The following is a 56108-nucleotide window of genomic DNA, read 5'->3' as shown; positions in this document are numbered from 1 at the left end:
GGCCGCGAGGTCGGGCCGGCCGATGCAGGCCATGAGCCGCTTGAAGATGCTGTCGCCGTTGCCCGCGACGATGGCGTAGCCGCCGTCGGCGCAGCGGTACGCGTTGGTGGGTGCAATGCCCGGCAGCGCGCTGCCGGCCGCCTCGCGCACCGCGCCGAAGGCGCCGTACTCGGGCAGCAGGCTTTCCATGCAGTTGAAGACCGCCTCGTAGAGCGCGACATCGACCACCTGGCCGCGGCCTTTCGGGAATTCGGCGCCCACCGTGGCGTGGCGGTGCTGCATCGCCATCAGCACACCGATCACGCCATGCAACGAGGCCAGCGTGTCGCCGATCGACACGCCCACGCGCACCGGCACGCGGCCCGGCTCGCCCGTGAGGTGGCGCAGCCCGCCCATGGCCTCGGCCACCACGCCGAAGCCGGGCCGGTCGCGGTAGGGACCGGTCTGACCGTAGCCGCTGATGCGCAGCATCACGAGCGCGGGGTTGGCGGCCAGCAGGTCGTCGGGCCCCAGGCCCCAGCCTTCCATCGCGCCGGGGCGGAAGTTCTCGACCAGCACATCGGCCTCGGCCGCGAGCTGGCGCACGATGGCCTGCGCCTCGGGCTCGCGCAGATCGAGCGCCAGCGAGCGCTTGTTGCGCGACTGCACCTGCCACCACACGGAAGTGCCGTCCTTCAGCAGCCGCCAGGTGCGCAGCGGGTCGCCCGCGCCGGGCGGCTCGATCTTGACCACGTCGGCGCCGAAGTCGGCCAGCGTGCGCGCCGCGAACGGGCCGGCGATCAGTTGCCCGAGTTCGACGACCTTGAGGCCGGCCAGCGGGCCCGCGGCCGGAGGGGAAAGAGAGCTGTGCGTCATGGCTTCCGAGTGTGCCGTGCCGCCCGGAAGAAGCGCCGCGCCTCAGGCGAAGCGGCTACCGCCCTGCGGCGCTTCGAGCAGCGCGTCGAGGTTGCGCGCGATCTTCTGCTCGATCTGGTCGCTGAAGCTGCTGAACAGGAAACCCAGCGTCGCTTCGAGCCGGAAGGTGTCGGCCGTGACCTCCACCGTGCCGTCGATGCCCGCGCGGCTGAACTCGGCGACATCGCAGTCGGTGCCCTCGGTGTAGGTGCATTCGAGACCGTAGTCCTGCTCGACCTGATGCACCCATTGGCGCGCGACTTCGCGGGCGCCGGCAATGCCCAGCGTGTGGTTGCGTTCGATTTGGATGTCAGGCACCGTGGTCTCCGTTGTCGTCGTGTGTGCGGCCTTGGCGCGCGTGGGTGTGCAGGATACCCGTGGCGGCCTGCAGGGCGCTGCGGCGCTCTTCCGTCGTGGGCAGCGCGGCAATGCGCCGCACCGCAGTGTAAAAGCGCGGCCAGTCGCGGCCCTCGCGTTCGAACAGCGCCTCGAAGCTGGGCACCAGGTCGTCGTACGCGCCCTGCGCACCGAAGGCCGCGTTGTTGGCGCGCGCCACCCAACCGTCGTAAGCGTTCTGGCGCGGACCGGTCCAGCCCGTCTTCAGCGCGGCATAGCGCTCGCGGAAGTCGGCCATGGCGGCCTGCTTCTGCGCCTCGACCTTCGTCCAGTCCTTGGCCTTGGCTTCGGGCGATTCGTACACCTGCGTGAGCGCGCGGCGCGTGTTGAGCGCGAGCGCGCGAAAGTCCTGCCGCTGCGCATTGAACTGCGCGTATTCGGCGCGCGCCGCCTCGCCGGCTTCGCGCTGCAGCCACATCGCGCCGCCGATGCGCTCGACGGCCGTGGCGTACGACTCGTTGAACACCGTGTCGCCCGACACATAGAGCACCTGATGCGCCAGCTCGTGGAACACAAGGCGCGCCAGTTCGCCTTCGGGGTAGCCGATGAAGGTGGACAGCAGCGGATCGCCGCCGGCCCAGTTCATCCAGCCCAACGTGGAGTAGGCGGGCACGGGGTACACGGCCACTTCGAGGCCGTTGGTCTTCTGCGCCTCGGCCTCGGTTTTCGCGGCGGCCTCGTCGTAGTAGCCGCGGTAGCCCACGCAACCCGCGACCGGGAAGCACCAGCTCTTCAGCGTGAGCGAGTACGGCGGTGCGGCGACCACGTTCCACACGGCGGCGGGGCGGTGCAGGTCGGCATACGAGGTGTAGCTGGCGTTGTCGGGCAGGCCGAGTTCGCTCGACGCGAAGCGGCGGATGCGCTGCGCGAGTTCGAGCTTGGCCTTGAGCGGCGCCCCCACGGCCGGATCGGCCAGCCATTCGGGCACGGGCTTGGCCGCGCGCAGGATGTCGAGGTGGCCATTGGCCGATTGCCAGTAGTAGCCGAGGTCGGCGCAGCCGGAGAGAAAGAACGCGCCGGCAAGTGCCAGTACCGCCAGCGCAGGCGCACGCAGCGGCCGCATCACGCCTTTTCGACCTGCACCAGGCAGTCGTAGAAGGTCGGGCCGCGGCCGATGTCGGTGAGGCGCTGGCTGGTCAGCTCGTTGACGTTGGTGCCATCCATGCCGAGCTTGCGCCACCAGATGCCCATGCCGTGCACCACGCCGCGGCGCGCGCGGCGCGACACCTCGGCGCGGCAGCGGTGCTCGCCGCGCTGGTTGAACACGCGCACCGTGGCGCCGTCCTCGATGCCGCGCGCGGCGGCATCGTCGGCGTGGATCTCGAGCAGCGGCTCGACCTCGATGGCGCGCAGGCTGATCACGTTGACGAAGGTCGAGTTGAGAAAATTGCGCGCCGGCGGCGAGATCATCGCCAGCGGGAATTCGGTCGAGCTGCCGGCCGGTTCCCAGTTGGGCACATGGTCGGGCAGGCCGTCGATGCCCATGGCCTGCAGGCGCTCGCTGAAGAACTCGCAGCGGCCCGAAGGCGTGGGAAATTTGCCTTCGGCGAACGGCGCCTCGGCCAGCTTCAGGCTGGTGAAGCCCTGCGCGCGCAGCTGGTCGAAGTCGATCGCATTCTCGGCAAAGGCGGTGCGGCACAGCGACTCGTCGCTTTCGGCAAAGCAGGGCTCGTCGAAGCCCATGCGGCGCGCGAGTTCGCGGAACACCCAGGCGTTGCTGCGGGCCTCGCCGCGCGGCGCAACGGCCGGCTGGTTCAGCAGCACGTCGGTGTGGCCGTAGCTGCAGTGGATGTCCCAGTGCTCGAGCTGCGTGGTGGCGGGCAGCAGGTAGTCGGCGTAGTCGGCGGTGTCGGTGCGGAACTGCTCAAGCACCACGGTGAACAGGTCTTCGCGCGCAAAGCCCGCCACCACCTTGGCCGACTCGGGCGCCACCGCCACGGGGTTGCTGTTGTAGACCACGACGGCCTTCACGGGCTTCGCGGTGTCGAGCAGCGCATCGCCGATGGTGCTCATGTTGATGGTGCGCGGCTTGCGCCCGGCCAGCAGATCGGGGCGCTGCAGCGCGGCGCGGTCGACCGGGTAGTGGCCCGAGCTGCTGAGCAGCAGGCCGCCCGCGCGGTCGCGCCAGGCGCCGACCAGCGACGGCAGGCAGGCGATGGCGCGTGCCGCGTTGCCGCCGCCGCGCACGCGCTGCATGCCGTAGTTCAGGCGGATCGCGGCCGGCTTGGTCGTGCCGTAGGCCTGGGCCAGCGCCACGATCTGTGCTTCGGGAATGCCGCAGACCTCGGCCGCGCGCGACGGTGGCCACTGCAGCGCGCGCTCGCGCAGCTGCTCCCAGCCCAGCGTGTGGTTCGCGATGTAGTCGTGGTCGAGCCAGTCGTGCACGATGAGTTCGTGCATGAGCGCCAGTGCCAGCGCGGCGTCGGTGCCGGGCAGCAGCGCGATGTGCTCGTCGCACTTGTCGGCGGTTTCGGTCTTGCGCGGGTCGATGCACACCAGCCGCGCGCCGGCGCGCTTGGCAGCCTGGGCGTGGCGCCAGAAGTGCAGGTTGCTGGCGATGGAGTTGCTGCCCCATATGAGGATGAGCTTGGCCTCGGCGAAGCACTCGATGCGCATGCCGACCTTGGCGCCCAGCGTGTAGACCATCGCTTCGCCGCCCGCCATCGAGCAGATGGTGCGGTCCAGCAGCGAGGCGCCGAGCTTGTGGAAGAAGCGCCGGTCCATCGATTCGCCCTGCACGAGGCCCATGGTGCCCGCATAGCTGTAGGGGAGAATTGCTTCCGGTTCGGCCTGCAAACCCTGAAGATGCGCGGCGATGTCGTCCAATGCTGCCCCCCACGAGACGGGCTCGAAATGGCCGCTGCCCTTGGGTCCCACGCGTTTCAGGGGCTGCACCAGCCGCTCGGCATGGTCATTGCGTTCGATGTAGCGGGACACCTTGGTGCACAGCACGCCGCCGGTGTGCGAGTGGGCGGGGTTGCCTTGCAGCTTCACCGCCACGCCGTCCTTGACGGTGGTGACGAGCGCGCAGGTGTCGGGGCAATCGTGGGGGCAGGCGCCGAGCACCGTGGAGGGTGCGGTGGCGTCGGGCGTGTCGAGGAGGGAATCCGTTGCGTGGGCCATCGAACAAGTCTAATTTGAGTATCAACACACTGGGCAGAGGGAAGATTTCACCATGACGATGCATCTGAATCGCAGGCATTTTTCGATCGCCACGGCGGCCGCCGCCACGCTGGGCGGCTTCGGCATCGCCCGGGCGCAGAGCGAAACGCCACTGGTGCTGGGCCAGTCGGCGCCGTTCACGGGGCCCGCTGCGCAGTTGGGCATCCAGTTCCACCAGGGCGCCAAGCTGTTCCTGGACCCATACAACGCCCAGCCGGGCCGCCGCAACGTGGTGATCAAGAACCTCGACGACGGCTATGAGCCCGATCGCTGCGCGGCCAACACACAGAAGCTGATCGAGGAAGACGTGTTCGCGCTGTTCGGCTACATCGGCACGCCGACCAGCCTGGCCGCGCTGCCGCTGGCGGTGAAGGACAAGGTGCCGTTCATCGCGCCGTTCACGGGCGCCATGTCGCTGCGCGAGCCGTTTCATCGCAACGTATTCCATCTGCGCGCTTCGTACAACGACGAGACGGCATTGATGGTGAAACAGCTCACCCACCTGGGCATGAAGAAGATCGCGGTCTTCTACCAGAACGACGCCTACGGCAAGGCCGGCCTTGACGGCGTGACGCTGGCACTGGCCCAGCAGGAACTCAAGCCCGTGGCGCTGGCCACGGTGGAGCGCAACTCGGCCGACGTGGCCGCCGCGGTGAAGACGATCGTGGCGAGCCAGCCGGCGGCGGTGGTCCAGGTCGGTGCCTACAAGGCCTGCGCGGCGTTCATCCGCGAGGCGCGCAAGGCAGGTTACGGTGGTGTGTTCTTCAACCTCTCGTTCGTGGGCACGCAGGCGCTGGCGGACGAGCTGGGCAAGGAGGCGGCGGGCGTGATGGTCACGCAGGTGGTGCCGTCGCCCTACAACCAGGCCAATGCGCTGGCCCGCGAGTTCACCGAGGCGGTGCGCAAGGCGGGCGGCGGTGCGAGTGCCAATTTCTCGAGCATGGAAGGCTACCTGGCCGCGAAGGTGCTGACCGAGGGCCTGCGCCGCGCACCGGGCGGCAAGGGCACGCGCGAAGGGCTGATCGCGGGGCTGGAAAGCATCGAGCGGCAGCAGTTCGGCGGCTTCGAGGTGTCGTTCTCGCCGAAGAGCCATGTGGCTTCGCGGTTTGTCGAGCTGTCGATGCTGACGGCGGATGGGCGGGTGCGGACTTAAGGTCTGGCTTGTTTCAGGGCGCGTGCACAGGCCACCGGGTACTTCCCTCCGCGAATGTCCCCCGGGCTTCGCCCTCCTTGATTTCGCTGCGGGAAGCACCCAGTGTCCTGCGCCCGCTGAGCGCTGTCGTTGTGCGGGCCGATCAACAGCCGCACTGCCCAACGCTCACGTCGATGGGGTGCCTTGCGCAGCGAAATCAAGGGGGAGCCCGAAGGGCGGAGGACATTCGCGGAACAAGGTACCCCGTCGGCGTGAGCACGCCAGAGCGCACGCCAAAACGGTTCAGGCGCTGAGCCCGTCCACCGCCTGGAACATCGCCTGCCGCGCCTGGCTCACGATCTGGCCGCGCCAGGCGTCGCTGTCTGTATAGAACGCCTCCACCATGCGTGCGCGGATGCCATCGGCCAGGTCGGCCGGTGCGTCGGGGTGCTTGTGCAGCCAGTGGTCGGCGCGCAGCGCGCCGGTCACTTCGAGGATTGGCAGCGTGCCGTATTCGAGCGCGATGCCGGTGTACTCGGCTTGCGGGCACTCTTCGTACACGACGTCCCACATCAGCCCGCGCAGCAGCGCCGAGGTCGAGGAACCGTCGTAGATCGAGGTGACGGGCGCGGCGGGCGTGCCCCACCATGCGTTGGCGCGGGCGTAGGCGACCTTGTCGTCGCGGCAGGCAAAGATGCGCTCGCCCAGGCCGTTGGGGCCGAGGCCTGTGTGCAGGTCGATCCAGGCGAGGCGCTTGGCGTTGCCTGCATGGCGACGGAGCACGCTGCGGATGGTCTTGTTGCTCCACGTGGGCGCCTTGCCGCCGAAGAACAAGCCATCGTCGAACTGGTACTGGCCGCTGGTCACCGCCGCCTGGTAGGCCGTGGCGCCGTGCTTCTCGATCCACTTGTCGATCGCGGCCTGGTTGTCCGGCGTCGGCGGCCAGGTGTCGGGCAGCAGCAGCGGATGCAGCTTGGCGTAGGGCTCGTTGACCGGCACGGGCTTCGAAAAGTCGAGGAAATTGCGGTTCAGGTCGACGTTCTCGTGCGTCACGCGGCGGCCGTACGAAAAGCCGTGCGGGTTCAGCGCATGCACGTACAGCACGGCCACGCCCTGCGCCTTGGCCTTCTCGCGCCACTCGGCATCGTGCAGCGCGAACACCTGCACGCCGCTGCCGCAGTGGCCTTCGACGCCATGGCAGGCGCTGGTGACGACGAGCAGCCGCTCGGCATTGGCGTCGCCATCGAGCGCCACGTCCATCGACAGCTCTTCGCCGTCGCGGCCCTTGAGCGGGTGCGCGTGCGGTTCGACCGTGAGGCCGGCGCTGACGCAGCCCTGCAGGAACTTCTGCCGCGCTTGGGCGTAGCGCGGCGAAAAGGCCTCGCCGATGCCGATCATGAAACGTTGCCGCCGCTGCTGCCGGGCTTGAGGAACTGCTCGGCGATCTGCACCCAGCAGGTGGCGCCCAGCGGAATGAGGTCGTCGTTGAAGTCGTAGCTCGCGTTGTGCAGCGTGCATGGGCCTTCGCCGTGGTGCACGTCGCGGTGCGCGCCGTCGCCGTTGCCGATGAAGGCGTAGGCGCCGGGCTTGGCCTGCAGCATGAAGGCGAAGTCTTCCGAGGTCATGGCGGCCTCCTGCTTGAGCACGTTCTCGGGGCCGACGATGTCGCCCATCACGCGGCGCGCAAAGTTGGCCTCAGCCTCGGTGTTGATGGTCGGCGGGTAGTAGCGCTCGAAGCGGAACTCGCAGGTGGCGTCGTGCGCGGCGCAGATGTGCTCGCTGATCTGCTGCATCTTGGCCTCGATCATGTCGAGCACTTCGAGGGAGAAGGTGCGCACGGTGCCCGACAGCTCGCAGTTGTCGGGGATCACGTTGTTGGTTTCACCGGCGTGGATGGTGGTGACCGAGATCACCGCCGAATCGGTCGGCTTCATCTTGCGCGTGAGGATGGTCTGGAAGGCCTGCACGATCTCGCAGGCGATCGGCACCGGGTCGATGCCGGTCTGCGGCAGCGCGGCATGGCCGCCCTTGCCGACCACGTTGACGTGGAACTTGTTGCCCGAGGCCATCACCGGGCCGGGGCTCACGGCGAACTGGCCGGCCTTCATGCCGGGCCAGTTGTGCATGCCGAACACGGCGTCCATGGGGAACTGCTCGAAGAGCCCTTCCTTGATCATCTCGCGCGCGCCGCCGCCGCCTTCTTCGGCCGGCTGGAAGATCAGGTAGACGGTGCCGTCGAAGTTGCGGTGCTTGGCCAGGTGCTGCGCTGCAGCGAGGAGCATCGCCGTGTGGCCGTCGTGGCCGCAGGCGTGCATCTTGCCGTGGTGCTGGCTGGCGTGGGCGAAGGTGTTGAGCTCGGTGACGGGCAGCGCGTCCATGTCGGCGCGCAGGCCGACGGCGCGGTTGCTGGTGCCGTTCTTGACGATGCCCACCACGCCCGTGGTGCCCAGGCCGCGGTGGATGGGGATGCCCCACTCGGTGAGCTTGCCTGCCACCACGTCGGCGGTGCGGACTTCTTCGAAACAGAGTTCAGGGTGGGCATGAAGGTCACGCCGGACGGCCGCGATGCCGGCCGCCTGCGTGACGAGCGAGTCGATGAGTTTCATAGGACACAGTCTAGGCTTTGCGGAATGCGCCGCAAAGACCGTGCCGGGCAAACCCTCAGCGGCCGATGCTCTTCAGGTAGTCGGTTCGCGCAGCCCGCGCGGTGTCGGTGAAGTCGGTGAAAACGCCATCGACGCCGAGCTTGTAATAGACCGCGTATTCGTTCTTGCCGTCCTTGTTGTAGTCGGACGCCAGCCGGCGCGACTCGTTACGGAACGTGAAAGGGTGAACGAACAGGCCCGCCTTGTGGGCGTCGGCGATCAGCGTGGTGGGGGCCGTCGAGGTGGCGTCGGTGTCGTTGATCTTGCCGTCCTTGTTGACGTCCACCACCTTGCCGTCGGCGCCGACCGTGCCCTTGACGCTCACGATGTAGCGCTTCCAGGGGCCGATGCCGTCGGCATAGGTCTTGATCTCGGCCAGCCCGGCGGGCGTGACCATGACGTCGAAGTTGCGCTTGTCGCCGGCCTTGGTCCACTCGTAGGGGCGGTCGACGGGCACGGCGTAGGTCATGGCGCCGGTCTTCATGTCGATGCCGTCGCCGTCGATCAACTGGATGAGCCGGGTGTTCAGGCCCTTGCTCTTCATGTACTTGAGGCTGCCGGGCTCGAACGACTGCACGTAGATGGGCGCGGTCTTGCTGTTCCAGCCGGCGGCGTTGATGGCGGCGATGACCTTGTCTTCCATGGGCATGCCCAGGTCGCGGAAGTAGGTCGGGTTCTTGGTTTCCGGGTAGATCGCGATGGTGCGGCCGGTTTCCTTCGACTTGGCCTTGGCGAAATCGATGATCTCCTGGAAGGTCGGGATCTTGAACTTGCCGTTGAATTCCTGCGGGCGCTCGGGGTCGGTCGAGATGCCGCCCAGGGTCTTGATCTCGGCCAGCGTGAAGTCGTTGCTGAACCAGCCGGTCTGGGTTTCGCCGTCGACCTGGATGGTCTTCTTGCGCGAGGCAAAGCGTGCGTGCTTGGCCACGTCGGTGCTGATCGCCAGGTTGGGGTCGTGGCGGGCGATGAGCACGCCGTCCTTGGTGGAGACCAGGTCCATCTCGATGACGTCGGCGCCCAGTTCGATGGCGCGCGCGTACGACTCCAGCGTCTGTTCCGGCAGGTAGCCCGAGGCGCCGCGGTGGGCAATGACCAGCGGCGGCTGGCCGTCCAGCGTGAGCAGCTGGTTCGCCGACGGGCCGGTGGTGCCGCAGGCGGCCAGGCTCAGGACGGCCGCGGCGGTCAGGGTGATCTGCAGGGACATGCGCATGTTGTCTTATATGGACGCCTCCCGTGTGGCAAGCGAGTTCTTGAAGTTCCGGCTGGCGGTAATGACTGCGGTCTTATATCCGGCCTGTTTGTGCAGATCGGACCGAAGTCCGCCCGCTGGCCTTGATGGTCATGCGCGGGGTCGGTGCTCATCTCCATCGCGGGCTTCGCGCGAGGGCTTGCCCGAGACAACATTCAGCTTTACCCGACCCGCGGTCCGACCGCTTCACCATCACTTCATCGACTCGACTCACGCACTCTTTGCGGCTTCCACTCCTGTGGTTGTTGTCTCAGGTTGTTGCTAAGCCGCCTGCGCTCGCGCGCCGCAGCCACTTGGTGGAGTGCTTTTCCACTCCGATTGGTACGCCCGCCCGTGCGCCACCAGCGCCCAGGCCGTGCGAGCCATCTTGTTGGCCAACGCCACCACCGCCACATTCAGCGGCCGGCGTCGCAGCAGTTCCTCCAGCCACGTGGGCATGTCCTTGGCGTGCGTGATCACCGCACGCGCACCGTGGATGAGCAATGTCCGCAGGTAGGGGTCGCCGCGCTTGCTCAGGTGCCCGATGCGGGTCTTGCCGCCCGTGCCGCTGTGCGCAGGCACCAGCCCCAGGCTGGCTGCGAACTCCGTCCCGAGCGCCAGCCGCTGGCGTCACCAGCGTTGCGGCCAGCGCCGTTGCACCGAGCACGCCGATGCCCGGCACCTCGCGCAGCGTGCGCGCCTTGTCCAACTGGCGCTGCTGCCCGGCGATCTCGGTTTCGAGCTGATCGATGCTGCGCTCGACTCCTTTGAGCGCTTCGAGCTGCAGGTCGACCAGCCCACGCATCAACGGCGGCAGCTTGTCGTCAATATCGGCGCGCTTGACTGCGATCGTCTTTAGTCCGGCCTTCTTGCCGCCTGGCAGCACCACGCCAAATTCGTACAGCAAGCCTCGCAGCATGTTGAGCGTGGCCGTGCGCACGCTCACCCAGTGCGAGCGCACTCGATGCAGCGACATCACCGCCTGCTGCTCCTTGCTCTTGACCGGTGCGCGGCGAATGTCCGAGTGCTGCGCGGCCAGCCAGATCGCTCGGGCATCGGCTGCGTCGTCTTTGTTGCCGCGCACAAATGCACGTACCTGGCGTGCCGGCAACAACTCCACCTGATGTCCCAGAGCACCCAACTCGCGCGCCCAGTGGTGCGCGCTGCCGCACGCCTCCATCGCCACGCGTGCCGGCTGCAACTGGGCGAAGAACTCGCTCAGCTTGGCCCGACCGAGCTTCCTGCGCCCGATCTCGCCCGTCTCGCTATTGACCCAATGAAGCTGCATCACGTTCTTTGCAATGTCCAAGCCATACGTCGTACGATCCATTTCGGGGCCTCCGTCTGTAAGTGGGTAGATCGAACTTCCACTTTGGCACTCGATGCCGTTGACTGCGAGGCCCCCCTTCCTTGCCCACATCCCCAGCGCTCGCAATCGCTCAGTTAGGGGGAGGCGTCCATACCATCTCCATCCAAACAAAGAAAAAAGAAGAAGCAGGCTACCCGCTGCGCGTGACAACACCGGTACCCATCTGCGCGCGCGTTCAACTTCCCGGACAATCTGTTGCATGCAGCACACGCTTTCTCCCCAGAGCCTCTTGATGGCGCAAACCTTGGTTCGAATGAACACGGTGAGCGCAAACAGCAACCTCGAGCTGATCGACTTCGCCCAGGCCCACCTCGCCGCCCTCGGCGTGAAGAGCCGCATCACCTACAACGCCGAGCGCACCAAGGCGAACCTGTTCGCCACGCTGGGCGAGGGCAAGCCGGCTGGCGTGATCCTCTCGGGCCACACCGACACGGTGCCCTGGGACGGCCAGGCCTGGAGCGTCGACCCGCTGTCGGCCGTGGTGCAGAACGAGCGCCTGTACGGCCGCGGCTCGGCCGACATGAAGAGCTACATCGCGATCGCGCTGGCCAATGCCCAGCGCTTCCTCGAGGGCGACGCGCCCTTCGCGGTGCACTTCGCCTTCACGTATGAAGAAGAGATCGGCTGCTTCGGCGTGCGCGAACTCATTGCCGACATGCGCGACGCCGGCATCAAGCCGCTGGCCTGCATCGTGGGCGAACCCACCAGCATGGTGCCGGCCATCGCGCACAAGGGCGTGTACCGCTACAAGTGCTGCGTGCGCGGCAAGGAGGCGCATTCGTCGCTCACGCCGAAATCGGTCAACGCCATCGAGATGGCCGCGCGCGTGATCGGCAAGGTGCGCGACATGGCCGAAGACTTCGAGCGCAGCGAGCCGCGCTACGACGGTTTCGACGTGCCCTTCAGCACCGCCAGCGTGGGCCAGTTCCACGGCGGCATTGCCGACAACGTGGTGCCGCGCGACGCCGAGTTCCGCTACGAATTCCGCGACCTGCCCACGGCCGACGCCAAGCGCATGCAGTCCGACGTGCTGGCCTACGCCGCGAGCATCGAGCCCGCCATGAAAAAAGTGGCGCCCGACGCGGGCTTCAAGTTCGAAACGATCTGCGAGATCCCGAGCTTCCTGGGCGCCGCCGGCGACCCGGTCACGCTGCTCGCGCAGCGCCTGGCCAGCGAAGACCGCACCACGCTGGTGGCCTTCGGCACCGAAGCGGGCCTGTTCAAGAACGCCGGGATCCCCACCGTGGTGTGCGGCCCCGGCAGCATCGAGCAGGCGCACCAGCCCGACGAGTTCGTGAGCCTGGAGCAGCTCGCGCGCTGCGAGCTGTTCATGGAGCGCCTCGCAACTTCGCACAGCATTGGCTGAAGACCCAAGCAGCGCCGCACTGCAGCGCATGAAGCGCATCGCGCTCGGCCTGCTGTGCGCGGCGGCGCTGCTCTATGCCGTGGCGAGCGCGCTGCATTCGCAGCATCCGGCCTGGGGTTACGTGGCCGCCTTTGCCGAGGCCGCGATGGTCGGCGCCATTGCCGACTGGTTCGCGGTGGTGGCGCTGTTTCGCCACCCGCTGGGCCTGCCGATCCCGCACACGGCGATCATCCCGAGCAACAAGGACCGCATCGGCGCCAAGCTCGCGGGCTTCATCTGCGACAACTTCCTGAGCACCGCGCAGGTGCTGGCCAAGCTGCGCCAGTTCGATGCGGCGGCCCGCATCGCCGAGTGGCTGGCCCGGCCCGCCAGCGGCGAGAGGCTTGGCGAATGGGGCGTGGCCGCCACGCGCTACGGCCTCACCGCCTTCGACGACGAGCGCGTGCGCGACTTCATGGGCCGCGCCGCCGCGGCCGGCCTGGCCAAGATCGACCTCTCGCGCCTCACCGGCCAGGCGCTGGACGCACTCACGGCCGGCGGGCGCCACCAGGCACTGCTCGACGACGTGCTGCAGCAGGTGGCCGAGCTGCTCGACGGCGAGGAGGTGCAGGCGCACATCACCGAAGGCATCGCGCGCGAGATCAAAACGCTGCGCTACGTCGGCCTGGACCAGGTGGCGGCCAAGCTCGCCACGCGCAAGATCGTGGCCGCCATCGCGCGCACGCTGGCCGAGCTGGCGGCCGAGCCCGACCACCCGATGCGCAAGCGCTTCGACCATTTCGTCGATGACTTCGTGGTGCGCCTGAAGCTCGACCCCGAGTTCCAGCAGCGCGGCGAGCAGATCCGCGCCGAGCTCATCGCGCACCCCGCGCTGGGCGACTACCTGCACGGCCTGTGGGGCGAGCTGCTGGGCTGGCTGCACGACGACCTCGGGCGCCCCGACTCGACCATCCGCCAGCGCATTGCCACCATGGCCGGTGCGTTGGGCCAGCGGCTGCAGAGCAACGCGGCGATCCGCGCCTGGATCAACGAGCAGCTCGAAGCGGCCGCGCCGGCGGCCATCGAACGCTACCGGGAAGACATCCGCCGCTACATCGAGGAGCGCGTGGGCGAGTGGAACGCGCACGAGATGACCGACGAACTCGAGCGCCACATCGGGCGCGACCTGCAGTTCATCCGCATCAACGGCACGTTGGTGGGCGGGCTCGTGGGGCTGCTGATCCACACGGCGACACAGTTGCTGCGAGGCTGAAGCTGCGGGTAATCCGCAGCGGACGAAAGTCCGCGTCTTGTCCCGCGAGCGACTGCGCGGCCTCCTCTGGCTCCTAGACTGCGGCCACAACGCAACCCAGAGGAGATCGCCATGCCCCGTCGTTCGATCCGCGCAGCCGCGCTGACCGCCGCCCTCGCCCTGCTCGCCGCCTGCAGCTCGCTGTCGCCACCGCCCAAGCGGCCGACCGCCTGGGCGGCGCCCGAAGTGCTCGTCGCGCCATCGTCCTTCGCGGGCGTGCACGGCCTGGCCATCGATGCCAAGGGCCGGCTGCTCGCGGGCTCCGTGCTTGGCAACACGCTGTGGGAGGTCGACCGCCAGACCGGCGCCGCCAAGGTGCTGATCGACGCACCCGAAGGCCAGGCCGACGACATCGCGGTCGGGCCGAAGGGCGAGCTGGCCTGGACCAACTACCTCATGGGCATGCTGCGCTACCGTGAGAACGACAGCGCACCGCTGCGCGTGCTCGCCAAGGACCTGCCCGGCCTGAACTCACTCGACTTCGATCGCAGGAACGGCAAGCTCTACGCCTCGCAGGTGTTCCTGGGCGATGCGCTGTGGGAGATCGACCGCGAAGGCAAACAGCCGCCCCGGCTCATCAAGAAGGACATGGGCGGCTTCAACGGCTTCGAGGTCGGGCCCGACGGCCTGCTCTACGGCCCGCTGTGGTTCAAGGGCCAGGTCGTGAAAATCAACCCCGCCGACGGCGCGATGACGGTGATTGCCGACGGCTTCAAGATCCCGGCCGCCGCCAACCTCGACGGCAAGGGCAACCTCTGGGTGGTCGATGCGCGCAGCGGCGAGTTGGTGAAGGTCGATCTTGCGAGCGGCAAGAAGACCGTGGCCAAGCAGCTGCGCCCGTCGCTCGACAACCTGGCCATCGCACCGGACGGGACGATCTACGTCTCGAACATGGCCAACAACGAGGTGCAGGCCTTCAACCCCGCCACCGGCGAGCTGCGCACGCTCACCAGCGGCAAGCTGGCGGTGCCCGCGGGCCTGAAGATCGACGGCAACGACCTCTGGGTGGCCGACGTCTTCGGCTTCCGGCAGGTCGACGTGCGCACCGGCGAGGTGCGCGACGTGTTCCGCATGCAGCGCGAGCCCGAGCTCGACTACCCGTTCGCGGTCGGGCTGTCGCCCAAGCTGTTCGCGTTGACCTCGTGGTTCACGGGTTCGGTGCAGCTGGTCGACCGACAGACCCTGAAGACCGTCGAAACGATCCACGGCCTGAAGGCCCCGTTCGACGCGTTGCCCATGCCCGACGGCAGCGTGATCTACGCCGAACTCGCCACGGGCAGCATCACGCGCGCCAGCGGGCCGAAGTTTGCAGAGAAGTCAGTGCTGGCTAGCGGCCTGAACGGCCCGGTGCAACTGGTGGTCGGTCAGGACGGCGCGCTCTACGTGACCGAGGCGGCCGGCAAGCTGCTGCGCATTCCGCTGGACGCCAGCGCGCCGCTGCGCACCGTGGCCGACGGGCTGGCGCTGCCCGAAGGCCTGGCCCAGACGCCGTGGGGCAGTTTCATCGTGGCCGAGAGCGCGGCGCGCCGGCTGGTCGAGATCGATCCGGCCACCGGCACCCGCCGCACCGTCGCCGAGAACCTGCCCATTGGCCTGGCCGCCGGGCCCGGCTTGCCGCCGCCTTACGTGGTGACCGGCGTGGCCGTGGGGCGCGACGGCACGGTCTACGTGTCGGCCGACAAGAACAATTCGATCTATCGAATTCGACCTGTTATGCAGGGTAACAATTAGTACAAATCTTTGTTTACTTTTATAAACATATATTACAAACTGGCCGGGACGCCTCGCAGCGTTCCGATCGCATAGGGCAGTCGGGGGTCTGCGAAGCGCTCTTTCCGAAGGGACATCGCATGACTCCGCTCGTCGTAGGCCAGGTGCTATCGCCCGAATACTCCCTGGGGCTGGTTGCACTTTCGTTTGTCATTTCCTTCTTCGGCTCGCTGGTGGCCCTGATCTGCGCCGGGCGCATGGTCGGTGCCGACGGCAAACCCAACCTGGCCATCGTGGCCTGCGCCGCGGTGGCGCTCGGCGGCATCGGCATCTGGTCGATGCACTTCATCGGCATGCTGGCCTACCGGCTGCCTTTCGGCATCTCGTACAACATGCCGATCACCATCGTCTCGCTGGTGGCGGCCATCCTGATCTCGGGCATTGCGCTGTACCTGGCGGGCGGGCGCGCCAAGTTCAGCCGCTCCGGCTGGCTGGCGGGCAGCCTGCTGGCCGGCCTGGGCGTGTGCGTGATGCACTACATGGGCATGTTCGCGATGAACATGCGGGCCACGATGAGCTTCGACCCCGGCATGGTCGCGCTGTCGGTGGTCATCGCCATCACGGCCGCCGCCGCGGCGCTGTGGCTGGCCTTCAACCTGCGCAAGCTGAGCCACCAGGTGGCCGCTGCTGCGGTGATGGGCGTGGCGGTCTGCACCATGCACTACGTGGGCATGAGCGCGGCCAGCATGATCTGCACGGCCGCAGCCCCGGTCGACGCGCTCACGCTCGGCGGCAGCTACATGGGCCTCACGGTGTTCGGCACGGCCGGCGCGGTGCTGATCTTCATCTACTGGGTGGTCACGGGCAGCAGCCTCGATGCCCCTGCCACCGCCGCGCGGCAGCGCGTGCGTCCCAGTTAAAAGCGGCGCGTACGCGCCCCAGCTAGTTGGCGCAAGCGGGCCGGGGGCCCGCCTCCTACAGTCTGTGCGAACGACACGTTGCGCTTCGCACAGACCCCCATGCCCTTTCTCGAATCCCGGCTGCAGACGGCCGCAGACACCTACCAGGCCAACCGCGCGAGCATGCTGTCGCTGCTGGACCAGGTCCGGTCGCACGAAGCCCGCGCCGTGGCCGCCTCCAGCGCCTCGGCCGAACGCTTCGCCAAACGCGGCCAGCTGCTGCCGCGCGAACGCCTCGCGCTGCTGCTCGACACCGGCGCGCCCTTCCTGCCGCTGGCCTCGCTCGCGGGCCTGGGCCAGGACAACCCCGACCTCACCAAGAGCGTGCCCGGCGGTGGCCTGATCGCCGGCATCGGGCGCGTGGCGGGCGTGCGCTGCATGATCAGCGCCTCCGACTCCGGCATCGACGCCGGCGCGCTGCAGCCCATGGGGCTGGACAAGCAGCTGCGGCTGCACGAGATCGCGCTGGAGAACAAGCTGCCCTTCATCCAGCTGGTGGAAAGCGCGGGCGCCAACCTCATGCAGTACCGCGTGCAGGACTTCGTGCGCGGCGGCAACATCTTCCGCAACCTCGCGCGGCTCTCCGCCGCGGGCCTGCCGGTGGTGACCGTGACGCACGGCTCGTCGACCGCGGGCGGCGCCTACCAGACGGGCCTGTCGGACTACATCGTGATGGTGCGCGACCGCACGCGGGCCTTCCTGGCCGGGCCGCCGCTGCTGAAGGCCGCCACCGGCGAGATCGCCACCGAGGAAGAACTGGGCGGCGCCGTCATGCACACCCACATCTCGGGCCTGGGCGACTACCTGGCCGAGGACGACCGCGACGCGCTGCGCATCGCGCGCGCCATCCTCGGCGGCATCGACTGGGCGCGCGACGAAGCACCGCGCGCCTTCGCGCCGCCGCGCCACGACGCCGAGGAACTGATGGGCCTCATGCCCGCCGACGGCCGACGGCCGGTGGACATGCGCGAGGTCATCGCGCGCATCGCCGACGGCTCCGAGTTCCTGGCCTTCAGCGAGCACTACGGCAGCGCCACCGTCTGCGGCCACATCCGCCTCGAAGGCCACGCGGTGGGCATCATCACCAACAACGGCCCCATCGATTCCGACGGCGCCACCAAGGCCACGCACTTCATCCAGGCCTGCTGCCAGTCGCGCACGCCCATCGTCTACCTGCAGAACATCACGGGCTACATGGTGGGGCGCGCGCACGAGGAGGCCGGCATCATCAAGCACGGCGCCAAGATGATCCAGGCCGTGACCAATGCCAACGTGCCGCAGATCACGCTGCATTGCGGCGCCTCGTACGGCGCGGGCAACTACGGCATGTGCGGACGCGGTTTCGCGCCGCGCTTCTGTTTCTCGTGGCCCAACGCGCGCACCGCCGTGATGGGCGGCGAGCAGGCGGCGCAGACCATGGCCATCGTGATGGAAGCCGGCATGGCGCGAAAGGGTGCCGTTGACCGCGACAAGATCGACGCGATGCAGCGCCAGATCGTCGAACGCTTCGACCGCCAGATGAGCGTCTTCACCACCAGCGCGCTGCTGCTCGACGACGGCGTGATCGACCCGCGCGACACGCGCGCCGTGCTGGCCGAGGCGTTGTCGATCTGCCGCGACGCCGAGGCACGCGCACCGCAACCCATGCAGTTTTCGGTGGCACGGCCATGAGTTCTTTCCAAAAAATCCTGATCGCCAACCGCGGCGAGATCGCCGTGCGCGTGATGCGCACCGCGCGCGCCATGGGCTACCGCACGGTCGCCGTCTACTCCCGCGCCGATGCGAACGCCGAGCACGTGCGCCAGGCCGACGAATCCGTGTGCATCGGCCAGCCGCTGCCCGCACAGAGCTACCTGAACATTGAATCGATCATTGCCGCAGCCCGCGCCAGCGGCGCCGACGCGGTGCATCCGGGCTACGGCTTCCTCGCCGAGAACGCCGCGTTCGCGCAGGCCTGTCGCGACGCGGGGCTGGTCTTCATCGGCCCGTCGCCCGAGGCCATCGTCGCGATGGGCGACAAGGCCGGCGCCAAGCGGTTGATGCAGGCCGCCGGCGTGCCCTGCATTCCCGGCTACCAGGGCGACGACCAAAGCACCGCCACGCTGGCCGCCGAGGCCGAGCGCATCGGCTGGCCCGTGATGATCAAGGCGACGGCCGGCGGCGGCGGGCGCGGCATGCGGCTCGTGACGTCGGCCAGCGCCTTCGCCGAGCAGCTGCAGAGTGCGCAGTCCGAAGCGCTGCATGCGTTCGGCGACGCCACCGTGATCCTGGAGCGTGCCATCGTCGCGCCGCGCCACATCGAGATCCAGGTGTTTGCCGACCGGCACGGCCACGCGATCCACCTCGGCGAGCGCGACTGCTCGGTGCAGCGGCGCCACCAGAAGGTGATCGAGGAAGCGCCCTCGCCGGCCGTCGATGCCGCGCTGCGCGCGCGCATGGGCGCCACCGCCGTGGCCGCCGCGAAGGCCATCGCCTACGAAGGCGCGGGCACGCTCGAGTTCCTGCTCGACGCGCAAGGCCAGTACTGGTTCATGGAAATGAACACGCGGCTGCAGGTGGAGCACCCCGTGACCGAAGCGGTGACGGGCCTCGACCTGGTCGAGCTGCAGCTGCGCGTGGCGGCCGGCGAGCCGCTGCCGCTCACGCAGGACGACGTGCGCATCGCCGGCCACGCCATCGAGGTGCGTCTGTGCGCCGAAGACCCGCAGCAGGGCTTCCTGCCGCAGAGCGGCACGCTGAGCGCATGGCGCACGTCACCCGCGCTGCGCACCGAGCACGCGCTGCGCGATGGCGCCGAAGTGCCGCCCTTCTACGACTCGATGATCGCCAAGCTCATCGCCTCGGGCCGCACACGCGACGAAGCACGGCAGCGGCTGCTGGCGGGCCTGCGCGACACGGTCGCACTCGGCCTGCCCACCAACCAGGCGCTGCTGCAGCGCGCGCTCGCGCACCCGGTGTTCGCGAATGGCGAGGCGACCACCGCCTTCATCGGCGATCACCTCGATGCGCTGCTGGCCGCCGACGTTGCGGCCGACACGCGCGCCGCCCTGCTCGCCGCCCTGCTGCTGCAGACCGGCGCGCGCGGCTGGCCCTCGCCGCTGGCGCACACGCTGCCCAACGCCTTGCGCTTCGCACTCGACGGTACTGTGCACACGGCGCGCGTGACGCCGCGCGGCGCGGCGCGCTTCGAGGTCGTGCTGGACGACGCCGCGCCCGTGTCGCTTGCCTTGCTGGCGCTCGCGGACGACGGCCTGCTGCGCTTCGCCTGCGACGGCGTGGCCGCGCAGGCGCGGGTCGTGCGGTGCGCCGAACGCGTGGACTTCCATTTCGACGGTCGCGCCTTCCAGCTCGACGACCTCACGCACGTGGCCGTGGCGCGCGCCGATGCGGGCGGCGGCGACGGCCTGCTGCGCGCGTCGATGAACGGCCGCGTGGTCGCGCTGCTGGCCGCCGAGGGCGACACCGTCGCCGCGGGCCAGCCGCTGGTCACGCTCGAGGCCATGAAGATGGAACACGTGCACTGCGCACCCCGCGCGGGCCGCGTCGCGGCACTGCATGTGGCCGTGGGTGCGCAGGTCGCTGCGCGCCACATCGTTGCCGAGATCGCCGAGGCCTGATGGCCTTCTTCCCTTTGCCAGAGCCCTTCTCCATGAACGCACCCCACTACCGCTCCGTCTTCGCGCCCACCCTGTTCGGCGGCCAATGCATCGTCGTCACCGGCGGCGGCTCGGGCATCGGCCGCTGCACCGCGCACGAACTGGCCTCGCTCGGCGCCCACGTGGTGCTGGTCGGCCGCAAGCCCGAGAAGCTCGATGCGGTGCGCGCCGAGATCGAAGCGGCCGGCGGCAACGCCAGCGCGCAGGCCTTCGACATCCGCCAGGAAGACGCCGTGCGCGAGGCCGTGAAGGCCATCGTCGCGGCGCACGGCCGCATCGACGGGCTGGTCAACAACGCGGGCGGCCAGTACATCACGCCGCTGGCCGCCATCTCGGCCAAGGGCTGGGAGGCGGTGATCCACACCAACCTCACGGGCGGTTTCCTGGTCGCGCGCGAGTGCTACGTGCAGAGCATGCAGGCGAACGGCGGCGCCATCGTCAACATCGTGGCCGACATCTGGGGGTCGATGCCGAACATGGGCCACAGCGGCGCCGCGCGCGCCGGCATGGTGAGCTTCACCGAGACCGCCGCTGCCGAATGGGCCGTGAGCGGCGTGCGCGTGAACGCCGTGGCACCGGGCTACATCGCCTCCAGCGGCATGGACCACTACCCGCCCGAGGCCGGCCACATGCTGCGCGCCATGCGCAAGACCGTGCCCGCGGGCCGCTTCGGCAACGAGGCCGAGACCTCCGCCGCCATCGCCTTCCTGCTGAGCCCGGCCGCCGCCTTCATCAGCGGCTCCGTGCTGCGCGTGGACGGCGCGCGCCCGCAGGCGCGCATGGGCTGGCCGATGGAGCTGCCCGACGCGCAGGCGCAGCAGCGCCCCGCGGTGCGGCCCTACGACGGCTTTCACCTCGCGCAGACACCGCGCGTGTTCCAGGACAAGTAAAGAGCGATCGAACGAACGGACAACGGAGACCCCTGATGCAGTACACCCATGAACACCTCGAGATGCAGAACACCCTGCGCCGATTCATCGACGAGGAGATCAACCCCCACGTCGACGAATGGGAGGAGGCCGAGATCTTTCCCGCGCACGAGGTCTTCAAGAAGCTCGGCAACCTCGGCCTGCTGGGCCTGAACAAGCCCGAGGCCTTCGGCGGCGCCGGGCTCGACTATTCGTATGCGATGGCCTTCGCCGAGGGGCTGGGCCACATCAGCTGCGGCGGCGTGCCGATGGCCATCGGCGTGCAGACCGACATGTGCACGCCCGCGCTCGCGCGCTTCGGCAGCGACGAGCTGCGCCGCGAGTTCCTGGTGCCCGCCATCGCGGGCGACACGGTCGGCTGCATCGGCGTGAGCGAGCCCGGCGCGGGCAGCGACGTGGCGGGCCTGAAGACCCACGCGCGCAAGGACGGCGACGACTACCTCATCAGCGGCCAGAAGATGTGGATCACCAACAGCTTGCAGGCCGACTGGATGTGCATGCTGGTCAACACCAGCGACGGCCCCGTGCACCGCAACAAGTCGCTCGTGATGGTGCCGATGAACCTGCCCGGCATCGAGAAGGCCAAGAAGATCCGCAAGATCGGCATGGACTCGAGTGACACCGGCCTCATCTACTTCGACAACGTGCGCGTGCCGCAGCGCTACCGCATCGGCGAAGAGGGCCAGGGCTTCGCCTACCAGATGCAGCAGTTCCAGGAAGAGCGGCTGTGGTGCGCCGCCAGTTCGCTCGCGCCGATGGACGACTGCATCCAGCAGACCATCGAGTGGGCGCAGCAGCGCCAGATGTTCGGCGCCACGCTGGCCGACCAGCAGTGGGTGCAGTTCAAGCTGGCCGAGCTCAAGACCGAGGTGGAGGCGCTGCGCGCCCTCACCTACCGCGCGTGCGACCTGCATGTGAAGGGCGAGGACGTGCTCGAACTCGCATCGATGGCCAAGCTCAAGACCGGCCGCCTCACGCGACAGGTGGCCGACACCTGCCTGCAGTTCTGGGGCGGCATGGGCTTCACGCTGGAGAACCGCGTGTCGCGCCTGTACCGCGACGGCCGCCTGGGCTCGATCGGCGGCGGCGCCGACGAGGTGATGCTCGGCATCCTCGCCAAGACCATGGGCATCGCCAAGCGCCCGCCGCGCGGCTGACCGGCGCACCATGGACGCCGAACTGCAGGCCGACCGTGCGGCGCTCGCCGACACGGTGCGGCGCTTCGCCCAGACCGAGATCGCACCGAACGTGCAGGCCTGGGACGAGGCCGGCGAATTCCCGCGCGCGCTGTATGCCCGCGCGGCCGAACTGGGCCTGCTGGGCCTGGGCTACCCGGAAGCACTCGGCGGCACGCCCGCCTCCTATGCGCTGAAGCTGCCCGCATGGATCGCGCTCGCGCGCCACGGCCAGAGCGGCGGCGTGCTCGCGAGCCTGTTCTCGCACAACATCGGCCTGCCGCCCGTGGTGCTGCACGCGAGCGACGCCGTGCGCCACGAGGTCGTGCCCGCGGTGCTGCGCGGCGAGAAGATCGCCGCGCTCGCGATCACCGAACCCGGCGGCGGCTCCGACGTGGCGGCGGTGCGCACGACAGCCAAGCGCGATGGCGACCACTACGTGCTCAACGGCGAGAAGACCTTCATCACCTCGGGCATGCGCGCCGACTGGATCACCGTGGCCGTGCGCACCGGCGAAGGCCGCGGCGCGGGCGGGCTCTCGATGCTGCTGGTGCCGGGCGACGCGCCCGGCCTCTCGCGCACGCGCCTCGCGAAGATGGGCTGGCTGTGCTCCGACACCGCCACGCTGCACTTCGACAACGTGCGCGTGCCGGCGCGCTACCTGCTCGGCGAAGAGGGCGCGGGTTTCCGCATGGTCATGGGCAACTTCAACGGCGAGCGCGTCGGGCTCGCGGCCGGCGCGCTGGGCTTCGCGCAGGCCTGCCTCGACGAGGCGCTGGCCTGGTCGCGCGAGCGCAAGACCTTCGGCGCCGCGCTCATCGAGCACCAGGCGGTGCGCCACAAGCTGGTCGACATGCAGATGCGCATCGCCTCGACCGAGGCCTGGCTCGAGGCCGTGTCCGCCGAGGGCGATGCGCACGAAGCGGCGGGCCGCATCAACGCGCCCGAGTGGGTGGCGCAGGTCTGCCTGCTCAAGAACCACGCGACGCAAACCATGCAGTTCTGCGCCGACCAGGCCGTGCAGGTCCTCGGCGGCATGGGCTTCATGCGCGGCACGGTGAGCGAGCGCGTCTACCGCGAGGTCAAGGTGATGATGATCGGCGGCGGCGCCGAAGAGATCATGAAAGAGCTGGCGGCGCGGCAGCTGGGGTGGGTGTAGCGGCAGCACCGACCTTCGACCTTTATTCCGGCCCCAGCCGGAACGCCGCTGCCGCAGCGGGTGTCCAACCGTCCAGCACCTTTGCTGAGTCGCGGGAGATCACCATGCTCTCTTTCACTTATGGCATCGGCGCCATCGCTCTGGTCTTGCTGGCGGCGCTGCTCTTTTCGGCGATATGGATTTTCCGGGAGTACGAACGCGGCATCGTGTTCACCCTCGGTCGCTTCTCGAAGGTGGCGGGGCCCGGGCTGGTGTTCGTGATCCCGGCCATCCAGCAGGTGGTGCGCGTCGACCTGCGTACCGTGGTGCTCGAAGTGCCGACGCAGGACGTGATCTCGCGCGACAACGTGTCGGTGAAGGTCAGCGCGGTCGTCTATTTCCGCATCGTCGATGCGGCCAAAGCCATCATCGAGGTCAAGGACTTCTTCAACGCGACCAGCCAGCTGGCCCAGACCACGCTGCGCTCGGTGCTCGGCAAGCACCAGCTGGACGACATGCTGGCCGAGCGCGAGAAGCTCAACCTGGATGTGCGCGAGTCGCTGGACGTGCAGACAGCGTCGTGGGGCATCAAGGTGTCTAACGTCGAGATCAAGCAGATCGACCTCACCGAATCCATGATCCGTGCCATCGCACGGCAGGCCGAGGCGGAACGCGAACGCCGTGCCAAGGTGATCCATGCCGAGGGCGAACTGCAGGCGTCCGAGCAGCTGTTCCAGGCCGCACGCGTGCTGGCGCAGGAACCGCAGGCCATCCAGTTGCGCTACCTGGAAACGCTCACGGTGATCGGCGCGGACAAGAACACGACCATCGTGTTTCCGCTGCCGGTGGACCTGATGGCGAGCTTTCTCGGCAAGCAGCACGCATAGCGCGCAACTGCGGTGCTCGCTGCGCGGGCAGATCAGGTCGATGGCGCCGCAGATGGATCAGCACCGGCCTGCGCGAGCCCGACGCAGAAATCGCGCACCAGCCGCAGCGCAGGGGCCTCGGTGCGGCCTTCGAGCGTGACGAAGGCGAACTGCGCGCTGAGCCCCGCCGCGGGCGCCACCGTCAACTCGGCCAGCTCGCCGCTGTCCTGCAGCGCGCGGGTGGCCGCGAGCACGCCCAGGAAGATCGCGTCGGTGTTACGCACGGCATCGATCAGCGCGCCGATGTCTTCCGACGACACATGCAGCCAGCGCTGCGGGCTCGCGTCGCTGCCGTAGCGCTCGACCAGGATGCGCGCCACGTCGTCGCTGACCATCGTCGAAACCACCGGGTAGCGCACGAGGTCGTCGAAGCCCACCGGCGTGCCGCGGCCCTTCGCGAGCAGCGGATGGCCACGCCGGCAGACGAAGCCGGAGCGCAGCGTCGGCAGCACGTCGATGTGCAGGTCTTCCCGCGGTGACACCGCGCGGTAGGTGAGCACCAGCGCATCGAGCGTGCGCGCGCGCAGTGCCGCCAGTTGCAGGTCGGGCCCGCCGCCGTGCAGTTGCAGGCCCACGCGCGGGTGGTGGCGCAGCATGTGGATCAGCAACGGCGACGAGAACAGGGCGCCCGGCGCGGCACCGAGCCCCAGCCGCACCGAGCCGGCCTGCCCGTCGGCCAGCAGCGCGGCGGCGCGCTTGAGCTCGTGCGTTTCCATCGAGATGCGCTTGGCGCGCGCCAGCACCATGGCGCCGAACGGCGTGAGCTCGTTGCGCTTGCCGATGCGGTCGACGAGCTGCATGCCGAGCTCCTGCTCGAGCATCTGGATGCTGCGGCTGAGCGCCGGCTGCGTCAGGTGCACTTTCTCGGACGCGCGGCTGAAGGAGCCGGTTTCGGCGAGCGCGAGCAGGTGGTCGAGTTGCTGGAGGTTCATGGCGGGCCGCTCTTTGTCATACGCATGAGGTGGACTCATGGTAATGACAAAAACAATGCATTGGACAGATATTCATGCGATTCCTAGCATCCATCGCGTACTACTTTGGACCAAGGAATTTCCCCATGAAGCGGTTCGGTCAATGGCTTTGCGCGCTGGCTTTTCTCAGCGGCGGCACGGTGGCGATGGCGCAGCCCCAGGCGCAGGGGCCCTACCCCTCGAAGGTCGTCACGATGATGGTTCCCTACCCGGTGGGCGCGGCCAGCGACTTCACCGCGCGAACCCTGAACGACCTGGTCGGCAAGGCGCTCGGCGGGCAGGTGATCGTCGAGAACCTCGGTGGCGCAGGCGGCGCCATCGCCGCGGGCAAGGTGCTGGCGGCGCCGGCCGACGGCCACTATTTGTTCCAGGGCTCGCCCAACGAGCTGATCCTGTCGGGGCTGGTCAACAAGAGCACGCGCTACAAGCCCGAGGACTTCCAGTGGATCGCGCCGGTGGCCACCTCGCCGCTGGTGCTGATGGTCAACAGCCAGCTGCCGGCGCACTCGCTCGATGAGTTCGTGGCGCTGGCGCGCTCGCGCAAGGACGCGCCGCTGAGCTACGGCACGCCGGGCGCCGGCACGCTCTACCACCTGCTCGGCGAGCTCTTCACCAAACGCACCGGCGCGCCCGCCACGCACGTGCCCTACAAGGGCGGCGCGCCCCTGCTGCAGGACCTGATCGGCGGGCAGATCGACTTCGCGTTCATGCCGTACCAGGCCTTCTATGCCGACTACGTGAAGCAGGGACGCCTGCGCGTGATCGGTTCGCTGTCGCCCGGCAAGCGGCTGCCCGCGCCGTTCGATGCGGTGCAGACCAGCGCGCAGAGCAAGGACATGAAGGACTTCGACTTCAGCATCTGGACCTCGTACGTGGTGCGCAAGGGCACGCCGCGGCCGGTGGCCGAACGGCTCAACGCCGCGATCGCCGCCGCGCTGAAGAACCCGCAGGCGCGCGCGCAGCTGGAGTCACAGGCCAAGACCGTCTTCGAGCCGATGAGCCTGGACGCGGGCGAGCAGCTCTACGCCGCCGAGATCGCGCGCTACCGCGACCTCGTCAAGACCATCGGCTACGAGTCGCCCTGAGCCCCCGTTCCACGCAAAAACAAGAGGTGCATCCATGAAGACGAGACAACTCAACGGCCTGGCGCTGACGATCGCGCTGTCGCTCTCCGCATGCGGCGGCGGTGGCGGTGGCGGTGGCGATGGCGATGGCGATGGCGATGGCGATGGCGATGGCGCAGGATTCAGCGGCCTCGCGCTGCCGCCGCCCGCAAGCCCCGCACCTGTGGCCCCCGCGCCGGCGCCGGACGACCTCACGGTCGCGGTCACCACCGAGGGCAAGGTCGCGGGCAACGCCGGTGCGGACACGGTGTCGTTCCTCGGCATTCCCTATGCGCAGCCGCCGGTGGGCGCGTTGCGCTGGGCACCGCCGCAACCGCCGGCCGCGCATGCTGCGACGTTGCAGGCCAAGGTCTTCGGCAATGCCTGCCCGCAAGCCCCCGGCGCGGTGTCGTCGCCGATCGCCGAAGACTGCCTCTTCCTGAACGTGTGGAAGCCCGCAGGCACAAGGCCCGGCGACAAGCTGCCGGTGGTCTTCTACATCCACGGCGGCGCGTTCACGCTGGGTTCGGGCGAGATGGGCCCGAGCCCGCTGGCAAGCCGCGGCGTGGTCGTCGTCAGCCTCAACTACCGGCTCGGCGCGCTCGGCTACCTCGCGAACAAGGCGCTGCGCGCGGCCAACAAGGACAGCAGCCTCGGCAACTTCGCGGTGATGGACCAGTTGGCCGCACTCGGCTGGGTGCAGAAGAACATCGCGGCCTTCGGCGGCGATGCGGGCAACGTCACGCTGTGGGGCACCTCGGCGGGCGCGACGCAAAGCTTCTCGCTGCTGCAGTCGCCGAAAGCCAAGGGGCTGTTCCAGCGCGCGGTGATGCAAAGCGGCGGCGCGGCCGAGTACTCGAACCCCGGCATGGACACCTCGCTGGCGGTCGGCGACACCGCCGTGCAGAACCTCGGATGCAGCGGGGCCGCCGACGTGGTCGCCTGCCTGCGCGCGCTGCCGGTGTCGGCACTGCTCGCGCAGGGCGGGCTCAAGTGGCGGCCCACGATCGACGCGCAGGTCCTCACGCAGGTGCCCGCACGCGCCTTCGTGACCGGCAACTTCAACCAGGTGCCCGTGATGATCGGCGGCGTGCACGACGAGGGCTCGCTGTTCGTCGACACGAAGCTGAGCGCCGCCTACTACCCGCTGTACCTGCGCGGGCTCGCGCCGGCCGGCTACGACACCACGGCCATCGAGGCGGCCTACCCGATCGGCAACTACGCCGTGCCGGCACAAGGCATCGCGCGCGCCATGGGCGATGCGATGTACGCCTGCGGCAACAGCGCGCGGCGCGATGCGCTCGCCGCCTGGGTGCCGGTGTACGGCTGGGAAATGACCGATCCGCAGCTGTCGTTTCCGACGAGCCCCACGGCCTTCTTCTACGGCACGGCGCACGGCATGGACAGCTACTACCTGACCGGCACGGTCGACGCGTTGCCCACGTACCCGTACTTCGACCCGGGCAGCGCCACGCCCGACGCGGCCACCACGGCGCAGCGCAAGGCACTGTCGGCACAGATGGTGGCCTACCTCCTCAACTTCGCGAAGAACGGCGACCCGAACGGCGACGGCCGCCACATCACGACGCACTGGCCGCGCTCCATGGGGCCGTCGGGCCGCGCGCTGATGGAGTTCACCTACCCCGCCGTCAAGACATCGAGCAACGCGTTCGAGCAGACGCACAAGTGCGACACGCTGTGGGGACCGGACGTGTTCCCGCCGCTGTACTGACGCGCCAACCCACCGCATCCACGCATCCATCCATCCCCCCATCCATGAACGAACAACACGTCATCGACCACCTCGACGCCCGCCAGCCGCAGATCGTGGCGTGGCTCAAGGACTTCCTGCGCATCCCGAGCGTGAGCGCCGACCCGGCCTTCGCGCCGGGCATGCACGAGGCGCGGCGCTTCCTCGTCGAGCGGCTGCAGCAGATCGGCCTGGCCGGCGTGCGCCTGCTCGACGGCGACGGCGAGCCCGCCGTGTACGGCGAATGGAGCGGCGCACCCGGCCAGCCCACGCTGATGATCTACGGCCACTACGACGTGCAGCCGGCCGCCCCCCTCGAACAATGGCGCACGCCGCCGTTCGAGCCCACGCAGGTGGATGGCCGGCTCTACGGCCGCGGCACCTCCGACGTGAAGGGCTCGACCACCATCGCGCTCGAGGTGATCGCCTCGTTTCTCGCGGTGCAGGGCCGGTGCCCGGTGAACATCAAGGTGTTCCTCGAAGGCGAGGAGGAAACGGGCAGCCCCTCGCTGCGAACCCTCGTCGACCGTCACCGCACGCTGCTGCAGGCCGACGCGGTGCTGTCTGCCGACGGCGGGCGCGCGAGCGCGCAGGTGCCGACGATCAACACCGGCGCGCGCGGCAACTCGCAGCTCGAGGTGCGGTTGCGCACCGCGCAGAAAGACCTGCACTCGGGCCGCTACGGCGGCAGCGTGCGCAACGCACTGCACGAGATGGCGCGGCTGGTCGCGTCGCTGCACCATGCGGACGGCAGTGTGGCGGTCGAAGGCTTTCATGATGGCGCGGCGGTGCTCACGCCGCGGCAGCGCGCCGACACCGCGGCGTTTCCGTACGACGAGGCCGCGTTCTTCTCGGACGTCGGTGCCGGCGCGCACGGGGAACCCGGCTACACCGCGCGCGAACGCGTCACGCTGCGGCCCGCGCTCGACGTCAACGGCCTGTGGGGCGGCTACACGGGCGGCGGCGGCAAGACCATCGTGCCCTGCGAGGCGCAGGCCAATCTCACCACGCGCGTCGTCGCAGGACAAGACCCGCGCGCCGTGATCCACGCCGTGCTGCGCCACCTGCAGCGGCACTGCCCGCCCGGCTGCACGCTCGACGTGGTGGCCCTGAACGACGGCTCACCCGCCTCCACCCTCGCACCGAACCATCCGCTGGTGCGCGCGGCCGAAGCGGTGCTCGAACGCGAGAGCGGCCGGCGCCCCATCCACGTGCGGCTCGGCGCGAGCGTGCCCGTCACGTCGATCTTCAAGGAGATGCTGGGCATCGACACGCTGATGTTCGGCTTCAACCTGCCCGATGAAGACGTGCATGCGCCGAATGAGTTCTTCCGGCTGGCCTCGATCCAGCAGGGGACGCGGGCCTGGACGTTGCTGCTCGCGGAACTGGCGAAGCACCCGCCAGCGTCTTTTCATGCCGGCTGACGCCTGACGCGCGTCAGTCCGCATCTTCTCCATTGCGCGTCTGTGCGGCCAGCGCCGCCGCCGCTGCGCGCAGCTTGTCCTTCTTGCTAGGCCGCGTGCCCTTGACGCCGCCGTTGCCCGAGGCATCGACCACCACCGGCGCCACCTCGACCGGCTCGAAGCCCGCGATGCGTTCGCGCGGCACCTGCTGGCCCTGGCGCTTTTCGATGAGGCGGAAGTGCGCCTCGGTCGCTGCGCTCACGAAGCTGATCGCCAGCCCGCTCGCGCCCGCGCGGCCGGTGCGGCCGATCCGGTGGATGTAGTCGGTCGGCGAGCGCGGCAGGTCGTAGTTGATGACCACGGGCAGCTGCGCGATGTCGAGGCCGCGCGCGGCGAGGTCGGTGGCGATCACCACGTCCCAGCGGCTCTGCTTGAACTGCGCGAGGATGTCGCTGCGCGTGCCCTGGGCGATGTCGCCATGGAAGGGCACGGCGTAGATACCGTTCTTGTAGAGCTTCTCGGCCACGGTCTGCGCCGCGTGCTGCGTGGCGACGAAGACCAGCACGCGGTCCCAGGTGCCTTCGTTTTCCTTCAGCAGTTGGCGCAGCAGCTGGGTGCGGCGGCTGGCGTCGACCTCGATGGCGCGCTGCACGATGTCGGGCGCCGTGCCGGGCTCGCCCTGCACATCGACCAGCACCGGGTCGCGCAGCATGTCGTCGGCCAGGGCCTGGATCGCCGCGGGGAAGGTGGCGGAAAACAGCAGGTTCTGGCGTTGCTTCGGCAGCAGCGCGAGGATGCGGCCCAGCTCCTCGGCAAAGCCCAGATCGAACAGGCGGTCGGCTTCGTCGAGCACGAGCGTCGACACGGCGTCGAGCGCGAGCGCGTTGTGCTCGACCAGGTCGAGCAGCCGGCCGGGCGTGGCGATCACGATGTCGGCACCGCCGCGCAGGCGCATCATTTGCGGGTTGATCGAGACGCCGCCGACGGCGACGACGATCTTCAGGCGCTCGGGCAGGTGGCGGGCGAAGTCTTCCAGCGTCTCGCCGACCTGGGCCGCGAGTTCGCGCGTGGGCACGAGCACCAGCGCGCGCAGGCGGCGCGACGCCGACGAGGCGGGCTCGGCGGCCAGGCGCTGCAGCAACGGCAGGGAAAATGCGGCCGTCTTGCCGGAGCCGGTCTGTGCCGAGCCCCGCAGGTCGCGGCCCTGCAAAATTGCAGGGATGGCCGCCGCCTGGATGGCGGTCGGCGCGGCAAAGCCGCTCGCGGCGGCCGCTTGCGCGAGCGCGGGGGTCAGGCCCAGGGTATCGAATGGCATGGAACGGGCACCGGGAAAAAAGAGAGATCGAAAGAAAGACGAAAGACGGATCGCATGGGAACGATGAAAAGCAATCGCACCGGCAGCACGCTGGTGTACTCCACCGAGGCGGGCGGGCGCATGTGCCCCGACTGCGGCGCCCCGGTGGCGCAATGCCGCTGCAAGGAACTCGCGAAGGCGCAAACGGCGGCCACGGACGGCATTGTCCGCGTATCGCACGAGACCAAGGGCCGAAAGGGCAAGGGCGTGACCGTGGTCAAGGGACTGCCGCTCGACGCGGCGGCGCTGGCGGCCGTGGGCAAGCAGCTCAAAGCGGCCTGCGGCACGGGCGGCACGGTGAAGGACGGCACCGTCGAGATCCAGGGCGATCACCGCGAGGTGGTGATCGCCGCCCTCGTGAAGCAGGGCCACACGGTCAAGCGCGCGGGAGGCTGAGCAGCACATGCATCCCGAAGACCTGCAGCGCCTGGTGACGCTTCAAATGCCTTTTGGCAAGCACAAGGGCACGCTGATCGCCGATTTGCCCGGAAATTACCTGACCTGGTTTGCGCGCGAGGGTTTTCCCTCGGGAGAAATTGGCCGACTGCTCGCTTTGATGCATGAAATCGACCACAACGGCCTGTCCGACCTCCTGAAACCGTTGCGAAACCGCCCGCCGGGCCGGAATGTTTCTCGATAACACAAAAATTCCTCCCTTTTTTTGGGAATCGGGCCGGATAATCCGGCTCACGTGTCTGCGAGCCTCGGCTCCCGTGCACGTAATTTGGTGATCGGTCAGTTTCGCGCCACAGCGCATTAGTTTGTTGTGATTCTGGGACTCCATCGCTTTGTGTTTTTTTGGTTTGAATTAGGAGTCCCTCCATGGGCAAGAAACTTTACGTGGGCAACCTCGCCTACTCCGTGCGTGACAACGACCTGGAACAGTCTTTCGGCGAGTTCGGCACGATCGTCAGCGCCAAGGTCATGATGGAACGTGACACCGGCCGTTCGAAGGGCTTCGGCTTTGTCGAAATGGGCACCGACGCTGAAGCACTCGCTGCAGTCGAAGGCATGAACGGCGCATCGCTGCAGGGCCGCGCCCTGACGGTGAACGAAGCCCGTCCGATGGAAGCACGTCCCCCCCGCACCGGCGGTGGTGGCGGCTACGGCGGTGGTGGCGGCGGCGGCGGCTACGGTGGTGGCGGCGGCGGCGGTTACGGCGGCGGCGGCGGTGGTGGCCGCAGCGGTGGCGGCGGTGGCGGTTACGGCGGCGGCGGCGGTGGCCGCGGCGGCTACTAAGCCCTCCCCCACACACTCATGAGCGCCTCGGCGCTCTGAATGAATGAAAAAGCTCCTTCGGGAGCTTTTTTCGTTTCTGCCCCCCACACAACCCGACCCGGCCCCGGTCCCTTCGTGGAACACCGCGGAACCGGCTTTGCCGGGCCGTTGGTGTTGCCCCCGGCGAGGGGGTTAGCGTAAGCGACACGAAGTGCGCGAAGCCTGGGGAAGAGCCAGGGGCGGGCAAACCCTTGTAAGCATTTGTCCGTACCGTCGCGGTCAGCCGACGGTCAGCCGCTGGCGACGACCCTCGTCCCCTTCGAAACAGAGGGTCGAGACAATGCAAATCAAGAGACAGGCGGACTTCTTCTCAGGAGTCATGTTCGCCAGCGTCGGTGGCGCGTTCGCCATCGGCGCCACCAACTACACCATCGGCGACGGCGCCCGCATGGGGCCGGGGTACTTCCCGCTGATGCTGGGCATCCTGCTGGCGCTGCTGGGCGCGCTGATCATGTTCCAGGCCATGGTGGTCGAGAGCGCCGACGGCGACAAGATCGGCAAATGGGCCTGGAAGCCACTGGCCTTCGTGCTCGGCGCCAACCTGGCCTTCGGCGTGCTGCTGGGCGGTCTGCCCAGCGTCGGGCTGCCGGCGATGGGCATGATCATCGCGATCTACGCGCTGACGATCATCTCGAGCATGGCCGGCCAGCACTTCAAGCTGCGCGACGTGCTGGTGCTGGCGACCATCCTGGCCGCTGGCAGCTATGTGGCCTTCATCTGGGCGCTCAAGCTCCAGATCCAGGTCTGGCCCACGTTCATTTCGGGCTGAGGAGCACACCGCCATGGAACTGTTCCACAACCTGGCGACCGGCTTCGGCGTCGCCTTCACCTTCACCAACCTGCTGTACTGCCTGGTCGGTTGCATCCTGGGCACGCTGATCGGCGTGCTGCCGGGCATCGGCCCCGTCGCGACGATCGCGATGCTGCTGCCCGCCACCTACGCGCTGCCGCCCGTGTCGGCGCTGATCATGCTGGCCGGCATCTATTACGGCGCCCAGTACGGCGGCTCGACCACGGCGATTCTGGTGAACCTGCCCGGGGAGTCGTCCTCGGTGGTCACGTGCATCGACGGCTACCAAATGGCAAGGCAGGGCCGCGCAGGCCCCGCCCTCGCGGCTGCGGGCCTGGGCTCGTTCTTCGCGGGCTGCGTCGGCACGCTGATTCTTGCGGCCTTCGCGCCGCCGCTGACCGAGCTGGCCTTCAAGTTCGGCCCGGCCGAGTACTTCTCGCTGATGGTGCTGGGCCTGATCGGCGCGGTGGTGCTGGCCTCGGGCTCGCTGCTCAAGGCGGTGGCGATGATCGTGCTGGGCCTGCTGCTGGGCATCGTGGGCACCGACGTCAATTCGGGTGTCGCGCGCTTCAGCTTCGACATTCCCGAGCTCACCGACGGCATCGGCTTCGTGGTGATCGCCATGGGCGTGTTCGGCTACGGCGAAATCATCGGCAACCTCTCGCAGCCCGATGACGAGCGCGAGGTGTTCACGCACAAGGTGAAGGGCCTGTGGCCCACCAAGGACGACTTCAAGCGCATGACGCCCGCCGTGCTGCGCGGCACGGCACTGGGCTCGGCCCTGGGCATCCTGCCCGGCGGCGGCGCGCTGCTGGCGGCTTTCGCGGCCTACGCGCTGGAGAAGAAGATCAAGATGCGTCCGGGCGAAGTGCCCTTCGGCAAGGGCAACATCCGCGGCGTGGCCTCGCCCGAGTCGGCCAACAACGCCGGCGCGCAGACCTCCTTCATTCCGCTGCTGACGCTGGGCATCCCGCCCAACGCGGTGATGGCGCTGATGGTGGGCGCGATGACGATCCACAACATCCAGCCCGGCCCGCAGGTGATGACCAGCAACCCGGAGCTGTTCTGGGGCCTGATCGCCTCTATGTGGATCGGCAACGCGATGCTGATCATCCTGAACCTGCCGCTGATCGGCATGTGGATCAAGCTGCTGACGGTGCCCTACAAGTTCCTGTTCCCGGCGATCGTGCTGTTCTGCGCGATCGGCGTGTACTCGACCAACAACAACACCTTCGACGTGTGGATGGTGGCGATCTTCGGCTTCATCGGCTACCTGTTCCTGAAGCTGCGCACCGAGCCGGCCCCGCTGCTGCTGGGCTTCATCCTCGGGCCGATGATGGAAGAGAACCTGCGGCGCGCGCTGCTGCTGTCGCGCGGCGCGTGGAGCGTGTTCGTCACGCGGCCGCTGTCGGCCGGGCTGCTGGTGGCTGCGGCGCTGCTGCTGTGCATCGTGCTGCTGCCGGCGATCAAGGCGAAGCGCGAAGAGGCATTCGTCGAGGATTGAGCTCGCCCCCAGGCTGCGCGCACTTCGTGTCGCTTCGCCAACCCCCTACCGGGGGCAACACCTGAGGCCCGGCAAAGCCGGTTCCTCGGTGTTTCTTGAAGAAGCCCCTGCCCTCACGCCCGGGGCTTTTTCTATTTCAGAAACGCGTCGTAGGCCGTCTTCAGGATGAGCGCACTCACCACCACGATGAACACGATCCGCACGAAGCCCGCGCCGTGCTTCAGCGCCACGCGCGTGCCCACCAGGCTGCCCGCCACGTTGGCCACCGCCATCACCAGCCCGTAGTGCCACCAGACGTGGCCCTTGGCGGCCAGCAGGATCAGCGCGGCGGCATTGGTCAGGGTGTTGATGACCTTGGCCGAGGCCGAGGCGTTGAGGAAGTCGTAGCCCATCCAGCGCACGAACAAAAACACCAGGAAGCTGCCCGTGCCCGGTCCGAAGAAGCCGTCGTAGAAACCGATGGTCAGGCCGATGGTGCTGGCCGCCAGCGTCTCGGCACGGCCGCTGAAGCGCGGCGCGTGCAGCCGGCCCATGTCCTTGCGCGCCAGCGTGTAGATCAGCACGCCCAGCAGGATGACCGGCAGCGCCCGGCGCAGGAAGTCGCCCGGAAAGACCGTGACGGTCCACGCACCGACCATCGAGCCACCAAAGCCCAGCAGCGCCGCCGGCCACATGGCGCTCCAGCGCATCTGCACCCGCTGGCTGAACTGGGCCGCCGAGGCCGCGGTGCCCCAGATCGACGCGCTTTTGTTGGTGCCCAGCAGCGTGGCGGGCGGCGCGCCCGGAAACACCGCAAAGAGGGCCGGCACCAGGATCAACCCGCCGCCGCCCACGATCGCATCGATAAAACCCGCGAGCAGTGAGGCGCCCGTGACCACCAGCATTTCCATGCGGGCGATTGTCTCACCGGAATCGCTATCAAAACGATAGCTATGGTGATCGACCCTGGTTGACCAGAAGGCTTGTTTGGCTCGGAGGAAATTGCCGACTGCCACGCTTCGAGCAGGCAAAAAAAAAGCGCCGACCAGCGGCGCTTTTCAAATATCAGACAGGCATCTCGTACGGAGCCTTTGAAGAATGTTCTTGTTGATCGATCGGAAGTTGTCTCCTCGGACCCTCGGCAGTACGAGCAGGGCCCGTCGCGAGTGCGCAGATTGTGCAAGCGCGCACCCGCCCGGTGCATTAGGAATTACCCGCTTCGACTTACTTCGCCCCCCCGGTTGGGAAACGAAAGTGTTTCAGCCAGTTAACAAGATGGCATGACTCGTGCACACACGCCTGTGTCCACCACTCCAAGAAGAAACGGTCATGGCCCTGCTGGCACCCCAAGCCTCCCTGAACGCGGCCGACACCGCCTGGATGATGACCTCGACCGCGCTGGTGCTGCTGATGACGCTGCCCGGCATCGCGCTCTTCTATGCCGGCATGGTCCGGCGCAAGAACGTGCTGGCCACCATGGCCGGGGTGGTGGCGATCGCCGCGATGGTCTCGCTGACCTGGTTCGCGCTCGGCTACTCGCTGGCCTTCACGCCCGGCTGGCCCTGGCTGGGCAACCTCTCGCGCATCGGCTTCTCGGGCTTCGGCTTCTCGGGCTTCGAGTACCTGAAAGACGCCGGCCAGGTGGCCGTGAGCCACGTGGCGCCGAACGTGCCGGAGTCGGTCTACGCCATGTTCCAGCTGAGCTTCGCGATCATCACCACCGCGCTGGTGCTCGGCGCTTTTGTCGAGCGCATGCGCTTCTCGGCCCTGCTGTGGTTCGCGCTGCTGTGGAGCGTGCTCGTGTACGCGCCCGTGGCGCACTGGGTGTGGGAACCGGGCGGCTGGCTCGCGCAGATGGGCGCGCTCGACTTCGCGGGCGGCTCGGTGGTGCACGTCAACGCGGGCATCGCGGGGCTGGTGTGCGCCTATGCGCTCGGGCCGCGCCGGGGCTACGGGCGCGAGGCCTTCGAGCCCTACAGCCTGGCGCTCACCATGACCGGCGCGGGCCTACTGTGGGTGGGCTGGTTCGGCTTCAATGCCGGCTCGGCGGTGGCGGCCGACGGGCGCGCCGGCCTGGCCATGCTGGTGACGCACATCGCGGCGGCGGCCGGCGCCATGAGCTGGATGATCGGCGAATGGATCGTGCGCCGCAGCCCCTCGCTGCTGGGCCTGTGCTCCGGCCTCGTGGCCGGGCTGGTGGCGATCACGCCGGCAGCCGGCTTCGTCACGCCGCTGGCGGCGCTGGCCATCGGCGCCATCGCCGGGCTGGCCTGCTACTGGGGCGCCACGGGCCTGAAGCACCTGCTCGGTGCGGACGACTCGCTCGATGTGTTCGGCGTGCACGGCATCGGCGGCATCGTGGGCGCACTGCTCACGGGCGTGTTCGCCGACCCGCGCATCTCGGGCGCGACGGGCAACGTGCTCACGCAGGCGATCGCTGTCGGCAGCGTGGCGATCTACAGCGCGACGGGCACGGCCATCGTCCTGTTCCTCGTGCATGTGCTGGTCGGATTGCGCGTCGACCCCGAGAGCGAACTCGTGGGCCTCGATCTTGCTCAACACAAGGAACACCTGGGAGCTTGACCCGCAGACGCCGGAGACCCGCCATGCCATCCATGTCCGAAAGCGAACGCATCGCCCTCGCCGCCCGCCTGCACGTGGCGCTGCGGCGCAAGCACGGACGCGTGACCGACACCGAATGGATGGCCACCAACGCCGAGTACGCCGCCGAGATCGTGCGCATGACGCGCATCCACGCCGCCGAGACGAAGGACGACGAGCTCGACCAACTCGCCACGCGGCTCGAGCAGGCCATGGAGCCGCTGGCCCGCGCCGCGCGGCTGGCGGCACGCCAACCTGATGGCCTGCCGCCCACGCCACCGCCGCGCTATGTCGGCGGCCTGCGCTGACGACGCTTCAGTTCGCGGCCAGCGCCGCCTTGCGGATCGACTGCAGCGTGCTCGCCGGCGTGATCGCCTCCGGGTCCAGCAGGCAATGCAGGATCGCCGGCTTGCCGCTCGCACGCGCACGCGCCAATGCGGGGCCGAATTCTTCCGTCGTGGTCACGCGCTCGCCGTGGCCGCCGAACACCTCGGCATAGCCGCGGAAGTCGGGGTTCTTCAGCTGCGTGGCGCTGATGCGGCCGGGGTAGTGCTTTTCCTGGTGCATGCGGATCGTGCCGTACATGCCGTTGTCCAGCAGCACCACGAGGATCGGCAGGCCGTACTGCACGGCGGTCGCGAACTCCTGGCCGTGCATCATGAAATCGCCGTCGCCCGCGAACACCACCACTTCGCGTTCGGGCCACAGTCGCTTGGCGCCGACACCAGCCGGCAGGCCGTAGCCCATCGAGCCGCTGGTCGGTGCGAGCTGGCTCGCGAACGCACGGAACGGCCAGAAGCGGTGCACCCAGGTCGCGAAGTTGCCCGCGCCGTTGCAGAAGATGGTGTCGGCCGGCAGCACCTCGCGCAGGTGCTGCATGACCTCGCCCATCTGCAGCGGACCGGGAATGCGGATGGCAGCCGGGTCGCTCCAGCGCAGGAAGTCTTCGCGCGCGGTCTTCGTCTCGGCCTGCCAGGCAGGCGCCGAGGCCGGGCGCAGCGCGGCCACCGCGTCGGCGAACGCCTGCGGCGTGGCGTGGATGCCCTGCGTCGGGCGATAGAGCTTGCCGAGCTCGTCGGCATCGGCGTGCACGTGCACCAGCGCCTGCTTCGGCTGCGGAATCGCAAACAGCTCATAGCCCTGCGACGGCACTTCCGACAGACGCCCGCCCACCAGCAGCACGAGGTCCGCATCGCGGATGCGCGCCAGCATGCGCGGGTTCGCGCCGAGTCCCAGGTCGCCCGCGTAGCAGGGGTGGTCGGCGGACATCAGCATCTGGCGGCGGAACGAGCAGTACACCGGGAGCGCATACGCCTCGGCGAATTGCGCGAACTGCTGCGTCGCGGCTTCGGACCAGCGGCTGCCGCCCAGGATGACGACGGGGCGCTGCGCCTGCGACAGCCGCTGCTGCAGCTCGGCGAGCTGCGCCGCGCCGGGATGAGTTTCGGTCACCGCATAAGGCAACGCATCGGCCACCACGGCGGCTTCGGTCAGCATGTCTTCGGGCAGCGCGATCACCACCGGACCGGGCCGGCCCGAGGTCGCGACATGGAAGGCGCGCGACACCAGCTCGGGCACGCGCGCCGGATCGTCGATCTGCACGACCCACTTGGCCATCGTGCCGAAGACCGCGCCGTAGTCCAGCTCCTGGAAAGCCTCGCGGCCCATCGCATCGCGTGCAACCTGGCCGACGAACAGCAAGAGCGGCGTCGAATCCTGGTGCGCGATGTGCACGCCCGCCGCCGCGTTGGTGGCGCCGGGGCCGCGCGTGACGAAGCAGATGCCGGGCTGGCCCGTGAGCTTGCCCTGCGCCTCGGCCATCATCGCCGCGCCGCCCTCCTGGCGGCACACCGTCACGTCGATCGAAGCATCGTGCAAGGCATCGAGCACGGCGAGAAAGCTTTCGCCTGGCACGCAGAAGAGCTGCTTGACGCCGTGGGTGATGAGCTGGTCGACCAGGATCTGGCCGCCGGTGCGGGAGGAAGTCATAAGGATTCCAGTGGGATGAAGATGTTCAGGAGAGCGCGGCGCAAGCTGCGGAAATCCGCGCACACGCCTCTTCGAGTTGCGCCATCGACGTCGCATACGAGATGCGGAAATACGGCGCGAGCCCGAACACGCTGCCCGGCACCACCGCCACGTCGAAGTCCTGCAGCAGGTAGCGGCAGAAGTCGCTGTCGGTCTGCAGCAGCGCGCTGCCGGCGGTGCGCTTGCCGAGCACGCCGGCGCAACTCGCGAATGTGTAGAAGGCACCTTCGGGCACGCGGCAGTGCAGGCCTTGCGTGCGATTGAGCGCGGCCACGACGAAATCGCGGCGCTGTTGGAATGATGCGCAACGCTCGGCCACGATGCCTTGCGGCCCGGTGAGCGCCTCGATCGCCGCGGCCTGGCTCACCGACGACGGGCACGAGGTCGACTGGCTCTGCACCACGGCCATCGCCGCGATCAGCGCGCGCGGCCCGGCGCCGTAGCCGACACGCCAGCCGGTCATCGCATAGGCCTTCGACACACCATTCACCGTGAGCGTGCGTTCGCGCAGCCGCGGCTCGACGGCCACCGGCGTTGCGAAGGCGAGGCCGTCGTAGAGGATGTGTTCGTAGATATCGTCCGCCAGCACCCACACGCCTGAATGCTCGAGCAGCACGTCGGTGATCGGCTTCAGTTGCGCCGCGCTGTAGGCCGCGCCGCTCGGGTTCGACGGCGAGTTGAGAAACAGCCAGCGCGTGCGCGGCGTGATGGCCGCCTGCAGTTGCGCCGCGGTCAGCCGAAAGCCGTTCTCCTCGCCGCACGCCACCGACACCGGCACACCTCCGCAGATCTGCACGATGTCCGCGTACGAAGTCCAGTACGGCGCGGGCAGGATCACTTCGTCGCCCGGATTCAAGCTCGCCATCAGCGCGTTGAAGATCACCTGCTTGGCGCCGGCGCTCACGCTGATCTCGTCGGGCGCAAAGTCGAGCGCGTTGTCGCGCTTGAACTTCAGCTGCACCGCCGCCTTCATCGCCGGGCTGCCGTCGAGCACCGTGTAGCGCGTGTCGCCGCGCGCAATGGCCTGCGAAGCCGCATGTCGGATGTTCTCGGGCGTGTCGAAGTCGGGCTCGCCCGCGCCCAGCACGATCACCGGGCGGCCGGCGCGCTTGAGCGCCTGCGCGTGGTCGGTGATGCGCAGGATCTCCGAGACATTGATGGCGCGCACGCGTTGCGCCGGCGAGAACACGGCGGCGTCGGTCACTTCGCGTAGGCTTCCAATGGCTTGTCGTTGGGTTCGAGCAGCAGCTGCTTCAGGGCCGGGCTCATCGGCAGATGGAGGCTGGTGTTCTTCGGCGGAATCGCGGCCACGAACCACTTGGTGTAGATCTTCTCGAGCTCGCCGCTCTTCATGAGCTTGCGCAGCGACTCGTCCACCGCGGCCTTGAAACTCGGGTCGTCCTTGCGGAACAGCAGCGCGATCGGCTCGGAGCCCAGCGCCTCGCCGGTGATGCGGTAGGCCGTCGGGTTCTTCGAGTTCGCGATGATGCCGGCGAGCAGGTTGTCGTCGAGCACGAAGGCATCGGCGCGGCCCGACTCCATGAGCAGGAAGCTCTCCAGGTGGTCCTTGCCGAGCATCGTGTTGTACGAGACGTTCTGCGCGCGCTCGCGCTTGCGCAGCAGCTGCACGGCGGTGGTGCCGGTGGAGGCCGACACGTTGCGGCCCGCGAGCTGGTCGAGCGAGGTGATGCCCGAATCGACCCGGGTCGCCATGCGCACTTCGCTCACGTACGTGGTGAGCGCGAAGGCCACCTGCTGCTGGCGCGCGGTGTTGTTGGTGGTGGGGCCGCAGCCGATATCGAGCGTGCCGTTCTGCACCAGCGGGATGGTGTTCTGCGCGGTCACGGCCATGTACTCGAGCTTCGCGGAAGGCACGATGTCCTTCAGCACGCGCTCGCAGAGTTCGACGTGGTAGCCCACGTACTTCTCGCCCGCGCCCAGCATGTAGGCCATCGGCGGCGAGGCTTCGCGCACGCCGAGCACGACCTTGCCGCTGGTCTTGATCTTGTCGAGCGTGCCGCCGGTGGGGGTCTGCTGCGCGGTGGCGGTGGTGCCGAAGGCGAGCGCGAGCAGCGCGGCGGTGGCAAGGGTCTTCTTCAGTTGCATCTTCATCTTTTCTGTCTCCTGGTGGTTTTCTTTGGGGGGATATGCGCGACCGCTGCCCTGCCGCTGCAGCGAGGTGCTGCGCGGCGAGAACAACAGGCCGGGGTGGGTCAGTCGCCGATGTCGAAGGTCACGCCCTGGGCGAGGGGCAATGCCGTCGAGTAGTTGATGGTGTTGGTGGCGCGGCGCATGTACGCCTTCCAGCTGTCGGAGCCCGCTTCGCGGCCACCGCCCGTTTCCTTCTCGCCACCGAAGGCGCCGCCGATCTCGGCACCGCTCGGGCCGATGTTGACGTTGGCAATGCCGCAGTCCGAACCAGCGCTGGACATGAAGCGCTCGGCCTCGCGCACGTTGAGCGTGAAGATCGACGACGACAGGCCCGCGCCCACTGCGTTGTGCCACTCGATGGCTTCATCGAGCGTGCGGTAGCGCACCACGTAGAGGATGGGTGCGAAGGTTTCGCGCAGCACCGGGCCGTCGTGCGACTTCAATTCGACCAGCGCGGGGCGCACGTAATAGGCGTCGGGCGTGCCGATACCCTCGACGCGCTGGCCGCCGTGCACCGTGGCGCCGATCTCGCGGCTTTCGTTCAGGGCCTTCTGCATGCCGTCGAAGGCCGCGCGGTCGATCAGCGGACCGACCAGCGTGCCGGCCTCGCGCGGATCGCCCACCTGCACGTTGCCGTAGACCTTCACGAGCTTGGGCACCAGCGCGTCGTACACGCTGTCGTGCACGAACAGGCGCCGCAGCGTGGTGCAGCGCTGGCCCGCGGTGCCCATCGCCGCGAACGCGATGCCACGCAGCGTGAGATCGAGGTCGGCCGAGGGCGTGACGATGGCGGCGTTGTTGCCACCCAGTTCGAGGATCGCGCGGGCGAAGCGCGCCGCGAGCCTGGGCCCCACCTGGCGACCCATCGCGGTGGAGCCGGTGGCCGAGAGGATCGGCACGCGGTGATCATCGACCAGCACCTCGCCGATGTCGCGCTGGCCGAGCAGCAGGCCGAGCAGCCCTTCGGGCGCATCGCCGAAGCGGGCGATGGCGCGCTGCGCGATGGCGTGCACGGCCAGTGCGGTGAGCGGTGTTTTTTCCGAAGGCTTCCACACCACCGAGTCGCCGCACACCAGCGCGAGCGCCGCGTTCCAAGACCACACGGCCACGGGAAAGTTGAAAGCCGAGATCACGCCGCATACGCCCAGCGGATGCCAGGTTTCCATCATCCGGTGCTCGGCGCGCTCGGTGGCCAGCGTCAGGCCGTAGAGCTGGCGCGAGAGACCGACCGCGAAGTCGCAGATGTCGATCATCTCCTGCACCTCGCCCGCACCCTCGGACGGAACCTTGCCGGCCTCCAGCGTGACGAGGCGGCCCAGGTCCTGCTTGGCGGCGCGCAGCTCTTCGCCCAGCAGGCGCACCAGCTCGCCGCGGCGCGGCGCCGGCACATTGCGCCAGGCCTTGAAGGCCTCGTGCGCGCGGCCGATGGCGCCGGTGGCTTCCACGGCCGTGGTCTGCGGCACCTGCGCGATCACTTCGCCGGACACCGGCGAGCGCACCGTGAGGTCGCCGCCGGTGTGGGCGGTGCGGGGCACGCCCAGGCGCTGCAGCAGTTGGTCGACTTCGGCGGGGAGGGACACAGGGGTCTGGGCTTCTGGCATGGACGCTCCAGGGGGAGGAAAGAAACGGAACGGCGGAACCGGGCCAATATGTGCGAAACCCGCGCCCTTGCCTAGTGAAAAATTGGAAGGACCTGATGCGTTTGCGGAATGAACTCGGCGTGCGCTCCCTGCGCGACGGGCTGCGCGCCTACGCGCGACGCGCCGGTGGGCGCTGAAGATTCCGCACCTTCACTTCCCGCCGGACGCGCCATGAAGCTCATCCATGCCCTCTACGCCACGGTCCATGCGCTGATGGCGCTCGCGTTCGCGGTGGCCTCGCTCGTGCTGGTCGTGATTGCGGCGCGCGCCGGCTGGGGCGCGGTCATGAACGGCCTGGACCTTCCGGCGGCCGAGGCCGTCATCGAAGCGGTCGGCCTGCTCGCGGCCGGCGTCGTCGCACTGCAGATCTCACAGACCGTGCTCGAAGAAGAAGTGGTGCGCGACGCGCACATCGGCGCCCCCACGCGCGTGCGCCGGTTCCTCTCGCGCTTCATGGTGGTGATCGTGGTGGCCGTCGCGGTCGAAGGGCTGGTCGTGACCTTCAAGGCGCGCGAGGCGCCCGAGCTGATGTTGCACGCCGCGGCCATGCTCGGCGCCGTGGGCCTGCTGATGGCGGGCTGGGGACTCTTCATCCGCCTGAACCGCTACGCCGAAGAACTGGAGCCCGAGGCGATGGCCGAAGCCAAGAGCGAAGACAGGAAGCTGAAGTGATCAGCGCGCCGGCGACGACCGGCGCAGCATCACCGGCAGGCACACCAGATAGAGCACGGCGCCGGCCAGCCACACGATGCCCGGAAAGCGCACGCGGAACGCGAAGTAGACCGAGCTGATCACCAGAGGCCCGACCACCGAGGCCAGGCTCGAGAGGCTCGCGAGCACGCCCTGCAGCCGCCCCTGCTCGGCTTCGCCCACACGTCGCGAGAGCGTCGCCTGCAGCGCGGGCTGGCCGATGCCACCCATGCACAGCAGCGGCAGCAGCGCGAGCGCCATCCAGCCCTGCGTGGCGAAGGCGATCAACGCGTAGGCCGTGCAGTCGGCCAGCGTGCCGATGGCGATCGCCGCGCGCTCGCCCCAGCGCTCGACCACCGGGCCCGCGACGAAGCCCTGCACCAGCGCATGCAGCAGGCCGAAGCACGCGAGCGACAGGCCGACCGTGGTGGCGTTCCAGGCGAAGCGGTCCTCGCCGTAGAGCACCCAGGTCGTGCCAGCAACCTCGCCCACCATCACGAGCATCCCGAACACGCCGAGGATCGGCAGCAGCGCGGGAACGCCCACGGCCCAGCGCAGCGGCGCCAGCGGATGCAGCACGCCGCGGTTGAAGGGCTTGGCGGCGAGCGCCTTCGGGCGCGACTCGCGCAGCACCAGCAGGCCGACCAGAAAGGTGATGCCGTTGAGCACCGCGGCGGCCACGAACGGCAGCCGCACGCCGTGGTCGCCGAGCACGCCGCCGATCGCCGGCCCGGCGATGAAGCCCAGCCCGAAGCAGGCGCCCATGCGGCCGAACCAGCGCGCGCGCTGGTGCTCGGGCGTGAGGTCGGCGATGGCCGCCGAAGCCACCGCCATGCTCGCGCCCGTCAGGCCTGCGATCGCGCGGCCCACGAACAGCAGCCACAGCGAGGGCGCGAAGGCCATGAAGAGCGCATCGATCGCCGCGCCCGCCACCGACACCAGCAGCACCGGGCGGCGGCCGAAGCGGTCGCTGAGCGCGCCGAGCACGGGTGCGCACAGGAACTGCATCAGCGCGTAGAGCGACAGAAAAGCGCCGAAGCGCCAGCCGAGGTCGCCGGTGTGGCCGACCTCGCGCAGCAGGCCCGGCACGATCGGCATGACCAGGCTGATGCCGATGGCGTCGAGCGTGACGATCGCCAGGATCACCGCATGCGCATGGCGACCGCCCGCGACGGCGGGCGGAGAAGAAAGATCAGAATTTATCATCGATAAGGAATTATCATCGATAAATTCCAGGCTGTGAAGAACCCCTCATTTGCCCACTCCCGGGCACGCACACCGACATGAAACTGGACAGTGAAGTGATCCTCGAGGCCGCGCTCGCGCTGCTCGACGAGGTCGGCATGGACAAGCTCAGCACGCGGCTGCTGGCCGAACGGCTCGGCGTGCAGCAGCCGGCGCTGTACTGGCATTTCAAGAACAAGCGCGCGCTGCTCGACGCGATGAACCGCGAGATCCTGCGCCGCGCGCACGACCGCCGGCTGCCGCTGGCGGGCGAATCGTGGGAGACGTTTTTGCGCGAGAACGCGCGCAGCTTCCGGCGCGCACTGCTGGCGCGGCGCGACGGCGCACGCCTGCATGCCGGCTCCGAACCCGACCCGGGCGACCTCGAGATGGTGGAGGCCCAACTGGCGGCCGTGGTCAGCCGGGGTTTGCCGGCGACGCAGGCCATGGCGCTGCTGATTGCGCTGGGCCGCTACACCGTGGGCTGCGTGCTCGAGGAGCAGGCGGCGCCGCCCGATGCGCAAGTGCGGCAGCAGGCGCTCGATGCTGCCGCAGCGTCGCGCCCGCTGCTGGCCGAGGCCTTCGCCAGCTACCGCAAGGCCGGCCCCGATGCGATGTTCGAGGTCGGCGTGGACCTCATGCTCGAAGGTGCGAAGGCGCGCCTGGAGGCCGACACCAAGCGCGGCGCCAAGCCGCGCCGCTGACGTCGGCTCAGCGGTTGCGGTTGTCTTCCAGAATCCAGCCCGCTGCCTTCTCCGCCATCATCAGCGTCGGGCTGTTGGTGTTGCCGCTCGTGATGGTGGGCATCGCGCCCGCATCGACCACGCGCAGGCCGTGCACGCCGCGCACGCGCAGGCGCGCGTCGAGCACCGCCATCGGGTCGCCGTCGGCGCCCATCTTGGTAGTGCCGACCGGATGGAAGATGGTGGTGGCGATGTCGCCGGCCAGCCGCGCGAGGTCTTCGTCGGTCTGGTACTGCGCGCCGGGCTTCCACTCTTCGGGCTTGTACTTCGCGAGCGCGGGCTGCTGCGCGATGCGGCGCGTCACGCGCAGCGAGTCGGCCGCGACCTTGCGGTCTTCCTCGGTGCTCAGGTAGTTGGGCGCGATGGCGGGCGCATCTTCGAAACGCGCGCTCTTGATGCGCACCGAGCCCCGGCTCGTCGGGTTCAGGTTGCACACGCTCGCGGTGAAGGCCGGGAAGCTGTGCAGCGGTTCGCCGAAGGCGTCAAGCGACAGCGGCTGCACGTGGTACTGGATGTTGGGCCACTCGCGGTCGGGCGAGCTGCGCGTGAAGGCGCCGAGCTGCGACGGCGCCATGCTCATCGGGCCGCTGCGTTTCATCAGATATTCGAGGCCGATCTTCGCCTTGCCGACCATCGACGAAGCCAGCACATTGAGCGTGGGTGCGCCCTCGATCTTGTAGACCGCGCGGATCTGCAGATGGTCCTGCAGGTTGGCGCCGACGCCGGGCGCGTCGACCGCCACGTCGATGCCGTGCTGGCGCAGCAGATCGGCGGGGCCGATGCCCGACAGCTGCAGGATCTGCGGCGAGCCGATGGCGCCCGCGCTGAGGATCACTTCGCGCTCGGCGTGGGCGGTGCTCATCTCGGAACCGTTCCACACCTGCGCGCCGGTGCAGCGTTTGGTGCCGTCGGGCAGCGTCTCGAACAGCAGGCGCGACACCTGCGCGCCGGTCCACAGCTCGAAGTTGGGGCGGCCGTAGCAGGTGGGCCGCAGGAAGGCCTTGGCGGTGTTCCAGCGCCAGCCGTTCTTCTGGTTGACCTGGAAGTAGCCCACGCCTTCGTTGCTGCCGCGGTTGAAGTCGGTGGTGTGCGGCACGCCGGCCTGCACGGCCGCATCGGCGAACGCGTCGAGGATGTCCCAGCGCAGCCGCTGTTTCTCGACGCGCCACTCGCCGCCCGCGCCGTGCATCTCGTCCGCGCCGAGGTAGAAGTCTTCGTGCTTGCGAAAGGCCGGCAGCACGTTCTCCCAGCGCCAGCCCTCGTCGCCCGTGAGAGACGCCCACTGGTCGTAGTCGCGCGACTGGCCGCGCATGTAGATCATGCCGTTGATGCTGGAGCAGCCGCCCAGCGTCTTGCCGCGCGGGTAGCGCAGCGTGCGGCCGTTCAGGCCCGCGTCGGGCTCGGTGTTGTAGAGCCAGTCGGTGCGCGGGTTGCCGATGCAGTAGAGGTAACCCACCGGGATGTGGATCCAGTGGTAGTCGTCCTTGCGGCCGGCCTCGATGAGCAGCACGCGCTTGGTCTTGTCGGCGCTCAGGCGGTTGGCGATGAGCGAGCCGGCGGTGCCGGCGCCGATGATGATGTAGTCGAAGGTGGTGTCGCTCATGGCGGCTGGCTTTTGTCTCTCGTTGTTCTTCGGATGGGAAGCGCCGCGCGTGCGGCGCCCCCTTTTACCTTTACTTCGCCGTCGGCATCACGAACTCGGCGCCCTTGCCGATGCTTTCGGGCCAGCGCTGCATGATCGACTTCTGCTTCGTATAGAAGCGCACGCCCTCTTCGCCATACGCGTGCATGTCGCCGAACAGGCTCTTCTTCCAGCCGCCGAAGCCGTGCCACGCCATCGGCACCGGAATCGGCACGTTGATGCCGACCATGCCGACCTGGATGCGGCGGCCGAACTCGCGCGCCACGTTGCCGTCGCGCGTGAAGCAGCTCACGCCGTTGCCGAACTCGTGCGCGTTGATGAGGTCCACAGCCTCCTTGAAGGTCGCGACGCGCAGGCAGCCCAGCACGGGGCCGAAGATCTCTTCCTTGTAGATGCGCATCTCGGGCGTGACGTGGTCGAACAGCGTGCCGCCCATCCAGAAGCCGTCGCCGCAGCCTTCGCCCGCCTTGTTGCCGTCGAAGCTGCGGCCATCGACCAGCAGCTTCGCGCCTTCCTTCTCGCCCAGGTCGATGTAGCCGGTGATGCGTTCATGCGCGGCGCGCGTGACGATCGGGCCCATCTCGGCCGCGAGGTTGGTGCCGTTGAGCACCTTCAGCGTCTTCGTGCGCTCGATGAGCTTGGGCAGCAGCCGGTCGGCCACGTCGCCCACCAGCACCGCAACGCTGATCGCCATGCAGCGCTCGCCGGCCGACCCGTAGCCGGCGCCGATGAGTGCGTCGACCGCCTGGTCGATGTCGGCATCGGGCATGACGACCATGTGGTTCTTCGCGCCGCCCAGGGCCTGCACGCGCTTGCCGTGATGGGCGCCGGTTTCGTAGATGTAGTTGGCAATGGGCGTGGAGCCCACGAAGCTGATCGCCTTGACGTCGGGGTGCTCCAGCAGCGCATCGACCGCGCCCTTGTCGCCCTGCACCACGTTGAACACGCCGTCGGGCAGGCCGGCCTGCTTGAGCAGCTCGGCCATGAAGAGCGACGCGCTCGGGTCGGTCGGGCTGGGCTTGAGCACGAAGGTGTTGCCCGCAGCAATGGCCACCGGGAACATCCACATCGGCACCATCACCGGGAAGTTGAAGGGCGTGATGCCCGCGACCACGCCCAGCGGCTGGCGCAGCGTCCAGTTGTCGATGCCGGTGCTCACCTGGTCGGTGAAGTCGCCCTTGAGCAGCTGCGGAATGCCGCAGGCGAACTCGACGATGTCGATGCCGCGGCTCACTTCGCCCTGCGCGTCGGTGAAGACCTTGCCGTGCTCGGCGGTGATGAGGTGGGCGAGCTCGTCCTTGTGCTGGTTGAGCAGCTCCAAAAACTTGAACATCACGCGGGCCCGGCGAATGGGCGGCGTGTCGGCCCACTTGGGGAATGCGGCCTGCGCGGCGGCCACGGCGGCCCCCACCTGCGCGGCGTCGGCCAGGCCGACCTTGCCGGTGACGGCGCCGGTGGCGGGGTTGGTCACGTCCTGCGTGCGGCCGGAGGTGTTGGCGGCGGCGGTGCCGGCGATGTGGTGGTCGATATTTCGGGTGCTGATGGACATGTTCGGGTCTCCTGAAGGCAATTTGGCCCAATCCACGAAGAGAAAGCCAATGAATTCGCGTCGATGGCGCTATAAATCAGTCTTATATGACTGTGCCATCGATGGACCTCCAGATTCTGCGCGCCTTCGTTCTGGCGGCGCGCGAGGGCAACGTCTCGCGCGCCGCCGAAAAGCTGCACCTCACGCAGCCCGCGGTGAGCCTGCAGCTCAAGCGTCTGGCCGAAGAGACGGGGCTGGTGCTGTTCACGCGCACGCCGCACGGGCTGGCCCTCACGGCCGACGGCGCGGCCCTGCTGCCGCAGGCCGAGCGCGTGCTGGCGGCCGTGGGCGACCTGCAGCAGGCCGCGCGCAACCTGCAGATCACGGTGCGCGGGGCGTTGCGCATCGGCACCATCCTCGACCCCGAGTTCACGCGGCTCGGCGTGTTCCTGCGCGAACTGGTCGAGGCCGCGCCGCAGATCGAGACCGAGCTGCGCCACGGCATGAGCGGCAGCGTGCTGGCGCAGGTGCTGCGCGGCGAGCTCGACGTGGGCTTTCACCTTGACCCCGGCGACGAGTCCGACGATGCGGCCCCGGCGCCGCTGGCGGTGCGCACGCTCACCCGCTTCAGCTACCGCGTGGTCGCGCCGGCCGGCTGGGGCCCGCAGGTGCTCGGGCGCGACTGGAAGGCGCTGGCCGCCCTGCCCTGGCTGGCCACGCCGCCCGAGTCGGCACACCACCGGCTGCTGGAACGCGTGTTCGGCCCGCTCGGCCTGGCGCCCCGGCGCGTGGCGCTGGTCGACCAGGAGGCCTCGATGCTCGACCTGCTGAAGTCGGGCGTCGGCCTGAGCCTGGTGCGCGACTCGATCGCGATCCGCGAAAGCCAGGCCCACGGCCTCGTGCTGGCCGACCGCGTGCGGCTCGATTGCGCGCTGCGTTTCGTCTCGCTGGCGGCGCGCCGCGACGAACCCGTGATCGCCAGCGCATGGAACGCGCTGGCCCGGGCCTGGAGCTGAAGGGTTCCTGAAAAAACGGCGTCTGGCCCTACGCAAACGAAGGGCCAGACGCACACAAGCCCCGGATGCACGCGGTTACGATGCGCCGTCTCACCTGCGTCCTTTGTTAACAAACAGCCTCACTCGCACGCCCATGGTTTCCACCCCGTCGTCTGCCGACCTGCCCGCCACCGACGACGCCTCTGCGCCGCCGCGCGCGCGCACGCAGGACGCCGACGGCCGCAGCTGGGCCGTGGCCAGCGGGTGCTGGACCACGCTGGCGATGTCGTCGCGGCCGGCCTGGGAGGCGGTGGCCAAAGACCTCGCGGCCCTGCCGCCGGCCGACGACCAGGCCTGGGACCTGCGCCCCATCGGCCAGCTCGACCACATCGGCGCCCAGCTGCTGTGGGACCACTGGCGCCACGACTGGCCGGCCACGCTCGAGCTGTCGCCGCAGCACCAGGCGGTGCTCGACCAGGTGGCGAAGTTCACGGTCGCCACGCCCGACGAGCCCCCGAAATCGCTGAGCGACCGGTTGCGCGAACTCGCCCACCAAGGCCCGCGCGCGATGGCGGTGATGCGCGACTTCGTGGGCCTCATCGGCCAGCTCGCGCTCGACCTGTGCACGCTGGCGCGCGCGCCGCACCGCGCGCCGTGGCGCGACTTCTCGGGCCATCTGTATCAGTTCGGCGCCACGGCGCTGCACATCACGGCGCTGGTCGGCCTGCTCATCGGCGTGGTGCTGGCGTACCTGATCTCGCAGCAGCTGCGCAACTACGGCGCCGAGGCCTTCGTGGTGAACATCCTCGGCCTGTCGCTGATCCGCGAGCTGGGGCCGGTGCTGGCCGCCGTGCTGATCGCGGGCCGCTCGGGCTCGGCGATCACGGCGCAGATCGGCGTGATGCGCGTCACCGAAGAGCTCGACGCCATGCGCGTCATGGGCATCCCGCACGGCTTCCGGTTGGTGATGCCGCGCGTGCTGGCGCTGGCCATCGCGATGCCGCTGATCAGCCTGTGGACGTCGATGGCGGCGCTGGCCGGCGGCATGCTCGCGGCCGACGCCGCGCTCGGCATTTCGCCGGCGTATTTCCTGTCGGCCCTGCCGCGCGCGGTGCCCATCGCCAACCTCTGGCTCGCGCTGGCCAAGTCGGCGGTTTTCGGCGTGCTGATCGCGCTAATCGGCTGCTACTTCGGCATGAAGGTCAAACCCAACACCGAGAGCCTGGGGCGCGGCACCACGTCGTCGGTCGTGACCTCGATCACCGCGGTGATCCTGGTCGATGCGCTGTTTGCGGTCCTGTTCAAGGGCATAGGATTCCGCGGATGAACGCCGCCACGACATCCCCGCCCGGCACCGTCGTCGACATCCGCAAGCTCTGGACCGTGTTCAAGAGCCCCGACGGCGAGCAGGTGGTGCACCGCGACCTCGACCTGCACCTCGACCGCGGCGAAGTGCTGTCGCTGGTCGGCGGCTCGGGCACCGGCAAGACGGTGCTGCTGCGGCAGATTCTCGGGCTGCAGAAACCCACGAAGGGCACGGTCGAGGTGCTGGGCCGGGCGCCGGGTGAACTCAGCGCGGCCGGCGCGGCCAACGTGGGCATGCTGTTCCAGCACGGTGCGCTGTTCTCGGCCTTCAGCGTGTTGGAGAACATCGCCTTCCCGCTGCGCGAACTCAAGCTGCTGCCCGACGAGTTGATTCGCCATGCCGCGCTCGTGAAGCTGCAGATGGTGGGGCTGGAGCCGCAGCATGCGAACAAGAGCCCGTCGGACCTGTCGGGCGGCATGATCAAGCGCGTGGCGCTGGCGCGCGCGCTCATCATGGACCCGCCGCTGCTGCTGCTCGACGAGCCCACGGCCGGCCTCGACCCCGAGGCGTCCGACAGTTTCTGCGACCTGCTGCGCGGCCTGCACCGCGAGCTGGGCCTGACGGTCGTGATGGTCACGCACGACCTGGACACCCTGTTCGACCTGAGCACCCGCATCGCCGTGCTGGCCGACCACAAGGTGATCGTGAGCGGCACGGCGCGCGAAGTCATCGCCTACCCGCATCCCTTCATCCACGAATACTTTCTCGGCGGGCGCGGCCAGCGCGCCCTGGAGGCGCTGCACGACAAGCCCGCCGCCGGCAAAGAAGAACCACCCGCGCCGCGGCCCGAGGCCGCGCGCGCTGAAGAAAGGTAGGTCCCCATGGAAAACAAGGCCCACGCCCTCGCCGCCGGCGCCTTCGTGCTCGGCCTGATCGCCGCGCTCGTTGCGCTGGTGGTCTGGTTCACGCGCGACAACACCGTGCGCAACGTGTACGAGCTCTCCACCCGCGACGCCGTGAGCGGCCTGCAGCCGCAGGCCCAGGTACGCTACCGCGGCATCTCGGTCGGCAAAGTGACCTCGATCGACTTCGACCCCAAGACCCGTGGCAACGTGCGCGTGCGCATCACGGTCGACGAGCGCGTGCCGCTCACCACGTCGAGCTTTGCCACGCTGAGCTACCAGGGCGTGACCGGCCTGGCCTTCATCGCGCTGGACGACGAGGGCCAGTCGACCGTCGCGCTCAAGCCGAACAACGACAACCCGCCGCGCATTCCGCTCAAGCCCTCGATGCTCGCGAAGCTGCAGGACCGCGGCGAAGAAATCATCGACCAGGTCGAAGAAGTGACCAAGCGCGCCAACATGCTGCTGGCCGACGCCAACCAGAAGCGCGTGGCCGATGCGCTGGAGAACATCGCAGCCGCCTCGGCCAGCGCCAACACGCTGCTCAAGCAGCTCGACAACACCGTGAAGACCGGCCTGAACCCGACGCTCGCCGCCATGCCCGAGACGCTGTCGACGGTGAAGAAAGCCGCTGGCGACGTCTCGCGCGTGGCCAACAACTTCAACTCCACCGTGGGCAAGCTCAACGCACCCGACGGCCCGGTCGAGCGCCTGAGCGAGGGCACCAAGGCGCTGGCGCAGGCGGTCGATTCGTTCAACGCCGCCACCCTGCCGCGCGTGAACCGCGTGGCCGACGACACCGCCCACGCGGTGCGCCGCCTGGGCCGCGCGGCCGACAGCATCAACGACAACCCGCAATCGCTGCTGTTCGGCAACGGCGGCGCGGTCGCGGGCCCGGGCGAGCCCGGCTTCGTTGCGCCCGCCGCACGCCACTGACCGGGAGCAGAACACCATGCGCATGAAGAACACCCTCCCCGCCCTCTCCAGCCTCGGCTGCGTGCTGTTGCTCGCCGGCTGCGGCATGCTGCCCGACAAGCCGGCGCGCGCCACGCTGTACGACTTCGGCCCCGGTCTCTCGACCGCCGCACCTGCTGCTGCCGCGCCGACGACCGCGCTGCCTGCACTGTCCCTCGCGGAGTTCGACAGCAACGCGCGCCTGGACGGCACGCAGATCCTGTACCGCATGGGCTACGCCGATGCCAACGAGCTGCGTCCCTACGGCCAGTCGCGCTGGAGCCTGCCGCCCGCGCAGTTGCTGCGCCAGCGGCTGCGCGACACGCTCGCCGAGCGCCGCACCGTGCTCGGCCCCGAAGAAAGCGCAACGCTCGCACGCACCGAGAGCATCGTGCCCGACACGCTGCGCATTTCGCTCGACGAGTTCAGCCACTACTTCGATGCGCCGGCCAGCAGCACGGGCCTCGTGCGCCTGCGCGCCACGCTGGTCCGCAGCGCCACCGGCGGCGACCGCGTGATGGGCCAGCGGACCTTCACCGTGCGCCGCCCCGCGGCCAGCGCCGACGCACCCGGCGGCGTGAAGGCGCTCATCGCAGCGAGCGACGCGGCCATGGCCGAGGTCGTCCAATGGGTCGACCAGCTGCAGCAGCAAGAGCCGCCGCAGCCGCGCGCGGCTGCACCGCGGCGCTGAGCGACCGGCGTTTTTTATTTCTGTGCTTTCCAACCACCTCGAGGAGACCCGTCCCATGAACGCAACGCGCATCGTCGGCATCCTGCTGGTCGTCGCCGGCATCGCCGGGCTCGGCCTGGGCGGCTTCAGCTTCACCAAGGAAACCCACCAGGCCAAGCTCGGCCCGCTGGAGTTCTCGGTGAAGGAAAAACAGAACGTCAACATCCCGTCCTGGGCCGGCGTGGCGGCGATCGTGGTGGGCGGCGCGCTGGTGCTGCTGGGTGGCAAGAAGGGCTGAAGGCCCACCGACCCCGGCCATGGCCGACGCCTTCGTGCCGCTCGAAGGCGGCTGCACCTGCCGGCAGGTGCGCTACCGCCTGAACGCCCCGCCGCTCTTCGTGCACTGCTGCCACTGTCGCTGGTGCCAGCGCGAAACGGGCTCGTCCTTCGCGCTCAATGCGCTGATCGAACCGGAACACGTGCAGATGCTGCAGGGCGCGGTCGATCGGGTGCTCACGCCCTCGGCCAGCGGGCGCGGCCAGACGTACGCGCGCTGCCCGGCCTGCCATGTCGCACTGTGGAGCCACTACGCAGGCGCCGGTGACGCCGTGAGCTTCATCCGCGTGGGCACGCTCGACACGCCCGACCGGCTGCCGCCGGACCTGCACATCTTCACGATGTCGAAACAGCCGTGGGTGGTGCTGCCAGCCGGCGCACCGGCGGTGCCTGAGTACTACGACCGCAAGGATTTCTGGCCCGCCGAAAGCCTCGCGCGCTGGCGCGTGCTGCGCGAGAAGCTGCGGGCCGGCTGACGGCTCAGTCGCCGACCATGCCCGCCAGCAAGCTCGGCAACAGATCTTCCGACGCCCCCCGCAACACCACCGCCGCCGCATCATCCAGATGCGGCAACGGCTCGATGTTCAGCGTGACCAGCCGCGCACCGCGCGCCATCGCCAGCTTGGGCAACTCGGCCGCCGGGTAGACGATGGTCGTGCTGCCGACCACCAGGAACAGGTCGGACTCCTGCGCGGCCACTTGCGCGTCGAGCAGCACGCCGGCGTTCAGCATCTCGCCGAACATGACCACGTCGGGCCGCGCGTGCGAGCCGCAGCGCAGGCAGCGGTGGAACGGCCAGGGGCCGCTGCGGTTGCCGCAGTGGTCGCAGCGCCAGCGGCGCAGCGAGCCGTGCAGTTCGAGCACATCCTGGCCGCCGGCCTTGCCAAGCAGGCCGTCGACGTTCTGCGTGATGAGCCGGGTCGCAGGGCGCAACCGCTGCAGCTGTGCGAGCGCAAGGTGGCCGGGGTTGGGCGACGCGGTCTCGATCAGCGACAGGCGCTGGGCCCAGAACTTGGTGAAGCCGCCCGGGTCGCGCGCGAGGTCGTCGGCGTGCGAGAACTTGAGCGCGTTCTGGCTCATCCAGAGGCCGTCGGCGTCGCGGTAGGTCGGGATGCCCGAGGCCTTGGACAGGCCCGCGCCCGAGAAGACCACGATGCGCCGGGCGCCGCGCAGCAGCGCCACGGTGCGGTCGATGCGCAGCGCGAGGTCGTCGGAGTCGGAAGAAGAAGCAGAGGAAGACAAGGCAGAAGAAAACAGGGTCATCGATCGGAGACGGAGGGAACCACGACGCCGGCCCCTCCCGGGCTGTTGCTCGCACCCAGGCGCTGCGACACCGTGCCCGCGCAGGCCTTGAGCGCGCGCGCGATCTCGCCGTCCCAGGCGGTGTGGAAGATGCCGGCCGGGCCGATGGCGGTCACGGCCAGCACGATGGCGCCGGTGTGGTCGAACACGGGCGCGGCCATGGCGCTCACGCCCTCGATCACCTCGCCGTCGGAGCGGCTGATGCCGTGGTCGCGCACTTCCTGGCACTGGCGCTCGAAGTCGCTCCACGAGGGCAGCGGCTGCACCGGCGGCATGCCGGCCGGCGGCGCGGGTTCGGCGGCGCCCTTGCGCTGCTTCTGGCGCTGGCGCTCGTCCTCGAGCTGCGCGCGCACCACGGCCGGGTCGAGGTAGGCGGCAAACACGCGGCCCGAGGCCGTGTTGGTGAGCGAGAACACCGTGCCGTGGCGCATGTTCACGTGCACCGGCGAGGGCGACTCGGCCGTGCGCACGATGGTCGCGCCGCGCGCGCCCCACACGGCCAGTGCCACGGTGTGGCCGATCTGCTGCGCGAGCTGGCCGATCAGCGCCGTGGCGATGTGCACCGGGTCGGCCTGCTGCAGGCTGATCAGCCCCAGTTGCAAGGCCAGCGGGCCGAGCAGATAGTGGCCGCTGGCGCGGTCCTGCTCGATGAGGCCCAGCCGGCCGAAGCTCACCATGTACGGGTGGGCCTTGGCGGCCGTCATGTCCGCCTCGCGGGCAAGGTCTTTGAGCGCCATCGGGCGGCCGTGGTGCACCAGCGCGCGCAGCAGCTGCCCGCCGACTTCGATGCTCTGGATGCCGCGCTGGGCGCGGTCGGTGTCAACAGTCGCTGCCATGGCCGCCTTGCCGTCTGGTTGTTCGTTCATGAAGAAGGCATTAGACATGAACTGATCTCGGGCTTACACTTCGCGCATTCGTTATCTGCAAACTCGTTCGCCTTAAACGAATAAGGTGAATCCAAAAACCACCCCACCGGAGACACACGATGAGCCAAGCCAAGAAGTTCGCCAGCCAGGCCGACCTGGAAGAAAAGAAGATCACCTTCAGCCAGATTTCGGAGCACGCCTGGGCCTACACGGCCGAGGGCGACCCCAACACCGGCATCATCATTGGCGACGACTGCGTGCTGGTGGCCGACACCCAGGCCACGCCCGCCATGGCCGCCGACGTGGTGCGCCGCATCCGCGAAGTGACCGACAAGCCCATCAAGTACGTGGTGCTCACCCACTACCACGCAGTGCGCGTGCTGGGCGCAGCCGGCTACGGCGCCGAACACATCCTGGCCAGC

The 56108-nt window shown here is 68.8% G+C and carries 50 protein-coding genes and 1 pseudogene (2 of these 51 running past the window's edge); 31 read left to right on the top strand and 20 right to left on the bottom strand.

Annotated elements, in window-relative coordinates; translation table 11 throughout:
* The 4 genes in view from IG196_RS00755 to IG196_RS00740 are tightly spaced (at most 42 nt apart) and all read right to left on the bottom strand, a layout consistent with a single transcriptional unit that may run on beyond the window.
* On the bottom strand, positions 1-855 hold the 5' portion of the coding sequence (locus tag IG196_RS00755) for a CaiB/BaiF CoA transferase family protein (protein WP_192194542.1). 384 nt of this gene lie to the left of the window's left edge; 855 of the gene's 1239 nt are visible here — the first part of the coding sequence; it begins with the start codon at positions 853-855; the stop codon falls past the left edge of the window.
* Between the two features lie 42 nt (positions 856-897).
* The gene (locus tag IG196_RS00750) at positions 898-1212 is read right to left on the bottom strand and encodes a polyhydroxyalkanoic acid system family protein (RefSeq protein WP_192194541.1); all 315 of its coding nucleotides are present in this window, start codon (positions 1210-1212) and stop codon (positions 898-900) included.
* Positions 1205-2353: an aminopeptidase gene (locus tag IG196_RS00745; RefSeq protein ID WP_192194540.1), complete on the bottom strand. Its 1149-nt coding sequence runs from the start codon at positions 2351-2353 to the stop codon at positions 1205-1207. Before IG196_RS00745 ends, IG196_RS00750 begins: the two co-directional genes overlap by 8 nt.
* The gene (locus IG196_RS00740; RefSeq protein ID WP_192194539.1) at positions 2353-4413 is read right to left on the bottom strand and encodes a molybdopterin-dependent oxidoreductase; all 2061 of its coding nucleotides are present in this window, start codon (positions 4411-4413) and stop codon (positions 2353-2355) included. Before IG196_RS00740 ends, IG196_RS00745 begins: the two co-directional genes overlap by 1 nt.
* A 58-nt stretch (positions 4414-4471) precedes the next feature.
* Here IG196_RS00740 and IG196_RS00735 point away from each other — a divergent pair, with 58 nt between their 5' ends.
* Positions 4472-5605, top strand: coding sequence for an ABC transporter substrate-binding protein (locus IG196_RS00735; RefSeq protein WP_192196880.1), 1134 nt, complete (start codon positions 4472-4474; stop codon positions 5603-5605).
* Between the two features lie 282 nt (positions 5606-5887).
* Here the strand turns inward: IG196_RS00735 and IG196_RS00730 are convergent, their stop codons facing one another.
* The 4 genes and pseudogenes from IG196_RS00730 to IG196_RS00715 all read right to left on the bottom strand — a co-directional run bounded on the left by IG196_RS00730 (position 5888) and on the right by IG196_RS00715 (position 10787).
* A complete protein-coding gene (locus IG196_RS00730) occupies positions 5888-6982 on the bottom strand; it encodes a M14 family metallopeptidase (RefSeq protein ID WP_192194538.1) in 1095 nt (364 codons plus the stop codon).
* Positions 6979-8190: a M20 aminoacylase family protein gene (locus IG196_RS00725; protein WP_192194537.1), complete on the bottom strand. Its 1212-nt coding sequence runs from the start codon at positions 8188-8190 to the stop codon at positions 6979-6981. The genes IG196_RS00730 and IG196_RS00725 overlap by 4 nt, the downstream gene beginning before the upstream one ends.
* Before the next feature lie 55 nt (positions 8191-8245).
* Positions 8246-9439, bottom strand: coding sequence for a glycerophosphodiester phosphodiesterase (locus IG196_RS00720; protein ID WP_192194536.1), 1194 nt, complete (start codon positions 9437-9439; stop codon positions 8246-8248).
* A gap of 300 nt (positions 9440-9739) precedes the next feature.
* Positions 9740-10787: pseudogene (locus IG196_RS00715) on the bottom strand (IS110 family transposase).
* A gap of 238 nt (positions 10788-11025) precedes the next feature.
* Between IG196_RS00715 and argE the strand changes: the two are divergent.
* The 10 genes from argE (at position 11026) to IG196_RS00665 (ending at position 23937) form a co-directional block, all read left to right on the top strand.
* On the top strand, positions 11026-12192 hold the full coding sequence (gene argE, locus IG196_RS00710) for an acetylornithine deacetylase (protein WP_095743248.1): 1167 nt from the start codon (positions 11026-11028) through the stop codon (positions 12190-12192).
* Positions 12185-13444, top strand: a complete 1260-nt coding sequence (locus tag IG196_RS00705) for a DUF445 domain-containing protein (protein ID WP_225616876.1) — start codon at positions 12185-12187, stop codon at positions 13442-13444. The genes argE and IG196_RS00705 overlap by 8 nt, the downstream gene beginning before the upstream one ends.
* 111 nt (positions 13445-13555) lie before the next feature.
* Entirely contained in the window at positions 13556-15214 is a 1659-nt protein-coding gene (locus IG196_RS00700) for a hypothetical protein (RefSeq protein ID WP_192194535.1), read from the top strand.
* 119 nt (positions 15215-15333) lie between these two features.
* Complete coding sequence (locus tag IG196_RS00695) at positions 15334-16113, top strand: MHYT domain-containing protein (protein ID WP_192194534.1); 780 nt, start codon at positions 15334-15336, stop codon at positions 16111-16113.
* A gap of 99 nt (positions 16114-16212) precedes the next feature.
* The gene (locus IG196_RS00690; RefSeq protein ID WP_192194533.1) at positions 16213-17823 is read left to right on the top strand and encodes an acyl-CoA carboxylase subunit beta; all 1611 of its coding nucleotides are present in this window, start codon (positions 16213-16215) and stop codon (positions 17821-17823) included.
* Positions 17820-19769, top strand: a complete 1950-nt coding sequence (locus tag IG196_RS00685; protein ID WP_192194532.1) for an acetyl/propionyl/methylcrotonyl-CoA carboxylase subunit alpha — start codon at positions 17820-17822, stop codon at positions 19767-19769. The genes IG196_RS00690 and IG196_RS00685 overlap by 4 nt, the downstream gene beginning before the upstream one ends.
* 32 nt (positions 19770-19801) lie before the next feature.
* On the top strand, positions 19802-20698 hold the full coding sequence (locus IG196_RS00680) for an SDR family oxidoreductase (RefSeq protein WP_192194531.1): 897 nt from the start codon (positions 19802-19804) through the stop codon (positions 20696-20698).
* A 35-nt stretch (positions 20699-20733) separates the two neighbouring features.
* Positions 20734-21894, top strand: coding sequence for an acyl-CoA dehydrogenase family protein (locus tag IG196_RS00675; RefSeq protein WP_192194530.1), 1161 nt, complete (start codon positions 20734-20736; stop codon positions 21892-21894).
* A 10-nt stretch (positions 21895-21904) separates the two neighbouring features.
* Positions 21905-23071: an acyl-CoA dehydrogenase family protein gene (locus IG196_RS00670; RefSeq protein ID WP_192194529.1), complete on the top strand. Its 1167-nt coding sequence runs from the start codon at positions 21905-21907 to the stop codon at positions 23069-23071.
* A 104-nt stretch (positions 23072-23175) separates the two neighbouring features.
* Positions 23176-23937, top strand: a complete 762-nt coding sequence (locus tag IG196_RS00665; protein ID WP_192194528.1) for a slipin family protein — start codon at positions 23176-23178, stop codon at positions 23935-23937.
* 32 nt (positions 23938-23969) lie between these two features.
* Here the strand turns inward: IG196_RS00665 and IG196_RS00660 are convergent, their stop codons facing one another.
* Positions 23970-24908, bottom strand: coding sequence for a LysR family transcriptional regulator (locus IG196_RS00660; protein WP_159278838.1), 939 nt, complete (start codon positions 24906-24908; stop codon positions 23970-23972).
* Between the two features lie 125 nt (positions 24909-25033).
* Here IG196_RS00660 and IG196_RS00655 point away from each other — a divergent pair, with 125 nt between their 5' ends.
* The 3 genes from IG196_RS00655 to IG196_RS00645 are packed head-to-tail and all read left to right on the top strand — an operon-like array spanning position 25034 to position 29224.
* Complete coding sequence (locus IG196_RS00655) at positions 25034-26032, top strand: tripartite tricarboxylate transporter substrate binding protein (protein WP_192194527.1); 999 nt, start codon at positions 25034-25036, stop codon at positions 26030-26032.
* A gap of 34 nt (positions 26033-26066) precedes the next feature.
* Complete coding sequence (locus IG196_RS00650) at positions 26067-27782, top strand: carboxylesterase/lipase family protein (protein WP_192194526.1); 1716 nt, start codon at positions 26067-26069, stop codon at positions 27780-27782.
* A 44-nt stretch (positions 27783-27826) separates the two neighbouring features.
* Positions 27827-29224: a dipeptidase gene (locus IG196_RS00645; RefSeq protein ID WP_192194525.1), complete on the top strand. Its 1398-nt coding sequence runs from the start codon at positions 27827-27829 to the stop codon at positions 29222-29224.
* Positions 29225-29237: 13 nt separating this feature from the next.
* On the opposite strand, the gene IG196_RS00640 is transcribed toward IG196_RS00645, so the two are convergent.
* Positions 29238-30518 carry a DEAD/DEAH box helicase gene (locus IG196_RS00640; protein WP_192194524.1) on the bottom strand — a complete coding sequence of 427 codons (1281 nt, stop codon included), beginning with the start codon at positions 30516-30518 and terminating at the stop codon, positions 29238-29240.
* Between the two features lie 54 nt (positions 30519-30572).
* Between IG196_RS00640 and IG196_RS00635 the strand changes: the two genes are divergently transcribed.
* The 5 genes from IG196_RS00635 to IG196_RS00615 all read left to right on the top strand — a co-directional run bounded on the left by IG196_RS00635 (position 30573) and on the right by IG196_RS00615 (position 34129).
* Positions 30573-30953, top strand: a complete 381-nt coding sequence (locus IG196_RS00635; RefSeq protein WP_192194523.1) for a translation initiation factor Sui1 — start codon at positions 30573-30575, stop codon at positions 30951-30953.
* A 7-nt stretch (positions 30954-30960) separates the two neighbouring features.
* On the top strand, positions 30961-31197 hold the full coding sequence (locus IG196_RS00630; protein WP_101493421.1) for a DUF3820 family protein: 237 nt from the start codon (positions 30961-30963) through the stop codon (positions 31195-31197).
* A 182-nt stretch (positions 31198-31379) separates the two neighbouring features.
* Positions 31380-31796 carry an RNA recognition motif domain-containing protein gene (locus tag IG196_RS00625; protein ID WP_192194522.1) on the top strand — a complete coding sequence of 139 codons (417 nt, stop codon included), beginning with the start codon at positions 31380-31382 and terminating at the stop codon, positions 31794-31796.
* A gap of 319 nt (positions 31797-32115) precedes the next feature.
* Complete coding sequence (locus IG196_RS00620; protein ID WP_192194521.1) at positions 32116-32604, top strand: tripartite tricarboxylate transporter TctB family protein; 489 nt, start codon at positions 32116-32118, stop codon at positions 32602-32604.
* A 13-nt stretch (positions 32605-32617) separates the two neighbouring features.
* Positions 32618-34129 (top strand): tripartite tricarboxylate transporter permease, encoded by a 1512-nt coding sequence (locus IG196_RS00615; RefSeq protein ID WP_101493423.1) that lies wholly within the window; start codon positions 32618-32620, stop codon positions 34127-34129.
* A gap of 131 nt (positions 34130-34260) precedes the next feature.
* On the opposite strand, the gene IG196_RS00610 is transcribed toward IG196_RS00615, so the two are convergent.
* Positions 34261-35019 carry a sulfite exporter TauE/SafE family protein gene (locus IG196_RS00610; protein ID WP_101493424.1) on the bottom strand — a complete coding sequence of 253 codons (759 nt, stop codon included), beginning with the start codon at positions 35017-35019 and terminating at the stop codon, positions 34261-34263.
* 418 nt (positions 35020-35437) lie between these two features.
* On the opposite strand from IG196_RS00610, the gene IG196_RS00605 reads away from it, so the two are divergent.
* Complete coding sequence (locus IG196_RS00605) at positions 35438-36691, top strand: ammonium transporter (protein WP_192194520.1); 1254 nt, start codon at positions 35438-35440, stop codon at positions 36689-36691.
* A gap of 23 nt (positions 36692-36714) precedes the next feature.
* Complete coding sequence (locus IG196_RS00600; RefSeq protein ID WP_082549084.1) at positions 36715-37017, top strand: hypothetical protein; 303 nt, start codon at positions 36715-36717, stop codon at positions 37015-37017.
* Between the two features lie 7 nt (positions 37018-37024).
* On the opposite strand, the gene IG196_RS00595 is transcribed toward IG196_RS00600, so the two are convergent.
* The 4 genes from IG196_RS00595 to IG196_RS00580 all read right to left on the bottom strand — a co-directional run bounded on the left by IG196_RS00595 (position 37025) and on the right by IG196_RS00580 (position 42489).
* On the bottom strand, positions 37025-38698 hold the full coding sequence (locus IG196_RS00595) for a thiamine pyrophosphate-binding protein (RefSeq protein WP_192194519.1): 1674 nt from the start codon (positions 38696-38698) through the stop codon (positions 37025-37027).
* 25 nt (positions 38699-38723) lie between these two features.
* The gene (locus IG196_RS00590) at positions 38724-39941 is read right to left on the bottom strand and encodes a pyridoxal phosphate-dependent aminotransferase (RefSeq protein WP_192194518.1); all 1218 of its coding nucleotides are present in this window, start codon (positions 39939-39941) and stop codon (positions 38724-38726) included.
* Positions 39938-40849 (bottom strand): amino acid ABC transporter substrate-binding protein, encoded by a 912-nt coding sequence (locus IG196_RS00585; protein WP_192194517.1) that lies wholly within the window; start codon positions 40847-40849, stop codon positions 39938-39940. Before IG196_RS00585 ends, IG196_RS00590 begins: the two co-directional genes overlap by 4 nt.
* A 101-nt stretch (positions 40850-40950) precedes the next feature.
* On the bottom strand, positions 40951-42489 hold the full coding sequence (locus tag IG196_RS00580) for an aldehyde dehydrogenase family protein (RefSeq protein ID WP_192194516.1): 1539 nt from the start codon (positions 42487-42489) through the stop codon (positions 40951-40953).
* Between the two features lie 210 nt (positions 42490-42699).
* On the opposite strand from IG196_RS00580, the gene IG196_RS00575 reads away from it, so the two are divergent.
* Complete coding sequence (locus IG196_RS00575; RefSeq protein WP_192194515.1) at positions 42700-43200, top strand: hypothetical protein; 501 nt, start codon at positions 42700-42702, stop codon at positions 43198-43200.
* On the opposite strand, the gene tet is transcribed toward IG196_RS00575, so the two are convergent.
* Positions 43201-44424 (bottom strand): Tet(A)/Tet(B)/Tet(C) family tetracycline efflux MFS transporter, encoded by a 1224-nt coding sequence (tet, locus tag IG196_RS00570; RefSeq protein WP_192194514.1) that lies wholly within the window; start codon positions 44422-44424, stop codon positions 43201-43203.
* Between the two features lie 77 nt (positions 44425-44501).
* On the opposite strand from tet, the gene tetR reads away from it, so the two are divergent.
* Entirely contained in the window at positions 44502-45146 is a 645-nt protein-coding gene (gene tetR, locus IG196_RS00565) for a tetracycline resistance transcriptional repressor TetR (RefSeq protein ID WP_192194513.1), read from the top strand.
* 7 nt (positions 45147-45153) lie between these two features.
* Here tetR and IG196_RS00560 read toward each other — a convergent pair whose 3' ends face one another.
* Entirely contained in the window at positions 45154-46788 is a 1635-nt protein-coding gene (locus IG196_RS00560) for a GMC family oxidoreductase (protein ID WP_192194512.1), read from the bottom strand.
* A gap of 70 nt (positions 46789-46858) precedes the next feature.
* Positions 46859-48376 carry a CoA-acylating methylmalonate-semialdehyde dehydrogenase gene (locus IG196_RS00555; RefSeq protein ID WP_192194511.1) on the bottom strand — a complete coding sequence of 506 codons (1518 nt, stop codon included), beginning with the start codon at positions 48374-48376 and terminating at the stop codon, positions 46859-46861.
* 101 nt (positions 48377-48477) lie between these two features.
* Here IG196_RS00555 and IG196_RS00550 point away from each other — a divergent pair, with 101 nt between their 5' ends.
* From IG196_RS00550 to IG196_RS00520, 7 genes are all read left to right on the top strand, one after another.
* Positions 48478-49371, top strand: coding sequence for a LysR family transcriptional regulator (locus tag IG196_RS00550; RefSeq protein WP_412556363.1), 894 nt, complete (start codon positions 48478-48480; stop codon positions 49369-49371).
* A 133-nt stretch (positions 49372-49504) separates the two neighbouring features.
* Positions 49505-50677 carry an MlaE family ABC transporter permease gene (locus IG196_RS00545; protein WP_192194509.1) on the top strand — a complete coding sequence of 391 codons (1173 nt, stop codon included), beginning with the start codon at positions 49505-49507 and terminating at the stop codon, positions 50675-50677.
* Positions 50674-51531 (top strand): ABC transporter ATP-binding protein, encoded by an 858-nt coding sequence (locus IG196_RS00540; protein ID WP_192194508.1) that lies wholly within the window; start codon positions 50674-50676, stop codon positions 51529-51531. The genes IG196_RS00545 and IG196_RS00540 overlap by 4 nt, the downstream gene beginning before the upstream one ends.
* A gap of 6 nt (positions 51532-51537) precedes the next feature.
* On the top strand, positions 51538-52494 hold the full coding sequence (locus IG196_RS00535) for an MlaD family protein (protein WP_192194507.1): 957 nt from the start codon (positions 51538-51540) through the stop codon (positions 52492-52494).
* 22 nt (positions 52495-52516) lie between these two features.
* Complete coding sequence (locus IG196_RS00530; RefSeq protein ID WP_225616875.1) at positions 52517-53203, top strand: ABC-type transport auxiliary lipoprotein family protein; 687 nt, start codon at positions 52517-52519, stop codon at positions 53201-53203.
* A gap of 55 nt (positions 53204-53258) precedes the next feature.
* The gene (locus IG196_RS00525; RefSeq protein ID WP_099794622.1) at positions 53259-53480 is read left to right on the top strand and encodes a hypothetical protein; all 222 of its coding nucleotides are present in this window, start codon (positions 53259-53261) and stop codon (positions 53478-53480) included.
* A 19-nt stretch (positions 53481-53499) separates the two neighbouring features.
* Positions 53500-53994, top strand: a complete 495-nt coding sequence (locus tag IG196_RS00520; RefSeq protein ID WP_192194505.1) for a GFA family protein — start codon at positions 53500-53502, stop codon at positions 53992-53994.
* Positions 53995-53998: 4 nt separating this feature from the next.
* Here IG196_RS00520 and IG196_RS00515 read toward each other — a convergent pair whose 3' ends face one another.
* On the bottom strand, positions 53999-54760 hold the full coding sequence (locus tag IG196_RS00515; RefSeq protein ID WP_225616874.1) for an SIR2 family NAD-dependent protein deacylase: 762 nt from the start codon (positions 54758-54760) through the stop codon (positions 53999-54001).
* Positions 54761-54777: 17 nt separating this feature from the next.
* Positions 54778-55656: an IclR family transcriptional regulator gene (locus IG196_RS00510; RefSeq protein ID WP_192196878.1), complete on the bottom strand. Its 879-nt coding sequence runs from the start codon at positions 55654-55656 to the stop codon at positions 54778-54780.
* Between the two features lie 149 nt (positions 55657-55805).
* Between IG196_RS00510 and IG196_RS00505 the strand changes: the two genes are divergently transcribed.
* On the top strand, positions 55806-56108 hold the 5' portion of the coding sequence (locus IG196_RS00505; protein ID WP_192194503.1) for an MBL fold metallo-hydrolase. It continues 657 nt past the right edge of the window; 303 of the gene's 960 nt are visible here — the first part of the coding sequence; it begins with the start codon at positions 55806-55808; its stop codon lies beyond the right edge, outside the window.

The organism is Variovorax sp. 38R (genome assembly GCF_014843395.1).
GTDB lineage: Bacteria > Pseudomonadota > Gammaproteobacteria > Burkholderiales > Burkholderiaceae_C > Variovorax > Variovorax paradoxus_H.
This window is presented reverse-complemented; position numbering and strand designations above follow the sequence as displayed.

Excerpts from the sequence above, each read along its gene's own strand:
- IG196_RS00720 (WP_192194536.1), bottom strand. The coding sequence starts at position 9,439 with ATGCGCATGTCCCTGCAGATCACCCTGACCGCCGCGGCCGTCCTGAGC.
- IG196_RS00665 (WP_192194528.1), top strand. The coding sequence starts at position 23,176 with ATGCTCTCTTTCACTTATGGCATCGGCGCCATCGCTCTGGTCTTGCTG.
- IG196_RS00620 (WP_192194521.1), top strand. The coding sequence starts at position 32,116 with ATGCAAATCAAGAGACAGGCGGACTTCTTCTCAGGAGTCATGTTCGCC.
- IG196_RS00525 (WP_099794622.1), top strand. The coding sequence starts at position 53,259 with ATGAACGCAACGCGCATCGTCGGCATCCTGCTGGTCGTCGCCGGCATC.
- IG196_RS00640 (WP_192194524.1), bottom strand. The coding sequence starts at position 30,518 with ATGCCATTCGATACCCTGGGCCTGACCCCCGCGCTCGCGCAAGCGGCC.
- IG196_RS00695 (WP_192194534.1), top strand. The coding sequence starts at position 15,334 with ATGACTCCGCTCGTCGTAGGCCAGGTGCTATCGCCCGAATACTCCCTG.
- IG196_RS00725 (WP_192194537.1), bottom strand. The coding sequence starts at position 8,190 with ATGAAACTCATCGACTCGCTCGTCACGCAGGCGGCCGGCATCGCGGCC.
- IG196_RS00530 (WP_225616875.1), top strand. The coding sequence starts at position 52,517 with ATGAAGAACACCCTCCCCGCCCTCTCCAGCCTCGGCTGCGTGCTGTTG.
- IG196_RS00600 (WP_082549084.1), top strand. The coding sequence starts at position 36,715 with ATGCCATCCATGTCCGAAAGCGAACGCATCGCCCTCGCCGCCCGCCTG.
- IG196_RS00650 (WP_192194526.1), top strand. The coding sequence starts at position 26,067 with ATGAAGACGAGACAACTCAACGGCCTGGCGCTGACGATCGCGCTGTCG.
- IG196_RS00740 (WP_192194539.1), bottom strand. The coding sequence starts at position 4,413 with ATGGCCCACGCAACGGATTCCCTCCTCGACACGCCCGACGCCACCGCA.
- IG196_RS00730 (WP_192194538.1), bottom strand. The coding sequence starts at position 6,982 with ATGATCGGCATCGGCGAGGCCTTTTCGCCGCGCTACGCCCAAGCGCGG.
- IG196_RS00585 (WP_192194517.1), bottom strand. The coding sequence starts at position 40,849 with ATGAAGATGCAACTGAAGAAGACCCTTGCCACCGCCGCGCTGCTCGCG.
- IG196_RS00700 (WP_192194535.1), top strand. The coding sequence starts at position 13,556 with ATGCCCCGTCGTTCGATCCGCGCAGCCGCGCTGACCGCCGCCCTCGCC.
- IG196_RS00645 (WP_192194525.1), top strand. The coding sequence starts at position 27,827 with ATGAACGAACAACACGTCATCGACCACCTCGACGCCCGCCAGCCGCAG.
- IG196_RS00630 (WP_101493421.1), top strand. The coding sequence starts at position 30,961 with ATGCATCCCGAAGACCTGCAGCGCCTGGTGACGCTTCAAATGCCTTTT.
- IG196_RS00680 (WP_192194531.1), top strand. The coding sequence starts at position 19,802 with ATGAACGCACCCCACTACCGCTCCGTCTTCGCGCCCACCCTGTTCGGC.
- IG196_RS00580 (WP_192194516.1), bottom strand. The coding sequence starts at position 42,489 with ATGCCAGAAGCCCAGACCCCTGTGTCCCTCCCCGCCGAAGTCGACCAA.
- IG196_RS00660 (WP_159278838.1), bottom strand. The coding sequence starts at position 24,908 with ATGAACCTCCAGCAACTCGACCACCTGCTCGCGCTCGCCGAAACCGGC.
- IG196_RS00635 (WP_192194523.1), top strand. The coding sequence starts at position 30,573 with ATGGGAACGATGAAAAGCAATCGCACCGGCAGCACGCTGGTGTACTCC.
- IG196_RS00540 (WP_192194508.1), top strand. The coding sequence starts at position 50,674 with ATGAACGCCGCCACGACATCCCCGCCCGGCACCGTCGTCGACATCCGC.
- IG196_RS00690 (WP_192194533.1), top strand. The coding sequence starts at position 16,213 with ATGCCCTTTCTCGAATCCCGGCTGCAGACGGCCGCAGACACCTACCAG.
- IG196_RS00655 (WP_192194527.1), top strand. The coding sequence starts at position 25,034 with ATGAAGCGGTTCGGTCAATGGCTTTGCGCGCTGGCTTTTCTCAGCGGC.
- IG196_RS00510 (WP_192196878.1), bottom strand. The coding sequence starts at position 55,656 with ATGGCAGCGACTGTTGACACCGACCGCGCCCAGCGCGGCATCCAGAGC.
- IG196_RS00575 (WP_192194515.1), top strand. The coding sequence starts at position 42,700 with ATGAAGCTCATCCATGCCCTCTACGCCACGGTCCATGCGCTGATGGCG.
- IG196_RS00520 (WP_192194505.1), top strand. The coding sequence starts at position 53,500 with ATGGCCGACGCCTTCGTGCCGCTCGAAGGCGGCTGCACCTGCCGGCAG.
- IG196_RS00545 (WP_192194509.1), top strand. The coding sequence starts at position 49,505 with ATGGTTTCCACCCCGTCGTCTGCCGACCTGCCCGCCACCGACGACGCC.
- IG196_RS00670 (WP_192194529.1), top strand. The coding sequence starts at position 21,905 with ATGGACGCCGAACTGCAGGCCGACCGTGCGGCGCTCGCCGACACGGTG.
- IG196_RS00735 (WP_192196880.1), top strand. The coding sequence starts at position 4,472 with ATGCATCTGAATCGCAGGCATTTTTCGATCGCCACGGCGGCCGCCGCC.
- IG196_RS00605 (WP_192194520.1), top strand. The coding sequence starts at position 35,438 with ATGGCCCTGCTGGCACCCCAAGCCTCCCTGAACGCGGCCGACACCGCC.
- IG196_RS00675 (WP_192194530.1), top strand. The coding sequence starts at position 20,734 with ATGCAGTACACCCATGAACACCTCGAGATGCAGAACACCCTGCGCCGA.
- IG196_RS00595 (WP_192194519.1), bottom strand. The coding sequence starts at position 38,698 with ATGACTTCCTCCCGCACCGGCGGCCAGATCCTGGTCGACCAGCTCATC.
- IG196_RS00615 (WP_101493423.1), top strand. The coding sequence starts at position 32,618 with ATGGAACTGTTCCACAACCTGGCGACCGGCTTCGGCGTCGCCTTCACC.
- IG196_RS00560 (WP_192194512.1), bottom strand. The coding sequence starts at position 46,788 with ATGAGCGACACCACCTTCGACTACATCATCATCGGCGCCGGCACCGCC.
- tetR (WP_192194513.1), top strand. The coding sequence starts at position 44,502 with ATGAAACTGGACAGTGAAGTGATCCTCGAGGCCGCGCTCGCGCTGCTC.
- IG196_RS00550 (WP_412556363.1), top strand. The coding sequence starts at position 48,478 with ATGGACCTCCAGATTCTGCGCGCCTTCGTTCTGGCGGCGCGCGAGGGC.
- IG196_RS00610 (WP_101493424.1), bottom strand. The coding sequence starts at position 35,019 with ATGGAAATGCTGGTGGTCACGGGCGCCTCACTGCTCGCGGGTTTTATC.
- IG196_RS00535 (WP_192194507.1), top strand. The coding sequence starts at position 51,538 with ATGGAAAACAAGGCCCACGCCCTCGCCGCCGGCGCCTTCGTGCTCGGC.
- IG196_RS00555 (WP_192194511.1), bottom strand. The coding sequence starts at position 48,376 with ATGTCCATCAGCACCCGAAATATCGACCACCACATCGCCGGCACCGCC.
- IG196_RS00745 (WP_192194540.1), bottom strand. The coding sequence starts at position 2,353 with ATGCGGCCGCTGCGTGCGCCTGCGCTGGCGGTACTGGCACTTGCCGGC.
- tet (WP_192194514.1), bottom strand. The coding sequence starts at position 44,424 with ATGATAAATTCTGATCTTTCTTCTCCGCCCGCCGTCGCGGGCGGTCGC.
- argE (WP_095743248.1), top strand. The coding sequence starts at position 11,026 with ATGCAGCACACGCTTTCTCCCCAGAGCCTCTTGATGGCGCAAACCTTG.
- IG196_RS00685 (WP_192194532.1), top strand. The coding sequence starts at position 17,820 with ATGAGTTCTTTCCAAAAAATCCTGATCGCCAACCGCGGCGAGATCGCC.
- IG196_RS00625 (WP_192194522.1), top strand. The coding sequence starts at position 31,380 with ATGGGCAAGAAACTTTACGTGGGCAACCTCGCCTACTCCGTGCGTGAC.